Source organism: Aquabacterium sp., from assembly GCF_036273115.1.
In the GTDB taxonomy this organism is placed as follows: Bacteria; Pseudomonadota; Gammaproteobacteria; order Burkholderiales; family Burkholderiaceae_C; genus Aquabacterium.
Genome location: NZ_DASUIN010000019.1, coordinates 1 through 57030, shown reverse-complemented (window position 1 = coordinate 57030; position 57030 = coordinate 1). Strand labels below are relative to the sequence as shown.

Here is a 57030-nt window from a genome sequence, read left to right as displayed (position 1 = left end):
CCTTCACTTTCAGCGGCATCATCCAGCTGCTGGCATCGGCCCCTGCGCCCGAGACGTACAGGAATCGGCCAGTTGGGTTGGCGCGCGCATAAGCACGGGCGACTGCCAGTGTCACATCGACCGTCACCTTGCGATAAGCCTGCTCCCCCATCCCTACCGGCAGCACGCCAGCGCAGTAGAGGCAGGCATCCAGGCCCGAGAGATCGGCGCCAGACTGCTCAATGGAAGAAAAATCGCTGACCACGCACACACGCACGCGGGGGTCTTCGACGGGCATCGGCTTGCGAACCAGCAATGTGATTTGGTCAACAGACGGATCGTGCAACGCCACCTTGAGTACGCCTTGCCCGACCAAACCGTTGGCACCCGCTATCAAGAGTTTCTGTCCCATCGATCTTGCCTCGCTTGTCCGTATTCTTGTAATCATGGACCGACAGCTGGGTCTGGGCAAGGTCAGACTTGTCGCCTGAATGCAAAAAACCCCAAGTGAAATCAATCACTTGGGGCCTTGCTTGGCGGAAGCTGTGAGATTCGAACTCACGGAGGGGATAAGCCCTCGCCGGTTTTCAAGACCGGTGCCTTAAACCACTCGGCCAAGCTTCCATGCGGGGAATTGTAGCGCGGCTAGGCCGGCCCGGGCTTCTGCGCCTGCTCGCAAGGGATCTGAATCACCTCGCGCGTGGCGCCATCCACACGAACCGCAGTCAGTTGCCCGCCCCACACGCAACCGGTATCGAGCGCCAGCAAGTCATCGCGGTTGATCAAACCCAGGGTCGACCAGTGGCCGAATGCAACCGGCGTGCCGGTCGTGCGCCGTCCAGGCACCTCAAACCAGGGCATGTAGCCAGCAGGGGCGCCGTCGGCGCCTTCCTTGGTGGCGAACTCCATGGTGCCGTCGACCGAACAAAAGCGCAGACGAGTCAGGCTGTTGACCACGCAACGCCAACGGTCCACGCCTTGCAGGCTGTCATCCCATCGAGCCGGCTCGTTGCCGTACATGGTGTTGAGGAACTCGCCCAACTCGGGGCCGCGCAGCATGGCCTCCACTTCCGCTGCCAGGGCCACGGTTTGGGCGGCATCCCATTGGGGCACCACCCCAGCGTGCACCATCAGCCAGCCATGCTCGTATACGGCAAGACGTTGCTGACGCATCCAGCTCAGCCAGTTCTGGCAATCGGGCGCTTCGAGTATCGAGGCGAGGGTGTCGCTTCGATGCGGTCGGCGCACCCCATGCGCCACCGCCAGCAAATGCAGATCGTGGTTCCCCAACAAACAGGTGGCCGAGTTGCCCAAGGCGGCCAATTGGCGCAACACGCCCAACGAGTCCGGGCCGCGGTTGACCAGGTCGCCCAGCACATACAGATGGTCACGCGAGGGCGAGAAATCGATCGTCTGCAGCAGGCGCGCCAGGGGCTGGCAGCAACCTTGCAGGTCTCCAACGAGGTAATTCATGGAATGGATTCTGCTACGCTTCGCGGGTCTCGACTTTGGGCCCAGCGAGGCTGGCGCCTTTTATGGACTTAGCTCTACTGATCTTTCTGATTCTTTTGAACGGTATTTTCGCCATGTCGGAAATGGCACTGGCTGCCAGCCGCAAGGCACGCCTGCAGGTCATGGCCGAAACCGGCGACGCTGGCGCGCAAACCGCCATGACACTGCACGACAACCCCACGCAGTTCCTGTCAACCGTGCAAATCGGCATCACCTCCATCGGGGTGCTCAACGGTATCGTCGGTGAAGCCGCGTTCTCCCCTCCTTTGGCCACTTGGCTGCAACAGCATTTCCCCATCACCGAAAACGCAGCCGAGATCACTGCCACTGGCTTGGTGGTGATGATCATCACCTTCGTGTCCATCATTTTTGGCGAGCTGGTTCCCAAGCGGGTTGGGCAGATGTACCCCGAGCCTGTTGCTCGACTGGTGGCCAAGCCCATGTTGCTGCTGTCGCAACTGACGCGCCCCTTCGTGCGCTTGCTGGCTGCCGCAACCGAAGGCATTCTGAAAATCCTGGGCATCCGTGACAACGGCAGCCGCAGTGTGACTGAAGAGGAAATTGCAGCGCAGCTAGAGGAAGGCCTCGACGCCGGCGTGATCGAAGCACACGAGCACCAGATGGTGCGCAATGTGTTCCGCCTCGACGAACGTCAGATCGGTTCGATGATGATTCCGCGCAGCGACATCGCGTGGCTGAACATCGATGCCCCTTTGGAAGATAGCCTCGCCATCATTGGTGAACACGGCTATTCACGCTACCCCGTTTGCCGGGGGGGCCTGGATGACGTGCTGGGGGTCATCACCGCGCAGCAGTTGCTGCATCAACTGACCCAGAAAAAGGCCAACGACCTGTCAGACGGCCTGCTGCCCGCCGTGTTCGTGCCGGAAACCTTGTCCGGCATGGAACTGCTGGAACACTTCCGCGCCTCTGACACGCAAATGGTGTTCGTGGTGGACGAGTATGGTGAAGTCCAAGGCGTGATCACCCTGCGCGATGTGCTGGAAGCCATCACCGGTGAATTCACGCCACCAGAAGCCGAAGACGCTTGGGCGATCCAACGCGAAGATGGCTCCTGGTTGATTGATGGCCTGATTCCCGTGCCTGAACTGAAAGACCGGCTGGAACTCAAAACCATGCCTGACGAAGATCGGGGCCGCTACAACACGCTGGCGGGCATGGTGATGCTGCTGCTGGGCCGCCTGCCACAAACCACCGACGTGGTCGAGTGGGAAGGTTGGCGCTTCGAAGTGGTCGACATGGATGGCAAGCGCATCGACAAGGTGCTGGCCTCACTGCTCGAAAGCCGCGACTGACGTATCGGCTGATGTCGGGCTGGCTTGCCAGTAATGCGGCCTTTTGAGCCGCCAGCACACGTCGGTCGCCTCAGGCTGTTGGGGCCCACTGCTTCGCCACATGACCGCCCCACAGTCTGGCGTGCTCAGTAAAGTCAGACCCGAGGCACGATAGCGCTGGAGCACCTTCGGCGCAGGATGACCATAGCGGTTGCGGCGCCCCACCTGAATCACCGACAAACGCGGTTGCACGGCTTCCAAAAACTCGCGGGTAGAAGATGTTTGGCTGCCGTGATGCGGCACCAACAGCAAGTCTGCACGCAAGCTCTCTGTCCTATGCGCGACCAGATCGGCTTCCTGCCTGGCCTCGATATCGCCGGTCAACAAGGCCACCCTCCCCGACTGCGACCGCACCTGCAGCACACATGACAAGGCGTTGTCTGAGCGGTGCTCCCGCTGCGCCAAATCATCTGCCGTGGGGTGCAACACGGTGAACTGCACCCCATCCCAGTTCCATGACTGACCTGCCACACAGGTGTGCTGGGCAATTCGGTGACCGCGAGGATCACGGGCTTCCCGCAGGGGGTGCGCATCATCCAGAGACGACCTCATGCGCACCACCTTCACCGCCTGCAACACCGAAGTGGCGCCGCCCACATGGTCCGCATCACCATGGCTGAGCAGCAGCTCATCCACGCTCGACACGCCCAACCCTCGCAGCAAGGGCACCAGCACACGCCTACCCGCGTCTGATGCGCCCACCGCGGGCCCCGTATCAAACATCAGGGTATGGCTGCGCGTTTGCACCAAGGCGGCGGTACCCTGCCCCACGTCAGCGGCCAACACCGTGAACTCGCCCACCTCGGGTACGGGCCAGACACGCCACGATTGCGGCAACCAAACCAGCGGCAGCAGCAAAGGCAAGCTCAACAAGCGCCAGGCCATGCGCATGGGCCAGACCCATACGGCACCGGCCCACACAGCCCCCGCAGCGGCCCACAGGGGAAGCATGGGCACCTGCCACATCGCCCCAGCAGATTGTGCCAACCAGGTCAACCCGCCCACACTGGCCTGCACCACCGCGGCCCCCAGCGTCCACAATGGGGCCCAAGCCATACCCAGCAGAGCCAATGGCGTGATCAGCGCCGTGAACACCGGAATGGCAATCAGGTTGGCCGGCAGACTGACCCACGACGTGGCCTGAAAAAACACCAGACTCAAAGGCGCCAACCCCAGGGACACCCGCCACTGCGTGGACCACAAGCCTCCCATGGCTTGCCGCCCCAGCCCCCAGACACGCGCCATCGCAGAAGCCTTGGGGTCGGGTTGCAGCCGCACGGGTGATGGCATTGACATCAATATGCCCACGGCCACGAATGACAACCAGAATCCCGCCTGCAGGCAGGCCCACGGATCCCACCAAGACACAGCCACCGCCGCCAACAACCACACCATGGGCCAGGGCCAACGGCGCCCCGATACCCGCAAGGCGGTGAACACCAACAGCATGACCACAGTACGCTGTGCGGGCACGCCCCAGCCAGCCAAGACCGCATACATCCAGGCCGCCAAAGCCCCGCCCACCCGCGCTGCATTGGGCGAAGGAATGCGCCAGGCCAGCTTGCCTGTTCGCAACCACAAAGGCTGAATCAACCAGGCGGCCAGCCAGCCAAACATAGCCACATGCCCACCGCTGATGCTGACCAGGTGCGCCACTCCCGTCTGCCGAAACACCTCCCAGTCGGCCTGATCAATCGCCCCTTGATCGCCCACAGCCAGACCGGCCAGCACCCCTGCCAGGCGTGGGTCAGACACCTGCGCATGGATGCGGTCGCGTACCGCGCTACGGAACCGATCGACACGCCCCTGCCAGAACCAAGCGGGAGAGTCAGACACCCAACGCGCCTCGGCGGCGCGCACGTTGGCCAGCGCGCGCACACCACGCCCCCACTGCATCAACTCGGCATCGAAGCCGCCCGGGTTGGACTGACCATCCGGTGCATGCAGGCGCGCCGTGACTTCCCAGCGTTGCCCGGGGACCAAACTGTGCTCAGCGACGTCGCTTCCTGACGGATCAGGTCTGGTCAGACCTTGCCACCGAACCAGCACGCGCCTGGGCCAGGCATTCGGGCGCATCTGATCGGGCGTCATCCAGGCCTGCCCAGGCAGGCGATACGCCAGCACCCTGGCCTCAAACGACGCTCGGCTCCCTGCGCGTAACCGGCTGGTTAGTCCGGCTGGAGGCACCTGAAGCTGCACCATGCTGTCGACTTGAATTCGCAGCGCCACGCTTTGGTCCGCCCCATGGGGCGGCAGTTGCTCATGCCATAGTTCGGCCGCCCGCCATTGGGCCATGCCCCAACCCAGGCCCGCAAAGGCCAAAACACCCCACTTCGACCACTTCGCCCAGGCACTCCCCCTGCCATACCAGGCCGCCGCAAGCACGAGCAGACTCATACCCACCACGGCCACCGACATGGCCCAGGAGCTGATCTGCGCCTGATTCACCTGCCACCCGACCCCGGCCAACCATGACAACATGGCCACGAGCCACCACACCATGACAACCCTGCACTGCTGATACTGATCAGCTCAGTGTAGGATCGGCCCATTGCCGTGCGACCCCCACTAAGTGGGTTGCCCCTCCTGCGAGGGACACCGTCGCCGACTGTCGAACCCATTCAGGCGCGCCGCCCAAAATCATGTCCATCAACGCCCGACTCCAAGAACTCGGCATCACCCTGCCGCCCGTTGCCATTCCCGCCGCTTCGTATGTGCCTTACGCACAAACTGGCAAGACCATTTTTCTGTCGGGCCACATCGCCAAGAAAGACGGAAAAGTGTGGGTGGGCAAACTCGGCCAGGACATGAATACCGAAGAAGGCAAGCTGGCGGCTCGCGCCGTGGCCATCGACCTGCTGGGCACGCTGGCTGTGGCTGCCAAGGGCCTCGACAACGTCGTGCGCATTGTCAAGGTCATGAGCTTGGTCAATAGCACCCAGGACTTCACTGAGCACCACCTGGTCACCAATGGCTGCTCCGAACTGCTCGGCGAAGTATTTGGCGAAAAAGGCGTGCACGCTCGCAGCGCCTTCGGCGTCGCCCAGGTCCCTCTGGGCGCTTGCGTTGAAATCGAACTGATCGCCGAAGTGGCCTGATTGTCATCATGCTGATCAACTGGCGCGCCCCCCGTCTTTGGCTCTTCGGTTTGGGCCTGGTCTGCGCTGCATCCGTGGCACTGGCCCTGGTCGCACAGCACCGTTTCGGCATGGAGCCTTGTCCCTGGTGCATCTTGCAGCGCATGCAGATCATGGCCATCGGGTCGCTGGCCCTTCTGGCCGCTGCAGCCCCAGTCAAATGGGCTCGCCAACTGCTGTCCCTGCTGCTCATTCCCCTGGCGGCATCCGGTGCCGCTGCGGCGCTGTGGCAGCACTTCGTGGCCGCCAAAACCAACTCCTGCGCCCTGACCCTGGCCGACCGCATCATCACCACCATCGGGCTGGACTCACGCTGGCCTGACATCTTCGAAGTGCGCGCCACGTGTGCTGATGCGGCGGTGAGCGTCCTGGGCGTGCCGTTCGAGTTCTGGTCTCTGGCCCTCTTTCTGATGACCGTGGCCATCGCCGCACTGGCGTTCTGGCGCGGCCGCCAAGGTGACTGACACCCCCGTCAACCGCCCGATCGCATGGGTGGACTTTCCCAGCAGCCAGGCCCCCGATGCACCGCGCCTGAAGCGCTGCTTCGGACCGGCCAAAGCCTGGCTTCTCGCCTGGCAGCCCGAGGAGGTACCGGAAGTCCTCGCACAAGCTCACGCCCAAGCTCAGCAGGGCGCCTGGTGCGTCGGCTGGGTCGCTTACGAGGCGGCCTCGGCTTGGAATCCAGATCTGCCGGTCAAAACCTTGGCCCGCCAGCAGCCGTACGCTGCCTGGGCCGTGTTTGATCAGGCCCATCCTTGGCCACAGTTCTCTCCTGGTCACGAACCCGAACACACATGGCAGCTCGGCCCCTGGCAGGCAGGCTGGTCAGAGCCAGACATCCATCGCCACATCGAAACCATCCTTGACTGGATTCGACAAGGTGACGTCTATCAGGTCAACCTCACGGATCGTCTGTCGGGCCCGTTCCAAGGCAACCTGGAGGCTTGCTTCCAGGCGCTGTGGCGCGCCCAGCCCGCAGGCTATGCCCTCATGCTCGATGCCTCGGCCGCTGGTGCCGGGGCTGTCCTCAGCGCCTCGCCCGAGCTGTTTTTCGACTGGCACCAGGGCACCCTCACCACGAGGCCGATGAAGGGCACCGCCCCGCGCGCCTTCGATGCCGAAGCCGATCTGCAAGCGAGACAGCACCTTGCCAGCAGCGCCAAGGAACGCGCCGAAAACCTGATGATCGTCGATTTGCTGCGCAACGACCTGTCGCGGGTGGCACGTACGGGTACGGTGACGGTGCCGTCGCTGTTCGACGTGCAAGCCTTGCCCACCGTGTGGCAAATGACCTCCACCATCACGGCTTCCAGCCGTGAGGGCACGACAATCAACGACATCCTCTCCGCGTTGTTTCCCTGCGGCTCGGTCACCGGTGCGCCCAAACGCCAGGCCATGCGTCGCATCGCCGAACTCGAGCCGACGCCCAGAGGTGTGTACTGCGGCGCCAGCGGCATCATGCAACCCGGCGGGCAAGTCACCCTGAACGTCCCCATCCGCACGGTCTACATCGATACCCAAGCGCAGCCCATGGCCGCCACCTGCGGCATTGGCAGCGGCATCACACTTGACGCCACCGGCGAAGGCGAGGCCCGCGAATGGATGGCGAAGCGCTCCTTCCTGGCCCGCGCTGCCGCGCCGTTCCAGCTTCTCGAGTCATTCAGGCTAGAAGACGGCGCACTGGCTCGTCGCGACCTGCATCTGGCGCGCATCCTGCGGGCCGCTTCGGCCTTCCACTTCATCGACGACACCACCCGCCTGCGACTGGCTCAGAACATTGACCAAGAGCTTGACCGCCTTTGCGCTGAGCACCCCAGGGGCACATTCAAGGCACGGCTACTCGTTGATGCACATGGGCAAGTACAGGTTGAAGCCGCCCCATTAGCCACACCCGCAAGTCCATTGCGAGTGGCACTGGCGTCAGCCCCCATGCCCCCCGCCGACGCCTTCATCTGGCACAAGACCACGCATCGAGTGGCCTACGCGCGCCACGCCCCGCCGCAGGGCTTTTTTGACACCCTGCTCTACAACCAGGCGCAAGAACTCACCGAGTTCACAATCGGCAACCTGGCCATCGAGCTCGATGGGCAATGGCTCACCCCCGCCACACACTGCGGCTTACTACCCGGCGTGATGCGACAAAGCCTGCTGGCCGAGGGACACCTCCGAGAAGCGGTCATCCACCTCCATGACCTGCCTCGCGCCACCGGACTGGCCTTGATCAACAGCGTTCGGGGCTGGGTTCCCGTGGCGCTTCAGCGCCCCTGACCACCCACCTCTCCCATCGCCCGCTATTCCCTTGCTTGTCGTGTGGTCAAACCACGCGTGCGACTTTTTTGAGCAAAATAATACCGATCAGTTCACAATACGACTGATTGGTCCCGATGCATACAGATCGGTTTCAAAACGAAACACACAACAGGCAAGACATGAAGCACTACACCCGCAAGTTCACCTTCTCCGTTCAAGCCGCTGTGGCTGGCGTGGCCATGGCCGCCGGCCTGCTGGCCAGCCCCGCGGCACAAGCCACCGGCCTACCTTGGTCAAACTATGTGAAATGCCGCAACACCCAACTGACCGAGTTCCCTGGCACCATCGTGGACGCGGCCGTGGCCACGCCTGAACTGAGCACCTTGGTCAGCCTGGTACAAGCCGCCAACCTCGTCGGCCCACTGGCCGGCAAGGGCCCCTTGACCGTATTCGCTCCCACCAACGCCGCCTTTTCCAAGGTGCCAGCCCCACTGCTTAACCTGATCGGCAGTGACATCAACTTGCTGACCTCGGTGTTGACCTACCACGTCACCACCGCCCATGCCGACCCACGTCGCAACCTGATCCCCACGCAAGTGAAGACCCTGCAAGGCCAAACCGTTTACCTGGGGTTTGATGCCGATGGCGCATCGGTGAACCAGTCCACCGCCAACTGCAAGGGCGTCAAGACCACCAACGGTACCGTCTGGCTGATTGACAGCGTCCTGCTGCCTCAGTTCAAGTAAGTCGATTGATGCCAGGGTTGTTGCGCGGCGCCCCGGCGCCGTCATCGCAACCCTGGCAGACTCAGGGTTTTCGCACTCAAGACCCCAAGCACCATGCGCATCCTGCACACCATGCTCCGCGTTGGCGACCTCCAGCGCTCCATCGACTTCTATACCCAGGTCATGGGCATGACCCTGCTGCGAACGACAGACCGTCCTGACCAGCAATACACGCTGGCCTTTCTGGGTTATGGCCGCAACCCTGAACACGCAGAAATCGAACTGACCTACAACTACGGGGTCACCCAATACGAACTGGGCACCGCTTACGGGCACATCGCCGTCGGCGTCGACAACGCTGCAGCCGTCTGCGATGCCGTGCGCGCGAAAGCCGCTGCGCTGGGTGGTGCCGTCACCCGTGAAGCCGGCCCGGTCAAAGGCGGCCAGACCGTCATTGCGTTCATCACGGACCCGGATGGCTACAAGATCGAGCTGATCGAACGCCCCGACACCGCCTCAGAACTCAGCAACTGAGCCCGGCTTGCCACAAAAGAAAAGGCCTCGATCAGAGGCCTTTGTCGTTTCCGATGGGGCGCCGCACCCCTCGGTCTCTCGGTATGGACCGAATCAGCGGTGGGCGGGAATCGCCGGAGTGGCCACGTGGACGTCGCCGCACTGAGCGCGGTGCTGCAAAGCATGGTCGATCAACACCAACGCCAGCATGGCTTCGGCAATCGGTGTGGCACGAATACCCACGCACGGATCGTGGCGCCCGAAAGTTTCCACGGTGGCAGGCTGCCCGTCCAGGTCAATCGACTGGCGCGGAATCCGAATGGAACTGGTCGGCTTGATCGCCATCGACACACGCAGGTCTTGTCCGGTCGACATGCCCCCCAAAACCCCACCGGAATGGTTCGAACCAAATCCTTCGGGGGTCAGTTCGTCGCCATGCTCGCTACCGCGCTGGGTGACGCAACCAAAGCCCGCACCAATCTCCACGCCCTTGACCGCATTGATGCCCATCATGGCGTACGCAATGTCGGCATCGAGTTTGTCGAACAAAGGCTGCCCCCAGCCCACTGGCAGCCCACTGGCTTCCACCATCAGGCGAGCGCCACAGGAATCACCCGCCTTGCGCAATTCGTCCATGTAGGACTCCAATGCCGCAATTTGACTGACGTTAGGCGCAAAAAATGGGTTGTTGGGCACATGCTCCCAGCCCTCATGGGCGATCTCAATCGCGCCCAACTGCGTCATGCAGCCGCGAATGGCAATGCCATGGTGCTCCTTCAGCCACTTCTTGGCCACAGCGCCGGCCGCGACCATGGGCGCCGTCAAACGCGCCGAAGAGCGGCCACCACCACGCGGATCACGAATGCCATATTTGTGCCAGTAGGTGTAGTCAGCGTGCCCAGGACGGAAGGTCTGGACAATGTTGCCGTAGTCCTTGCTGCGCTGGTCGGTATTGCGAATCAGCAGCGCGATGGGCGTACCGGTTGTCTTGCCCTCGTAGACCCCGCTGAGGATTTCCACCGCATCGGGCTCATTTCGCTGCGTCACGTGACGCGAGGTGCCTGGGCGACGACGATCCAGATCAGGCTGGATATCGGCTTCAGACAATTCCATGCCTGGAGGGCACCCGTCAATGACGCAGCCAATGGCCGGGCCGTGCGACTCGCCAAAGTTGGTAACGGTGAACAGAAGACCAAAAGAGCTGCCAGACATAGCGCCAACCAGAATTTCAAACGCGAAACCGCTATTGTCTCGTGAAAACGCCCGGACATGCCGGGCGCCTTGCACACATCAGACCGCCGTCAGGGGTCACAACAACACACGGCGCTCTGCGGCCGTCTCGTCTTCCACGGGCCAATCGCGGATGTAGGCCTTGAGCATGCGGTTTTCGAAATCCTGACTATCGACCACGGCCTTGGCCACGTCATAGAAAGAAATCACCCCCATCAAGGTCTTGTGCGTCATCACCGGCATGTAGCGCGCATGGTGATTCAGCATCATCCGACGCACTTCGTCGATCTCGGTTTCTGGAGTGCAGATCAATGGATGATCGTCCATCACCGAGCGCACCGTGCCAGCCACAGTGCCACCGGCACGCACCACTGCCTGAATCACTTCGCGGAATGTGAGCATGCCGACCAGATCACCGTGCTCCATGACGACCAAAGAACCGATGTCATGCTCGGCCATGGTCTTGGCTGCATCAGCCAGGGGCTGATCAGGCATGACAGTGAAAAGGGTACTGCCTTTGACACGCAGGATATCGCTGACTTTCATGGTCTGTCTCCTCGATCAAGTTGTGCAAGCAGGTGCAGGACAGTCGGCTGAAACATATTGCCTCAAGCCACAGCCTGAGCCAATAGGATCAGATGGAAGCAAGGGCAAAAAAATAGGGCCGAACCCGCAAAGTCACGCACTCGACGGCATTGACGAGTGGCGATCAATCTGAAATCGCTTGCGCCAGCGTGATCTCATCCAATTTCGCTGCGGCCCAGAATCCCACCGTAAACCCATCGGGTTGCAGCAAGACCCTCCCCAGCAAGGGAGCCAGTTCCGTCAAGGCAGGATCGCACAGCAACACATAACGCCCCCCCTGCTCTTCGTTTGCATCATCCAGCAGACCGACCCAATCCAGTTCGATCAACAACTCCAGAACCGGCTCAATCTGCAAGGGGTCGGTTTTCAGTCGATCGGCCAAAGCCTCGGCGCTGAACCCCCGCTGAGGCTGATGCTGAACACCCGCCAAGGTCTTGAGCACCGCCAGGCAAATCTGAAAGCGCTGCCCCGGTGTGTCCGGCCAGCGCTTGACCTGCGACACCAGACTGGGCGTGTAGGCCGCCACCACGGCCCCCATCAACACGGTCACCCAGCTCACATAAATCCACACCAGAAAAATGGGTACGGCTGCGAAGGCCCCATAGATGGTGGCGTAAACCGGCACCTTGCCCAGATACAGCGCCAAGCCCTTTTGAGCCAACTCCAGGCCACCCGAGGCAAAAATGGCGCCTGCCCAGGCGTGCTCCCAACGGACAAACGTGTTGGGGACGTATTTGTAGAGGGCGGCAAAACCGGCCGTCTGCATGCAGAACACCACCAGGCTCAACAGGAAACCGACGCCGCCCGGCACCGCATCCACCCACCCTCGGGAGGCCGATAGCAAATACGACGTGACCGAGAGGCTGGCGCCAATCATCAGCGGCCCCAGAGTCAATGCTGCCCAATACACCAGCACACGCTGAGCAATGGGCCGCACCCGACGTACCCGCCAGATGCCATTGAGGGTGTGGTCAATCGTCAGCATCAAAGCCATGGCCGTCAGACCCAGGGCCACCATGCCCACGCCACCCAACTGACTGGCCTTGCCCGTGAACTTGCCCATCGACAGCAAAACCTGCTTGGCAATGGCGTCAGGCACCCACGCGGTGATGAACTCCTGTTCCACCGCCTTGCGAAACCGAGAAAACACCGGAAACGCACTGAACAAGGCCAACATGACGGTAGCCAGAGGCACCAGCGCAATCGTGGTGGTAAAAGTCAGGCTACCCGCCGTCAGCCCCAGCCGGTCTTCACGAAAACGTTGGCGCAGGGTATGAATGGTCTGCATCCACGGCCACTGCTGCAGGGTCGCGATCAGAAGCGCCCAGCGATGCTGCGCCGCCTGCCATTTCGTCCATTTGGAAATCATCTGGCTATGATGCCAGCCGCAACGGCTAAAGTTGCGCTTTGCCGTAGATCCGAGACACCCCAGTCCATGTCAGACAACCAAGCCCCTGAGTCCCTCATTGTGGGAGAACACCCACCAGAGCGTCGCCGCACCATCGAACACCTGCGCATCGTTTCCCTGCTCTGCGTGGTGGGCCTCATCGTCCTGGGTCTAGCCTGGGAACTCAAGCTCGCCCCGCTGGCCGGCGGCACTGGCGCCCTCGCCTTCAAAGTGCTGCCGCTCACCTTGGCACTCTCGGGGCTTCTGAAACACCGCCTTTACACCTATCGCTGGCTCTCGCTGCTGGTCTGGCTGTACTTCACCGAAGGTGTGGTCCGCGCCACCAGCGACCACGGCCTGTCTCAGCAACTGGCCATCATCGAAACCGCGCTCAGCGTGGCGCTGTTCGCCGCCTGCGCCATTTACGTGCGCTTGCGTTTACGCGTACTCCCCCCCAAGGCGCCAAAGTCATGACACAACCGTCCAGGGCCGGTTTGCTGGACGATCTGCGCGCCCGCTTCCCCGCTCTGCCGCTGATCGGCCCCGATCAGGTCGAATCTGATCGCCTGCCGTACGAGCAAGACTGGCGCAAGCGGTATCAAGGTCGGGCTCTGGCCATCGTGTTCCCTGGCTCAAGCCTCGAAGTGCAAGAGATCGTCCGCTGGTGCGGCATGAACCAAGTCTCGCTGGTCCCCCAAGGAGGCAACACCAGTCTGGTCGGGGGCTCGGTCCCGAACGAGTCGGGCACTCAACTGGTGCTCAACCTCCGGCGCATGAATCGCGTTCTGGCTGTCGATGCAAACAACCTCTCCATCAGCGTGGAAGCGGGCTGCACGCTGCAACAGGTTCAGGATGCGGCCATTGACGCCGGCCTGCTGTTCCCCCTGAGTCTCGCCTCGGAGGGCAGTTGCACCATTGGCGGCAACCTCGCCACCAATGCAGGAGGCACTCAGGTGCTGCGCTTTGGAACCGCCAGAGATCTCTGCCTCGGAGTCGAGGCCGTCACGGCAGAAGGCAGCGTCCTGAATGACCTCCGCTCACTGCGCAAAGACAACACCGGCTACGCCACCAAAGATTTGCTGATTGGCTCCGAAGGCACGCTGGCCGTGATCACCGCCGCCACGCTGAGACTGTTCCCTCGACCTCGCTCGCAACAAGCCGCTCTGATCACCTGCGCCGACATCCAGGCTGCCGTCAGCCTATTGGCACTGGCCCGCAAGCACCTGGACGCAAACCTCACCGGCTTCGAAGTCATTCACCGCGATGCCTACCAGATCGCCCAGCGCCACACGCCAACGCAAGCCCGTGTGGCCGACACCCTGATGTCTACCACTGAGGGCGAGGCGCCCGACTGGCTGATCCTGCTCGACGCTGCGGGCCCGCAATCTGCAGAGTCACTGCAGACCACACTGGAAGAGTTGCTCAGCAACGCAATGCATCAAGGTTTGGCTTTGAACGCCACACTCAGCACCAACCAGCACCAATACCGCGCGATGTGGCAACTCCGCGAAACCATCCCCATGGCCGAGAAAATCGAAGGGCAAATGGTCAAGCACGACATCGCAATACCGACCTCAGCCGTGCCGGCCTTCGTACAAACCTGTCGAACGCGCCTGGCCGCAGCCATCCCAGGCTGCCGCATCGTCTGCTTTGGCCACCTTGGCGACGGCAACCTTCACTACAACGTACAGGCCCCATCCGGCATGCCCGACCATGACTTCTTGCGGTTGTACGAGCAATCAGTCAACCAGATCGTGTACGACCTGGTTCAAGAACTCCAGGGGACCTTGTCTGCAGAGCATGGCATTGGTCAACTCAAAAAGGCCGAACTCGCCGCTCGGGCCGACCCCGTTCGCCTTCGATGGATGCGCACGATCAAACAGTCGCTCGACCCACTAGGCCTGATGAACCCTGGGCGCGTCATCGATTCCGACGCGGCAAACTGATCCGGTCACGTAGGCAACACCCCCGACCAAGAAGCCATGCGATCGTTACTGCACGGGCCCCTTCAGGGCATCGGGCACAACGAAACTGACCACGTCAATGCCCTCTTCCCTCAAGGATTCAGCCTCTTGTGGAGTAGCCTGACCACGGATGGGCCTCGGTGGTTCTTCCCCGTGGTGCATCTTGCGCGTCTCATCCACAAAGCGATCACCCACATCTTCGGTCGACTGAATCACTTGCCGCACCGCATGCAGGTAGGCCGATTGCAACTCACGCACCACCTCATTCGCATCGGGGCTCAATCCGGTCATTCGGGAGGGCTCCTCAGGTTGAGCCAATCGCTGCGGCGCCGAGCCGCCCTCGCCTACACCGTTTCGGTTGTACCGGGTGGCTGAAGGCAAGCGTTGAACTTCTTGCCGACCGCAAACGGGGCAGCTCAATAGGCCGCGAGCCTGCTGGGATGAGAGATCATCCGCAGACTGAAACCAACCCTCGAAACGGTGCCCATCGGCACACACCAGATCGACAACCAGCATGGCTTACTCACCGGTCTGAAGCCCAGACCGTCTCAATCTACAGTCTGCCAGTCGAACTGGCAATGACCCGCGCGCCAACGCTGCAGCCACATCATGCCCACGATCGTCTTGGCATCGGTCAACTGGCCTGCCTGCATCCATGCTTCCAGTTGGTCCTGGGACGCCGCAAACACATCCAGGAACTCACCCTCGTCCAGGTGGCGCTGCTCCAACGTCAATTCGTCAGCGAACCAGATTTCAATGACCTCGGTGGCATAGCCAATAACCGGATGCATGACCCCTGCTCTGGCCCAACGCCTGGCACGGTAGCCAGTCTCCTCGTGGAGTTCACGCTGTGCGCAGGCCAATCCCCCCTCGCCCGCATCCAGCTTGCCAGCAGGGAATTCAATCATGGTCTGCCGTACCGGGTAGCGATACTGGCGCTCCATCACCAAACGCCCATCAGGCAACACTGCCACGATCATCACCGCACCGGGGTGAATCACATATTCCCGAGCGGCCCGCCCACCATCGGGCAAGGCAATTTCATCGCGTTTGAGTTGGAGGAAGTGGCCCTGATAGACGGTCTGAGAAGAAACCGTGGTTTCCCGGAGATGCGCGTCATCGTCTCCGAACGGAGGCTTCGAAACGTCCATGACTCAATGACGGCGCAAGTAACGCCACACAAAGCCCGGAAACGCGAAGGTGGCGACCACGCACACCCACACGGCCACGAACTCCCAGCGCAGGGGGCTCACCTGTCCCAGGTGAGATTCCAGCGTCCGGCCAATCACGGCGGTCACAGCCGTGAAGACCAGCAACTCGATCAAGCGCCACGCCACAGACTTGGGCGAACGCCTCGGGCCGACCACAAAAATGCGGTCCGAGAAAAATGGCAAATTGGCCAGCAACAGGGTCACCACAAGGACCACTGCCACTGACCAAGTTGGAACCAATCCAGGCATGGGATTCGATTCAGCTACAAAAATCAGCCAGCCAGAGACTGGGTGATGGCGCGCGCGCACAGCGCCATCAGGCCACCGGGCAAGACACCCAAGACAAGAACAGCCAGCGCATTCACCGACAACAGCGCACGAGCCTGGCTGCCTTCGTTGAGCGGCGTTGGATCGACCGGCTCGTCAAAGTACATCACCTTGACCACACGCAGGTAGTAGAACGCCCCCACCAGCGACAACAGCACAGCCAAAATCGACACTTGCAACAGCAAGGGCGAGTTGGTGGTGATCAGCGCCTGCAGCACAGCCAGCTTGGCATAGAAACCGGCGGTCGGTGGAATGCCAGCCAGGGAGAACATGAATACGGCCATCACACCAGCCAGCAATGGGCTGCGCTTGTTCAAACCGGCCAGATCAGAGATCTGCTCCGATTCAAAGCCTGGGCGAGCCAACAGCATGATCAAGCCGAAGGTACCGAGGGTGGTCAGCACATAGATCAGGATGTAGAACAGCGACGAGCCATAGCCGTTACCAGCCGACACAGTGTTGCCCGACACCACGCTAGGCACAAAGCCCAGCAGCATGAAGCCCAGCTGAGCAATACCCGAGTACGCCAGCATGCGCTTGAGATTGGTCTGAGCAATCGCCGCCAGGTTACCGATGGTCATGGACAAAACAGCCAGGATCATCAACATCTGTTGCCAGTCGGTCGCGGTATTGATCAGGCCTTCGACCAGCAGACGGATGGTGATCGCGAAAGCGGCCAGCTTGGGAGCACCGGCCACCAGCAGCGTGGCAGCTGTGGGGGCGCCTTGGTACACGTCAGGTACCCACATGTGGAAAGGCACCACACCCAGTTTGAATGCGAGACCGGCCACGATGAAGACCAAGCCAAACGCCAACACTTGCTTGTTGATCTGACCAGTCAGGGTCGCCTTGTAAACCTCGCTGAGGTCCAGCGAACCGGTGGCACCGTACATCATCGACAGGCCGTACAGCAAGAAACCACTGGCCAACGCACCCAGTACGAAGTACTTCATTGCCGCTTCCGTCGCGGTCGCGTTGTCACGACGCAGTGCCACCAGAGCGTACAAGGACAGGGACATCAACTCCAGACCCAGATAGATGGTCAGGAAGTTGTTGCCAATGATCATGATCGAGATGCCCAGCAGCGACAGCATGCTCAGAGAGAACAGCTCGCCCTTGAGCATTTCACGATCACCCGCGTAGCTTTGCGCATAGACCAAGCTGGCCATCACCGCCAGCGTCGCACAGAACGACAGCAGGTGCGACATGGGATCGGTCACCACCATGCCCTGCATGGCGTAGGCCGAAGCGGGGTTATCGATGTGGGCCAAGTGCAAGCCGGCCACACCTGCCAGCGACAACAGCGACAACCAGTAGGTTGGGCGGCGGCGCGGGCAAGTCACGAACAGATCCACCAGGGCCACCAAGCAGGCCATCCCCAGCAGCAGGATTTCAGGCGTCACCGCCAGCCAATTCAAGTTATTCATAGGGGGTTGGCCTTCAGTTCAACTTGCTAATCGACACGTGCTTGATCAGCTCGGTCACAGACACATGCATTGCATCGGTGAAGGGCTTGGGCTGGATACCCATCCACAGCACGGCCGCAGCCAGGAGAGCCAGAATCAGGAACTCACGGGCATTGATGTCTTTCAACTCACGAACGTGGTCATTGGTGACATCACCGAAATACACGCGCTTGTACATCCACAGGGTGTAAGCCGCGCCAAAAATCAAGGCAGTGGCAGCCAGCAGACCGATCACGAAATCGTACTTCACGGCACCCAGAATCACCATCCACTCGCCCACGAAACCAGCGGTACCCGGCAGGCCGCAGTTGGCCATCGAGAACAGCAAGGCAAACGCGGCGAACTTCGGCATGGTGTTGACCACACCACCATAGCTGGCAATTTCACGCGAGTGAACGCGGTCGTACAACACACCAATGCTCAGGAACATGGCGCCGGACACGAAGCCGTGGGAAATCATCTGCACCAGACCACCGGAAATACCCAGCTCGTTGAAGATGAAGAAACCCAGGGTCACGAAACCCATGTGCGCAATCGACGAATAGGCCACCAGCTTCTTCATGTCTTGCTGAACCATCGCCACCAGACCGATGTAGATCACACCGATCAGCGACAGCGTGATCACCACGGGGGCAAACTCATGAGACGCATCGGGAACGATGGGCAACATGAAACGCAGGAAGCCGTAGCAACCCAGCTTCAGCATGATGGCCGCCAGCACAGCTGAGCCACCAGTCGGCGCTTCAACGTGCACATCAGGCAACCAGGTGTGAACCGGGAACATCGGCACCTTCACAGCAAATGCCGCAAAGAATGCGCCGAACAGCAAGGCCTGCGGTGTAGCTGCCAAAGGCAGCTTCTGCCAAGTCAGGATGTCGAAGCTGCCACCCGACTTGTAGTACAGGTACACCAGCGCCACCAACATCAGCAGCGAGCCCAACAAGGTGTACAGGAAGAACTTGAAGGCTGCATACACGCGACGTGGGCCACCCCAGACACCAATGATGATGTACATCGGAATCAGGGTCGCCTCGAAGAACACGTAGAACAGCAGACCGTCCAGCGCAGAAAACACACCAATCATCAGACCCGACAGGATCAGGAAGGCGCCGTAATACTGATGTGGACGATCTTCGATCACTTCCCAACCGGCCAGCACCACGATGACGGTGATGAAAGCAGTCAGAGGCACGAACCACATGGAAATGCCGTCGACCCCCAGGTGATAGAACACATTGAAGCGTTCAATCCAGGAAGCGTGTTCGACAAACTGCATCGCAGCGGTGCCGTTATCAAACTGCGTCATCAGAGGGACGGTGACGGCAAAGCCGATGATCGAGCCGATCAATGCCACCCACTTGGTCACAGTGGCATTTTCCTGGCGACCGATCGCCAGCAACAAGATCCCGAACGCCACCGGGATCCAGATGGCCAGAGAAAGAATATTGGACATGGTTTGCATGTGCTGGTCCCCGCGCTCAGTGATGCAAGAAGGCGAACCAAGTCATGAGGGCGAACACCCCCAGGATCATGACCAGCGCGTAGTGATAGAGATAACCGGTCTGGAACAGACGCACGATCGAACCGATCAGGCCCACCAACTTGGCAGAACCGTTCACGATCAGGCCATCAATCAGGCCCACATCACCGATCTTCCAGAAGCCACGGCCAATCAGGCGAGCCCCGGCGGCGATGATGTTTTCGTTGATCCAATCCAGGAAGTACTTGTTTTCGCCAATGACGATCAGCGGACGCAAGACCTTGGCAAACATGGCAGGAATCTGCGGAGCGACCATGTAGAACACGAACGCCGTCACCACACCAGCCAAAGCCAGGAAGAAAGGCAGAGTCGTGAAGCCATGCAAAGCCATCTCGGTCGCGCCGTGGAACTCACGAGCCAGCTCTTCCATAGCAGGGTGAGCTTCGAGGTTGATGGTCACAGCGTCCTTGAGGAAATCGCCAAACAGTTCAGGCTGGATGGTGAAGTAACCAATCGCCACGGACGGAATCGCCAACAAGATCAGCGGCAGAGTGACCACCCAGGGAGACTCGTGCGGGGTGTGATCGTGCCCATGACCATCGTCGTGGTGATCGTGCTCGCCCGGGAACGGCTTGTGATGGAAGTTTTCCTTGCCATGGAAGACCAGGAAATACATCCGGAAGCTGTAGAAAGCGGTCACGAACACGCCCACGATCACGGCAAAGTAGGCAAATCCTGCGGCTGGCAAGTGGCTGGCGTGCACGGCCTCGATGATCGAGTCCTTAGAGTAGAAGCCCGAGAAGAAAGGCGTACCGATCAGGGCCAAAGAGCCGATCAAGGACGTGATCCAGGTGATCTTCATGTACTTCCACAGGCCACCCATGTTGCGGATGTCCTGATCGTGGTGCATACCAATGATCACGGAGCCGGCACCGAGGAACAGCAGCGCCTTGAAGAAGGCGTGGGTCATCAAGTGGAACACAGCCACGTTGTAGGCCGACACCCCCAGCGCCACGGTCATGTAACCCAGCTGGGAGAGCGTGGAGTAGGCCACCACACGCTTGATGTCGTTCTGGATGATGCCCAGGAAACCCATGAACAAGGCCGTGATCGAGCCAATCACCAAAATGAAGTTCAAGGCGGTGTCAGACAGCTCGAACAAGGGCGACATGCGAGTCACCATGAAGATGCCAGCCGTCACCATCGTGGCCGCGTGAATCAGCGCCGAGATAGGTGTAGGACCTTCCATCGAGTCGGGCAGCCACACATGCAGAGGGAACTGAGCCGACTTACCCATGGCACCGATGAACAAACAGATGCAGATCACGGTGATCAGCTGCCAACCCATGTACGGGAAAGGTTGCCCAGCCAATTCAGGTGCCTTGGCAAAAATCTCGGTGTAGTTCAGCGTGCCGGTGTAAGCCAGGATCAAACCAATGCCCAGGATGAAGCCAAAGTCACCCACGCGGTTGACCAGGAAGGCCTTCATGTTGGCAAAGATGGCCGTAGGCTTCTTGAACCAGAAACCAATCAGCAGATACGACACCAGGCCCACTGCTTCCCAGCCGAAGAACAGCTGCAGCAGGTTGTTGCTCATCACGAGCATCAACATGGAGAAGGTGAACAGCGAGATGTACGAGAAGAAGCGCTGATAGCCAGGATCTTCTTCCATGTAGCCAATGGTGTAGACGTGCACCATCAGGGACACGAAGGTCACCACGCACATCATCATGGCGGTAAGGCCGTCGACCATGAAGCCGACTTCCATCTTCAGGGTACCCAGTGTCATCCACTCGTAAACCGTCTGGTTGAAACGAGCGCCGTTCATGACCTCTTGCAAAGTCATGACCGAAATGATGAACGAAACCAGGACACCAAGGATGGTGATCACGTGGGCACCGCGACGGCCGATGACTTTGCCGAACAGGCCGGCAGCAATCGAGCCAACCAGCGGAGCCAGAGGCACCGCCAGCAGCGAGTTGAGAGAGAGCTCAGACATTCTTGTGGTTCTCCTAAGCGCCGATCAACCCTTGAGGGAGTCGAGTTCATCCACATTGATCGACTGGCGATTGCGGAACAACACCACCAGGATGGCCAGACCGATGGCCGATTCGGCCGCTGCCACCGTCAGGATGAAGAACACAAACACCTGCCCGGCCATATCACCCAGGTAGTGGGAGAAGGCCACGAAGTTCAGGTTCACAGCCAACAGCATCAGTTCGATGGCCATCAGCAAAACGATGAGGTTCTTGCGGTTGAGGAAGATCCCGACCACAGACATGGCAAACAGGATGCCCCCCAGCGACAGGAAATGGCCGAGAGAAATCGTGCTCATGCTTGGCCTCCGTTGTTCGATGTATCAGCCGCAGCAGGCACTTCCACCTGAGGCGCCACCTTGATCACACGCAGGCGATCAGCCTTCTTGACGCGAACCTGTTCGGACGGGTTCTGATAACGCGAGTCCTTGCGGCGACGCAGAGTCAGCGCAATCGCGGCAATGATGCCCACCAGCAGGATCACAGCAGCCACCTGAACCGGGAACAGGTAGTTGGTGTAGAGGTCAATGCCCAGCGCCTTGGCGTTAGCGACGTTGGCCACGTCAGGCGCCATGGCCTTGGCCTCGGTGCGATCAAAACCGCGCAACAGCACGAAGGACATTTCGACTGCTATGACCGCGCCCACCAGGCCGGCGGCAGGGAAATGCTTCCAGAAGCCTTGACGCAGCGAGTCGATGTTGATGTCAAGCATCATCACGACGAACAGGAACAGCACCATCACGGCGCCGACGTACACCAGCACGAGGGCGATGGCGAGGAACTCGGCCTTCAGCAGCATCCAGATGCACGAAGCGTTCGCAAATGCGAGCACCAGGTGCAAGGCGGCTGCCACAGGGCTCTTGGCCGTGATCACGCGGAAGGCCGCGTACACCAGCACAAAAGCGAAGACGTAAAACAGAGCGGTAAATGTATCCATGGTTTGACTTGCGAGAACGCTGAGCGATCAGCGGTACTTCGCATCCGCCTCCTTGTTGGCCGCGATTTCTTTTTCGTAGCGATCACCCACCGCCAGGAGCATGTCCTTGGTGAAGTACAGATCACCACGCTTCTCGCCGTGGTATTCGAAGATGTGGGTTTCCACGATGGCGTCGACCGGGCAGCTTTCTTCGCAGAAACCGCAGAAGATGCACTTGGTCAGGTCGATGTCGTAACGGGTGGTACGACGCTGACCGTCTTCACGCACAGCCGACTCGATGGTGATGGCCATGGCTGGGCAGACGGCTTCGCACAGTTTGCAGGCAATACAACGCTCTTCGCCGCTTTCATAGCGACGTTGAGCATGCAAGCCACGGAAACGGGGCGACAGCGGAGTCTTCTCTTCCGGGAACTGCACAGTGATATGCGGCTTCAGGAAGTGGCGGCCTGTCAGGGCCATGCCCTTGAACAATTCCAGCAGGAAGAAGCTGGAGACGAATTCCTTGAGGGACGTAGACATGTGATGGCCCCTTATTTCCAGATGTTCCAGGGCGACATCATCCAGCCACCGACCAGCACCAGCCAGACCAGCGTGACAGGGATGAAGATCTTCCAGCCCAAACGCATGATCTGGTCATAGCGGAAACGGGGGAAGGAAGCACGCACCCACAGGAACAGAGTGACGATGATGAAAGCCTTCAGGCCCAGCCAGATCCAACCCGGGATGAAGCTCAGCGCTTCAACCGGCGGCAGCCAGCCACCGAAGAACATGACGGCGCACAGGGTCGACACCAGAATCATGTTGGCGTATTCAGCCAGGAAGAACATCGCGAAGGCCATGCCCGAGTACTCGATCATGTGGCCGGCCACGATTTCCGATTCGCCTTCCACCACGTCGAAGGGGTGACGGTTGGTTTCAGCCAGACCCGAGATGAAGTACACGACAGTGATGGGCAACAGGGGCAGCCAGTTCCAGGACAGGAAGTTCAGGCCCATGTCATGGAATTGACCCTTGCCTTGGCTCAGCACGATGTCGGTCATGTTCAGCGAACCAGCCGTCATCAGGACGATGACGAAGCAGAAACCCATGGCGATTTCGTATGACACCATCTGCGCCGACGCACGGATGGCACCCAGGAAAGCGTACTTCGAGTTGGAAGACCAACCGGCGATGATCACGCCATAGACTTCCAGCGAGGTGATCGCCATCAGGAACAACAGACCCGCGTTGACGTTGGCCAGCGCCACCTCCGGACCGAAGGGCACCACCGCCCAAGCCGCCAGAGCCGGCATGATGGTCATCACGGGGCCCAGCAGGAACAATCCTTTGTGAGCCGCGCTAGGCAGGATGATTTCCTTGAAGATCAGCTTGACCGCATCGGCGATCGGCTGCAGCAGACCATAAGGACCGGTGCGGTTGGGACCTGGACGGATCTGCGACCAACCAATGGCCTTGCGTTCCCACAAGGTCAGGTAAGCCACGCAACCCAGCAGCGGCAGCAGCAAGGCAACGATCTTGATCAGAGACCAGACGACGGGCCAGGCGCCACCCAGGGCACCGGCACCAGCTGTATACAGGGCATCAATCATGTGTTTTCCCTTCCCTGCGCTCAGGCTTTCTCAACACGGATGGCGCCAAACATGGCCCCCAGTGTCGAGGTGGCGGCGTGACCGGCAGGGACACGCACAACGTTGGCTGGCAGCGAGGCATCGAGCACAGCTGGCAGAACGGCTGAGGCATTGTCTTGCGACACCTTGACCTTGGCACCAGCGCTCAAACCCAGTTCAGCCCACAGTGCTTGGGGCAGGCTGGCAACCGGGGCCGCGGCATCGGCGGTTTGCTGCAGCGACTCAGCACGGCGAACCAGCGAATCAGCGCAGTAGATCGGCACGTCGGCCAGACGCTCCAGACCACCGTTGACACCCACAGCTGCAATGGCTGCGGAGGTACGGTTATCCAAGCGAGCAGCCAAGGTAGAAAAATCGCCCAGGGCACGGTTGCGAACCTCTTCGGAGGTTTCGAAATCGAATCCGTCAATGCTCAGCAGGTTACCCAGAACACGCAAGACCTTCCACGCCGGACGGGTGTCGCCCAGAGGCTTGACCACGCCGTGGAAGCTCTGCGCACGACCTTCGGCATTGACGAACGTGCCCGACGTTTCGCTGAACGGCGAGATGGGCAGCAACACGTCTGCGTAATCCATAGCCGCGGTCTTGAAGGCAGACATGGCCACGACCATTTCGGCGCCAGCCAGGGCTGCGCGCGCTGCCGCTGGGTTAGCAGCATCGAACTCAGGCTCGGCGTTGAGCAACAGCACGGCCTTCAGGGTCTGACCCGACAGCATTTGCGCTGCATTCAGCCCCCCTTGGCGAGGCTGTGCGCCCACCAGCTGAGCACCCACCGTGTTGGCGGATTCAGACAGGAAGCCCAGCTTGGCGCCAGTTTGTTCGGCAATCCACTGAGCCACAGCCTGCAGGCTAGATGCCTGCGGATGTTGTGCCGCAGCATTGCCCAACAGAATGGCCTTGCGGTCACCCGACAAGAGCGATGCGGCAATGGCCTTGGCCGAATCTGTGGCTTGCCCTTGAACTGGAGCGGCAGTGCCGGTTTGCGCCGACACGGCGGCGGCGACATCGGACAAAGCTTGCAGCCAGGCGCTGGGTGCCACGGTGACACGGTTGGCGACATTGAGCAGCCAGTCATCCTTGACGGCACCGATGGCGGACACTTGGGCGCCACGCTTGGCAGCCTGACGCAGACGCGAGGCAAACAGCGGATGATCCTTGCGCAGGAACGAACCCACGACCAAGGCACGATCCAGGGTGGACAGATCGGCAATGGGCATACCCAGCCAACGAGCGCCCTGCCCCACGGTGAAGTCGCTCAAACGCAGACGGGTGTCGACGTTGTCGCTACCCAGGCCACGCACCAACTGCCCCAGCAGGTACAACTCTTCGACGGTGCTGTGCTCGGTACCCAGCGCGCCGATGGCGGCGGCGCCATGGTCGTTCTTCACGCCCTTGAGGCCATTGGCCACGTACTCGAGCGCGGTGGTCCAATCAACTTCACGCCACTGCCCGCCTTGCTTCAGCATAGGCTTGGTCAAACGCTGGTCGCTGTTGAGCGCTTCGTAACTGAAGCGATCGCGGTCAGCCAGCCAGCATTCATTGATGGCTTCGTTTTCGAACGGCACGACACGCATCACCTTGCCGTTCTTGACCTGAACGATCAGGTTGGCGCCGGTGGAATCATGAGGCGAGACGCTCTTGCGACGCGACAGTTCCCAGGTACGAGCGCTGTAGCGGAAAGGCTTGCTGGTCAGGGCACCAACGGGGCACAGGTCGATCATGTTGCCCGACAACTCGGAATCAACAGACTGGCCCACGAATGTGGCGATTTCAGAATGCTCGCCCCGATTGACCATGCCGAGTTCCATCACGCCAGCAATTTCCTGGCCGAAACGGACGCATCGGGTGCACTGGATGCAGCGGCTCATTTCCTCCATGGAAATCAGCGGACCGACTTCCTTGTGGAAGACCACGCGCTTTTCTTCCTTGTAGCGCGAAGCGGTGCCACCGTAGCCCACCGCCAGATCTTGCAGTTGGCATTCGCCACCCTGATCGCAGATGGGGCAATCCAGCGGGTGATTGATCAAGAGGAACTCCATCACGCCCTGCTGGGCCTTGATGGCTTTCTCGCTCTTGGTGCGAACGATCATGCCCTGGGTGACAGGCGTGGCGCAAGCCGGCATGGGCTTGGGCGCCTTTTCAATGTCCACCAGACACATGCGGCAGTTGGCCGCGATGGAGAGCTTCTTGTGGTAACAGAAGTGGGGAATGTAGGTGCCAGACTGTTCGGCAGCATGCATGACCATGCAGCCTTCAGAGACCTGGACCTTTTTTCCGTCGAGTTCGATTTCAACCATGATTTTTGCCCCGCTCAGATATAGGCCGGGACCATGCAGGTCTTGTGTTCGATGTGGTGCAGGAATTCATCGCGATAGTGCTTGATGAAAGCGCGCACCGGCATGGCAGCTGCATCACCCAGGGCGCAGATGGTGCGCCCCTGGATGTTGTCAGCCACGGAGTTCAGCAAGTCGATGTCCTCCTGGCGGCCTTCGCCGCGCTCGATGCGATCGACCATGCGCCACATCCAGCCCGTGCCTTCACGGCAAGGCGTACATTGGCCGCACGATTCGTGCATGTAGAAGTAAGACAGACGTTGCAGGCTCTTGACCATGCAGCGGGTCTCGTCCATCACGATGACGGCACCCGAGCCCAGCATGGAGCCGGCCTTGGCGATGGAGTCATAGTCCATCGTGCAGTCCATCATGATGTGGGCAGGGATAACCGGCGACGAGGAGCCGCCAGGGATCACAGCCTTGAGTTTCTTGCCACCGCGCACGCCACCGCACAACTCGAGCAAGGTCGAGAACGGCGTACCCAGTGGGATTTCGTAGTTGCCAGGACGCTCGACATCGCCAGATACGGTGAACAACTTGGTGCCACCGTTGTTGGGCTTGCCGACGGCGAGGAAGGCCTCACCACCGTTGCGGATGATCCAAGGAACAGCCGCAAAGGTTTCAGTGTTGTTAATGGTGGTGGGCTTGCCGTACAGACCGAAGCTGGCAGGGAATGGCGGCTTGAAACGGGGCTGCCCCTTCTTGCCTTCGAGCGATTCCAGCAGAGCGGTTTCTTCACCGCAGATGTAAGCGCCAAAACCATGGTGCGCATGCAGCTGGAAGCTGAAGCTGCTGCCCATGATGTTGTTGCCCAGGTATCCGGCTGCACGGGCCTCTTCCAGGGCGGCTTCAAAGCGCTCATAGACTTCGAAGATTTCGCCGTGGATGTAGTTGTAGCCCACAGAAATGCCCATCGCGTAAGCCGCGATGATCATGCCCTCAATGACGATATGAGGGTTGTGCATCAGGATCTCGCGGTCCTTGGCCGTACCCGGTTCGCCTTCGTCGGAGTTACAGACCAAGTACTTCTGGCCAGGGAAGGCGCGGGGCATGAAGCTCCACTTCAGGCCAGTCGGGAAGCCCGCACCACCGCGACCACGCAGACCAGAGGCCTTGACCTCAGCGATCACCTGGTCCTGATTGAGGCCCTCGCCACCGTCTTTGCCCAAAATCTTGCGCAAAGCAGCGTAGCCGCCGCGGGCTTCATAGTCTTTCAGGCTCCAGTTGCTGCCATTCAGCCCTGCATAGATCTGCGGGTTGATGTGGCGGTCATGGAAGCAGGTTTCCTTACCGGTCGCCTGGAATTGGGAAAGGTCAAGCATCTCTTTCACCTCACTTGGCATTGGCCTTGAGCACATCGACGAGCTGGTCGAGCTTGTCGTTGCTCATGAAGCTGACCATCTGGCGGTCATTGACCAGTGCCACTGGGGCATCGGCACAGGCACCCAGACACTCGCAGTGCTGGACCGTGAACAGGCCATCGGCGGTGGTACCACCGTCTTCCACACCCAGCTTGTCGCACAGGTACTGGAGGGCCTTCTGGCCGTCGCGCAACTGGCAAGGCAGGTTGGTACACACGTTCAACTTGTACTTGCCAACCGGCTTCTGGTTGTACATGTTGTAGAACGTGGTGACTTCGTGCACCGCAATGGCAGGCATGCCGATGTGGTCGGCAATGGCCTGCTCAGCCTCGGGCGAGACCCAACCTTGTTCTTGCTGGATGATGGACAGACAGGCCATGACCGCCGACTGACGCTGGTCAGCCGGGTACTTGGCGATTTCGCGGTCGAAGCGCGCTTTGGTTTGTTCGCTCAACATGATGTTCGTCACTTAGCGGTCGCTATCAACGGTCGATCTCACCGAACACGATATCCATCGTGCCGATGATGGCCACGGCGTCAGCCAGCATGTGGCCGCGCGACATTTCGTCGAGGGCAGCCAGGTGCGGGAAGCCAGGGGCGCGGATCTTCAGACGGTAAGGCTTGTTGGCACCATCGGAAGCCAGGTAGATGCCGAATTCACCCTTGGGATGTTCGACAGCGGCATAGGCTTCGCCTTCGGGCACGTGGAAACCTTCGGTGAACAGCTTGAAGTGGTGAATCAGCTGTTCCATCGAGGTCTTCATCTCGACGCGGGAAGGTGGCGCAACCTTGTGGTTGTCGGTGATGACAGAACCTGGGTTGGCACGCAGCCAGTCAACACACTGTTTGATGATGCGGTTGGACTGACGCAGCTCTTCGACGCGGACCACATAACGGTCGTAGCAGTCGCCGTTGGTGCCTACAGGGATGTCGAAGTCGAGCTTGTCGTAGACGTCGTAGGGCTGGTGCTTGCGAAGGTCCCACACAATGCCAGAGCCACGCAGCATGGCGCCGGTCAGACCCATCTGCAGGGCGCGCTCAGGCGACACGACGCCGATGCCCACGGTACGCTGCTTCCAGATGCGGTTGTCGGTCAGCAGGGTTTCGTATTCATCGACCAGCTTAGGGAAGCGCTGGGTGAAGTCATCAATGAAGTCCAGCAAGGAACCCTGACGGTTCTCGTTCAAACGCGCAATGGTCTTGGCGTTCTTGATCTTGCTGACCTTGTACTGCGGCATGGTGTCGGGCAGATCGCGATACACGCCACCTGGACGGAAATAGGCCGCATGCATCCGGGCACCGGACACTGCTTCGTACATGTCGAAGAGGTCTTCACGCTCGCGGAAGCAATAGATCAGGATGTTCATGGCGCCGCAGTCGAACCCGTGACAGCCCAACCACAGCAAGTGGTTCAGGATACGGGTGATTTCGGAGAACATCACACGGATGTACTGGGCACGCACAGGCACGTCGATGCCCAGCATCTTTTCGATGGCCAGGCAATAGGCATGCTCGTTGCTCATCATGGAGACGTAATCGAGACGGTCCATGTAGGGCAAGGACTGAATGAACGTCTTGGATTCGGCCAGCTTTTCGGTGGCGCGGTGCAACAAGCCGATGTGAGGATCAGCGCGCTGGATGACTTCGCCGTCCAGTTCAAGCACCAAACGCAGCACGCCGTGTGCTGCAGGGTGTTGTGGACCGAAGTTGAGGGTGTAGTTCTTGATTTCTGCCATGACTCAACCTTCCTGCATCAGTGGAGACCACCGTAGTTGTCTTCACGGATGATGCGCGGGGTGATTTCGCGCGGCTCGATGGTGACGGGTTGGTAGACCACGCGCTTTTGCTCGGGGTCGTAGCGCATTTCGACGTGGCCGGTGGTCGGGAAGTCCTTGCGGAAGGGGTGCCCGATGAAGCCGTAGTCAGTCAAGATGCGACGCAGGTCGTTGTGACCTTCAAAGATGATGCCGTAAAGGTCAAAGGCTTCGCGCTCGTACCAGTTCGCACTGTTCCAGACGTCGTTGATGGAAGCCACGACGGGGAAATCGTCGTTGGGAGCAAACACCTTCAGACGCAGGCGCCAATTCTTACTGACTGACAGCAAGTGGCTGATGACACAAAAGCGCGGGGCTTCAGCGTAGATGCTTTCAGCGCCGTCTTTGTAGGTGGAGTAGTCCATGCCGCACAGGTCGATCAACTGCTCGAAGCGCAGCTCGGCGTGATCACGCAGCGTTTGGCACACAGCGAGGTAATGGGCTGCAGAGACCGTCAGAGTGAGTTCACCCTTGATCAGGTCCAGACGCTGGATCTTGTCACCCAGAACGGACTGGAGCGATGCCTGCAGGGTGGCGAGTTTCTGGCTCATGTCAACCTTCCTGATCAGCGGGCAATGGTGTTTTCGCGGCGAATCTTGGCTTGCAGCTGCAAGATGCCGTAGAGGAGAGCCTCGGCGGTCGGAGGACAGCCAGGCACATAGACGTCGACCGGGACGATGCGATCACAACCACGCACCACCGAGTAGCTGTAGTGGTAGTAACCGCCACCGTTGGCGCATGAGCCCATGGACAGAACCCAACGGGGCTCGGCCATCTGGTCATAGACCTTGCGCAGCGCTGGAGCCATCTTGTTGCACAGTGTGCCGGCCACAATCATCAGGTCAGACTGACGGGGGCTGGGACGGAACAACATGCCAAAACGGTCGATGTCATAGCGCGCCGCACCGGCGTGCATCATCTCGACCGCACAACAAGCCAGACCGAACGTCATCGGCCACAAGGAACCGGTCTTGGACCAGTTGATCAGCGTGTCAGCCGATGTGGTGATGAAGCCCTCTTTGAAGACGCCTTCGATACCCATTTGAATTTACCTCTCGAGAGTCCTGGTCGAGCTCATTCCCAATCAAGGGCGCCCTTTTTCCATTCGTAGACGAATCCCACGACCAGAATGCCCAGGAACAGCATGATGGCCAAGAAACCAGCCATCCCGACTTCCTTCAGCGCGACAGCCCAAGGGAACAAGAAAGCGATTTCGAGGTCGAACAGGATGAAAAGAATGGCCACGAGGTAGTAGCGCACGTCGAATTTCATGCGCGCGTCTTCAAACGCCTCGAAACCACACTCGTAAGGGGAGTTCTTTTCCGCATCAGGGCGACGCGGGCCCAACAGAAAGCCAAGCGCCTGGGGCGCCACACCGACCCCCACGCCAACCAGAATAAACAGAATGACGGGCAGGTATTGCTCAATGTTCATCATTGCTTTGGGCCTTCAGATTGAACAAGTCGCGTGATTGGATCACATTCAGACAACAAAAAAGCGCGCCTTTGGTCATGCCAAGTGGATATTTCCCACCTGTACACCTACCTTCAGCGCGCCCACCGGAGCGCTTCGCAATTGGAACACCTTGTCAGCTTGGATTCGTTGATCTGGGCTGAACATGAGGTGACCGCACGAAGACTCAGTTGAAATTTTATTGGTGCCGACGGCGAGACTCGAACTCGCACAGCTTTCGCCACTACCCCCTCAAGATAGCGTGTCTACCAATTTCACCACGTCGGCAACATGGGCCTTACACCCAGTTGTATCGGCTCGCATGAGGCTCGCTGACCGAAGACTGATATTCTAAACCGAAAACCGAAGGTTTCCGATACATGGCGACACAATGTGGACACTGCACGCCATGTTGCGGCTGATTACTTGACCGGAATGAGCGCAGCACCGGAAGCAGCCGCCGATGCAGGAGCTACCACCGAGGCAGCAGACGCTGCAGCAGGAGCCTTTTCCAGCAAGGAAGACGATTCCGCTACCGCACCACCACGGTGGTTACCGAAGTAAGCCAGGGCCAAGGTGGACACGAAAAAGACGGTCGCCGCGACAGCCGTAGAGCGCGACAAAAAGTTTGCACTGCCTGTTGCGCCAAACAAACTACCCGAGGCACCACTCCCGAAGGAAGCACCCATATCGGCACCCTTGCCGTGCTGAACCAGCACAAGGCCGATCATGGCCAAGGCGGACACGATCTGCAGCAAGAGGACCACTGTCATCAATGCTTGTTGCATGAAACCCAACTCCTGAAAAGCCTGCTCAGGCCGCTGCCCGAGCAATTGCCACAAAATCGGCCGCCTTCAACGATGCGCCGCCGATCAGGCCACCATCGATGTCAGCCTGAGCAAACAGCTCAGCCGCATTGTCTGGCTTGACGCTGCCACCGTAGAGCAAAGGCACCCGGGCCGCAGCAGGCAAAGCGCCAACCAACTGCGCGCGCAGGAACGCGTGCACAGCCTGAGCTTGCTCTGGCGAGGCGGTTTTGCCCGTACCGATGGCCCACACCGGCTCATAAGCCACAACGATGTCAGCCAACTGAGCACCCAAAGCCGCAATCACAGCCTGGAGTTGCTCAGCAACCACCGCCTCGGTCTGGTTTGCCTCACGCTGAGCGAGCGTTTCACCCACACAGACGATCGGAGTCAAACCCTCAGCGAGAGCCGCCTTGGCCTTGTCAGCCACCAACTGGCTGCTTTCCCCGTGATAGCTGCGACGCTCGGAATGACCCACGATGGCGAACTTGGCGCCAAATTCGCGAATCATGGAGCCAGCCACTTCGCCGGTGTAAGCACCCTGCTTGTGCGCGGACACGTCTTGCGAACCAAACGCAATCGACTGCCCCGACAGCTTGGAAGCCACATCAGCCAGGTACACGAAGGGCACACAGACTGCGACGTCGGCGTTCGGCGCCGATTGAGCCAGATTGGCATCAATCAGGCCCTGCAGCAGTTCGCCGTTAGATGCACGGCTGCCGTGCATCTTCCAGTTTCCAACAACCAGCTTCTTCATGACGATCACTGCTGCTGTTGTTGAGCCTGCTCGTCTTGAGCACCCTGATCCACGGCACCCTGCTCGGCGCGAGGCGCACGCTCACGACGATCACCGCGATCGCCACGGTCACGACGCTCGCCCCGATCACCACGATCGCTGCGCTCACGACGTTCACGAGGCTGCTCTTCGGGCATGCCTTCTGGACGCTCGATCAGAGCCTTCATGGACAGCTTGACACGGCCCTTTTCGTCGGTTTCAAGAACCTTGACCTTGACGACTTGACCTTCTTGCAGGTAGTCGGAGACCTTCTCGACGCGCTCGTGAGCGATCTGGCTGATGTGCAGCAGACCATCCTTGCCAGGCAACAGATTCACCAGAGCACCGAAGTCAAACAGCTTGGTGACAGCGCCTTCGTAGACCTTGCCGATTTCGACTTCAGCCGTGATCTCTTCGATGCGCTTCTTGGCGAACTCAGCCTTGGCCGAATCGGTGGAGGCGATGGTGATGGTGCCGTCTTCGCCGATGTCGATCTGACAACCGGTTTCTTCACACAGACCACGAATGGTGGCGCCGCCCTTGCCGATCACGTCACGGATCTTCTCGGGGTTGATCTTCATGGTGTACAGACGAGGCGCGAACTCGGACACTTCCTGACGCGCACCACCCATGGCTTCGACCATCTTGCCCAGGATGTGCAGGCGGGCTTCCTTGGCTTGAGCCAGGGCCACTTGCATGATTTCCTTGGTGATGCCCTGGATCTTGATGTCCATCTGCAGAGCGGTCACGCCGGTGGTGGTACCCGCCACCTTGAAGTCCATGTCGCCCAGGTGATCTTCGTCACCCAGGATGTCGGTCAGCACGGCGAACTTGTTGCCGTCTTTGATCAGACCCATGGCGATACCAGCCACGTGCGCTTTCATGGGCACGCCGGCGTCCATCATGGCCAAGCAGCCACCGCAAACGGAAGCCATGGACGAGGAACCGTTGGATTCGGTGATTTCAGACACCACACGCACGGTGTAGGCGAAGTCTTCCTTGGCAGGCAGCAGCGGCACCAGAGCACGCTTGGCCAGACGACCGTGGCCGATTTCGCGGCGCTTGGGCGAGCCCACGCGACCGGTTTCGCCGGTGGCGAACGGAGGCATGTTGTAGTGGAACAGGAAGGTGTCGCGGAAGTCACCAGCCAGCGCATCGATGCGCTGGGCGTCTTGCTCGGTACCGAGGGTGGCGATCACCAGAGCCTGGGTTTCACCACGGGTGAACAGAGCTGAACCGTGAACACGTGGCAGCACACCAGTGCGGATTTCGATGGGACGCACGGTGCGAGTGTCGCGACCGTCGATGCGGGGCTCGCCAGCCAGAATCTGGCTACGCACGATCTTGGCTTCGATCTCGAACAGCAGGCCTTCAACCTTGACTTCGTCGAAAGCAACGCCTTCGGCGGTCAGGGCAGCCTTCACGGAGGCATAAGCCTCACGGCAAGCTTGGGTACGGGCTTGCTTGGAGCGAATTTGGTAGGCGGCGCGCAGAGGACCTTCGGCCAGAGCATTGACCTTGGCAATGAAGGGCTCGTCCTTGGCGGGGGCTTCCCATTGCCATTCGGGCTTGCCGGCGTCACGCACGAATTCGTGGATGGCCTGGATGGCGATGTTGCCTTGCTCGTGACCGAACACCACGGCGCCCAGCATCACGTCTTCAGACAATTGGTCCGCTTCGGATTCCACCATCAGCACGGCGGTTTCAGTACCAGCCACAACCAGGTCCATCTTGGACTGAGCCAGCTCGGAGGGGCTGGGGTTCAGGGTGTATTCGCCGTTGATGTAGCCCACGCGAGCGGCACCGATGGGGCCGTTGAATGGGATGCCGGAGATCGACAGCGCAGCGCTGGAGGCGATCATGGCGGCGATGTCAGCCGACACTTCAGGGTTCAGCGAGACAACGTGGATGACCAGTTGCACTTCGTTGAAGAAACCTTCGGGGAACAGAGGACGGATGGGACGGTCGATCAGACGCGAGGTCAGTGTTTCCAGCTCGGAGGGCTTGGCTTCGCGCTTGAAGAAGCTGCCTGGGATCTTGCCGGCGGCATAGGTCTTCTCGATGTAGTCAACGGTCAGGGGGAAGAAGTCTTGACCGGGCTTGGGGTTCTTGGCGCACACCACGGTGGCCAGAACGGTGGTGCCTTCGATGTCAACGAGGACGGCACCGGTGGCTTGACGGGCGATTTCGCCGGTCTCCATGGTGACGGTGTGCTTGCCCCATTGGAAGGTCTTGGTGACTTTATTGAACATGCTCATGTGAGAGATCTCCAGTTTGAGTAGATGCCTTCACTCTGTCGCGATGCCATTCCAGCGAAGCTGAGGCTTCAGCCTCGTTGGAATGACACAGCGGTCGCTAGTCGAGAGTGTCTGGCGTGAAAAAACAAAAAGCCTGTGCTGGCAAACCAGACAGGCTTTTTGTCGTCATGCGTGCCTTACTTACGCAGACCCAGCTTCTGGATCAGGGCAACGTAACGGGCTGCGTCCTTGGACTTGAGGTAGTCCAGCAGCTTACGACGACGGCTGACCATGCGCAGCAGGCCGCGACGACCGTGGTGGTCCTTCTTGTTGGCCTTGAAGTGAGGGGTCAGTTCGTTGATACGGGCAGTCAGCAGGGCGACTTGCACTTCGGGAGAGCCGGTGTCGTTGGCGCTACGAGCGTTGTCCTTGACGATGGCTGCGGTGTTGATGTCTGCGACGGACATGGTGTTTCCAGTACGAAATTGCAGTCCACTGACGCGAACAAAGGCGCCGGCGGTTTCTGCGTTGGACTTGCGGTGCCAGGTGAAACCAACCCGGACCGTGCGAAATTTCTCAGACAAGCGCCCGAATGACCGAGACGGGTGACAGAGAAGCTAGAGAGTATAGCAAATTTCCGCCAGACGGCAAACGCGTCATATGGCGCTGAGATCCCACCGCGGCTTGACGTGGAAAACCGGATCACGGGTGGCCTGGGCCAGCCCTGCCTGCAGGCGCATGCCAGCCGCCAGCGCAATCATGGCGCCGTTGTCGGTGCACAAATGCAGTTCCGGGTAGTGCACACGGATGTGTCGGCGCCGGCAGGCGTCGTTGAGTTGGTAGCGCAAACTGGCATTGGCTCCTACTCCGCCAGCCACCACCACGCGCTTGAGCCCGGTTTCCTTGAGTGCCGCCAGGGTTTTCTTCACCAGCACCTCAACGATCGCGGCCTGAGTGGAGGCGGCCAGATCGGCCAGCATGGCTTGAGCACCCTCATCGTCGGGCGAAGGCAAAGCATCCAGCCACCCCAGGCGCACCAAATGAGTGCGGACCGCGGTTTTGAGGCCCGCGAATGAGAAATCAAGGTTTCCGCTGTGGAGCATGGGACGCGGCAACTCAAAGGCATCGCTGCGACCATGGGCAGCCAGGCGAGACAGATGCGGGCCGCCCGGATAGGGCAAGCCCATGAGCTTGGCGGACTTATCAAAGGCCTCACCCGCCGCGTCATCGACGGTTTCACCCAGAATTTGGTAGCTGCCCACCCCATCGACCCGCATGAGCTGGGTATGCCCACCAGAAACCAGCAAGGCAACAAACGGGAACTGCGGGGGATCGGCGGAGAGGAAGGGCGACAACAAGTGCCCCTCCAAGTGATGCACGCCCAGCAGCGGTTTGCCCAACGCCACGCCCAAAGCACACGCCACACCTGCCCCGACGAGCAACGCCCCCGCCAAGCCCGGCCCCTGGGTAAAGGCCACCACGTCAACCGCAGACAAGGGCTGCCCCGCCTCCTTCATGACTTGGCGAACCAGTGGCACGACACGCCGAATGTGGTCTCGCGATGCCAACTCAGGCACCACCCCGCCATAGGCCTGATGCATGTCGATCTGGCTGTGGAGGGCATGCGCCAACAGGCGAACCTCACCATCCTGGGGCACCGACACCAGGGCGACGCCCGTTTCGTCGCAAGAGGACTCCACCCCCAGAATGAGGCGGTCGGGAACGTTCAAATGAGCAACAGCGGACATGTTGCAAGTGTAGTGGCCGGCGCAGTTGTTGCATGATGGCGGGCATGAACTCTGCATCCAACCTGAAAGTCGTGATCGTGCTGCCCGTGACCTTGTCGACGGAGTTGGATGACGACGAGGTGGCCGAGGTGGAACGCACACGCATCTTGCGGCTGGCCTTGCTGGAAGCGGGTTACAACGTGGTGGCGACCCTGCCAGGAGATGCGTTCTTGCCCGAGCGGATTGCCCAGATTCAGCCTGACATGATTGTGGTGGATGCCGAATCTCAAGGCCGCGACATTCTTGAGCACGTGGTGATTGCAACGCGAGACGAACGTCGACCCATTGTGCTGTTCTCGGATGAGAAGGACACCTCTCATGTGCGCCGGGCAATCGCGGCAGGCGTGTCGGCCTACGTGGTCGCGGGCATTCCGTCTGAGAGCATCAAACCGGTGATCGAGGTGGCACTGGCCCGGTTCGAGCACGAAGAAAAGCTGCGCGCCGAGTTGGCTGACGCACGCACCCAACTGGAAGAGCGCAAGATCATTGACCGGGCCAAAGGTCTGCTGATGGCCCGCCAGGGCTTGACCGAACCCGAAGCCTACGCGCGCCTGCGCAAGGCAGCCATGGACAAGGGCGTACGACTGTCAGAGATCGCCCAGCGTCTGATTGACGCTGCCGATTTGCTGGGCTGAGTCATCCCGCCTGAGGCGCTGCCGCGCCGTGCGCCATTGAAGTGCAAAAAAGCTGGCACACCGTTTGCATAACCTGAGTCAAGCAAAGTCAACGGCGACTTTGCGTGCCTTGGGAGCCCAACGATGGGCCCCGAGCTTCCGACAAAGGTGTCATCGAAGCATGAATCCGTCTGTATGGCGGGTGCGTGCGGCGACGACACCTTTTTTGTTGTTCAAACAGGAAAGCTTTGCACCATGAACTCGCAGGATCTGAAAATGACCCGTCGCACCATCTTGAAAACCGCAGCCGCCGCCAGTGCCGTCGGCGCTGTGCCTGGACTCCAGTCAGCCGTTTGGGCCGCCGGCTCTGACAAGCCTGAGCTGGAAGAGGTCAAGATCGGCTTCATCCCCCTGACCGACTGCGCCTCTGTGGTGATGGCGTCGGTGTTGGGGTTCGACAAGAAATACGGCATCAAGATCGTGCCCTCCAAGGAAGCGTCCTGGGCGGGTGTGCGAGACAAACTGGTCAATGGCGACCTGCACATGGCCCATGTGCTGTACGGCCTGATTTATGGCGTGCAGATGGGCATTGGCGGCCCCAAGAAGGACATGGCCGTCTTGATGACCTTGAACAACAATGGCCAGGCCATCACGCTGTCGAAGAAGCTGGCCGACAAGGGCGCCGTGGACGGCCCATCCCTGGCCAAGCTGATGGCTGCAGAAAAGCGCGAGTACACCTTTGCCCAGACCTTCCCCACCGGCACCCATGCGATGTGGCTGTATTACTGGCTGGCATCGGCGGGCATCAACCCGCTGCAGGACGCCAAGGCCATCACCGTGCCCCCACCCCAGATGGTGGCCAACATGCGCGTGGGCAACATGGATGGTTTTTGCGTGGGCGAACCCTGGAACCATCGCGCCATCATGGACGGCATTGGTATCACTGCGGCAACGACGCAGGACATCTGGAAGGACCACCCCGAAAAGGTGCTGGGCTGCACCGACGAGTTCACCAAAAAGTACCCCAACACCGCACGCGCCGTGATCATGGCCGTGCTGGAAGCCAGCAAGTGGATTGACGCTGGCCTGCAGAACAAGCTGAAGATGGCCGAAACCATCTCGGCCAAATCCTATGTGAACACGGGCGTGGAAGCGATCAACCAGCGCATTCTGGGGCGCTACCAGAACGGCCTGGGCAAGACCTGGGACGACCCCAACCACATGAAGTTCTTCAACGACGGCAAGGTGAACTTCCCCTACCTGTCTGACGGCATGTGGTTCCTGACGCAGCACAAGCGTTGGGGTTTGCTGAAAGACCACCCCGACTATCTGGCTGTGGCCAAGCAAGTGAACAAGGTGGACCTGTTCAAGGAAGCCGCCAGCGCCATGGGCGTGAGCGTGCCCAAGGAGTTGATGCGATCAAGCAAGCTGATCGACGGTGTGGTGTGGGACGGCAAAGACCCCAAGAAGTACGCCGACGGCTTCAAGATCAAGGCCTGATCCCAGGCCCCATGTTTGTGCAACCCGCCCGATTCGAGTCTTTCGCTTTTGCCACTGAGTCCCGCTGAGACCGGCGAGACGGGATGCCTGGCCTGACCAGGCTCCGAACCCTTCACCTGAGAGGGAAGGTTCAGGATGTCCCGCAGATGGATGACCCCGTTGCAGCCACTTTGAGCAGACATCGAATCGGGCGGCCCTTGCGCCCAACGCATCTCGTTTTGATACGGAACAGGAGGACCTCATGGTCAGCGCCGTTTTTCACAGTCCCTCAGATGCCGACGACGCTCCGCGCGCCGGCTCTCCCCTTGCCAAAGCCACACCTGCAGCATCCACACCGGTTGCCCACGCTTCCCCCCCAAGCGCCCCCAAGGTGCCCGTGGACTGGGCTGCAGTGGCCCTGAAGACCCTGGCCCCCTTGGCCGGTCTAGCCCTATTGGTGGCCATCTGGGCGTTGCTGACGGTCAAAAGCGAAACTTTCCCCACGCCCTTGGCCACCTGGAATGAAGCTGTCAAGCTGTTTTCGGACCCGTTTTACAGCAACGGCCCCAATGACCAGGGCATTGGCTGGAACATCCTGTTCTCGCTCAAGCGCGTGGCCATGGGCTTTGGTCTGGCCGCTGTGGTCGGTATTCCACTGGGTTTCCTGATCGGCCGATCCAAGATTGCCAGCAGTATGCTCAACCCCATCATCAGCTTGCTCCGCCCGGTGTCACCCCTGGCCTGGCTGCCGATTGGTTTGCTGGTGTTCAAGTCGGCAGATCCGGCCGCCATCTGGACGATCTTCATTTGCTCGATCTGGCCCATGATCATCAACACGGCCGTGGGCGTGCAGCGTGTGCCGGAAGACTATCTGAACGTGGCCAAGGTGCTGAACCTGAGCGAATGGAAGATCGTCACCAAAATCCTGTTCCCCTCGGTGCTGCCCTACATGCTGACCGGTGTGCGCCTGTCTGTGGGCACAGCCTGGCTGGTGATCGTGGCGGCCGAGATGTTGACCGGCGGCGTGGGCATCGGCTTTTGGGTATGGGATGAATGGAACAACCTGAATGTGCACCACATCCTGATCGCGATTTTCGTGATCGGCATTGTGGGCCTGTTGCTGGAGCAGGCGCTGGTGTCCATCGCCAAGCGCTTCAGCTTCGAATAACCCCTTGCACCCTCGACAGGAGTTTCACATGTCTCACTTCATCGAAATCAGCCGTGCCGAGATGGTGTTCAACACCAAAAAAGGGCGTTTCCATGCCCTGCGTGACATCAACCTGAACATAGAAAAAGGCGAGTTCATCGCGTTAATCGGACACTCGGGCTGTGGCAAGTCAACCCTGCTGAACCTGATCGCAGGCTTGTTGCTGCCGTCCAGCGGCGGCCTGATCTGCGACAACAAGGAAATTGCAGGCCCTGGCCCCGAGCGCGCCGTGGTGTTCCAGAACCACTCACTGCTGCCATGGCTGACCTGCTACCAAAACGTCTACCTGGCGGTCGAGCGTGTCTTTGGCGCAAAGGAGAGCAAGGAGCAGTTGAAGGAGCGAACGCTGGCGGCCCTTGAACTGGTGGGAATGAGCCACGCCACCCACAAGCGCCCCCACGAGATTTCAGGCGGCATGAAGCAACGGGTGGGCATTGCACGCGCTTTGGCCATGGAACCGAAGGTGCTGCTGATGGATGAGCCCTTCGGCGCGTTGGATGCACTGACTCGGGCGCACCTGCAAGACGAACTGCTGAAGATCGTGGCTCGCACGAAGAGCACGGTGGTGATGGTGACGCACGATGTGGACGAAGCCGTGCTGCTGTCCGACCGGATCGTGATGATGACCAATGGACCCGCAGCCACGATTGGCGAAGTGCTGGAGGTGCCGCTGGAGCGACCTCGCAATCGGGTGGAACTGGCAGAGAACCCCACCTACATTGCCTGCCGCAAGGCGGTTCTCGATTTCCTCTACACCCGGCATGGCACCGCGCACAAGGAAGCCGCTTGAGGTCAGCCCCACGACACGATGCAAACAGAGGTTGGCGCAACGAAAGCTGGCACGCCCCTTGCTGAGTGTTCTATGACCGCCTGAATCGCCAGAGCCAGGCGGTCTTCCTCAGCGGGGGTCAGTGGCCCGCGAAAGCTCCACCGACCTCTTCACGCCTTCCGGCTCTCGGGCTGGAAGGCGTCTTTTTTTGCCAGAACGTAAAACACCGCACCCAAAACGATCATCGGAATGCACAACCATTGCCCCATGCTCATATTCAGTGCGAGCAAGCCCAGGAAGCTATCGGGCTCACGGAAGTACTCTGCGGTGAAGCGCATCACGCCATAGCCGAGCAGGAAGAGACCCGACACCGCACCACGATGGCGCGGCTTGAGCGCATAGACCCACAGCAAGACGAACAGCAGCAGCCCTTCCAGACCAAACTGGTAGATCTGCGAGGGGTGACGGGGCAAATCGCTTCCCGACTCAGGAAAAATCATGGCCCAAGGCAGTGAGGGGTCTGCCGCCCTCCCCCACAGTTCACCATTGATGAAATTGCCGATGCGGCCAGCCGCCAAGCCCACCGGCACACAGGGCGCAACCAGATCGGCCACCTCGAAGAATGGGCGCCCGGTTCGACGTCCATAGAGGTACATGGCCAGAATGACGCCAAGCAACCCGCCGTGAAAGGCCATGCCCCCCTGCCATACGGCAAAAATTTCGGCAGGATGGGCCAGGTAATACGCCGGCTTGTAGAAAAGGACGTAGCCCAAACGTCCCCCCAGGACCACGCCCAAGACGCCGAAGAACAACATGTCCTCGACTTTCTGACGGTCCCAACCCGCGGCGACAAAGGGCGCGCGGCGAGCTCGCCAGTTGGCCAGGAAATAGAAGGCGGCAAACGCGGCCAGGTAGGTCAGGCCATACCAATGCACTTTGAGTGGGCCCAACTCAAGCGCGATGGGGTTGATGTGAGGATGGATCAGCATGGCGCGAACGATAACCGAAGATTGCGACGACCACTGCTAGGATCGCGTCATGAACCCGACGCTGATGCAGATGCTGGGAGCAAGTTTGTTTGCCCTGGCCTTGATTCATACCTTTTCAACCAAACTCTTCGAGCGCCTGGCTCACAGTCGTCCTCGGCACGCCGGGCTGTGGCACCTGCTGGGCGAGGTCGAGGTGGTTTTCGGCTTCTGGGCCTTCGTGCTGGTGGTGGCCATGTTCGCCATCGAAGGCAAAGACAGTGCGACCCATTACCTGGACACGCGCAACTTCACTGAACCGCTGTTCGTGTTTGCCATCATGGTGGTGGCCGCCAGCAAACCCATCTTGCGCACGGCCAACGCCGCGGTGCAATGGCTGGTGCAAGCACTGGTACGCGCGCTTGCACTGAGCCCAGGTGTGGCACTGGCCATGACCGTTCTGACGGCCGTCCCCCTGCTCGGCTCGTTCATCACGGAACCGGCTGCGATGACCCTGGCAGCCCTGCTGCTGCGCGACGCGCTGTATCCGCACATTCGATCGACTCGCTTGAAATACGCGGTGCTGGGGGTCTTGTTCGTGAACGTGTCGATCGGGGGAACGCTGACCCCCTACGCCGCACCGCCCGTGCTGATGGTGGCCGGTGTGTGGGGATGGGATCTGACCTTCATGCTGACGCACTTTGGCGAGAAAGCCGCGTTGGCCATCGTGATCAATGTGGCTGGGCTGATCTGGCTGTTCCGCAAGGAATTGAAGGCCGTGCCGGCGATTTCTGCCCCCCGCGAAGCCCCCATGCCATGGCCTGTGCCATTGGTTCACATGGCGTTCCTGGTTGGCATCGTGTTTTTCGCCCACCATCCAGCGGTGTTCCTGGGGCTGTTCATGTTCTTCCTGGGCTTCACCACCGCCTATGAGCGCTACCAGTCGCCTTTGATCCTTCGTGAGGGCTTGCTTGTGGCCTTCTTCCTGGCCGGGCTGGTCGTGCTGGGCGGGCAACAGCAATGGTGGCTGGAGCCTCTGTTGCTGACCATGAATGCCGACACCGTGTTCATTGGCGCCACAGTGCTGACCGCGATCACCGACAACGCAGCACTGACCTACCTCGGGTCTTTGGTTCAAGGGCTGGATGATTCATTCAAGTACGCCCTGGTGGCCGGTGCGGTCACGGGCGGGGGCTTGACCATCATTGCCAACGCCCCCAACCCGGCAGGGGCCTCGATTCTGAAGGGCCAGTTTGAAGACGAATCGATCCATGCTGGCGGGCTGTTTCTCGCGGCGCTGGGCCCGACCCTGGTGGCGTTGGCCTGCTTCAAGCTGCTTTGAGCGGCTACGGCGCCTCAAGCGCGCCATGAAAACGCGTCATAAAAAAAGAGGCCCCGAGGGGCCTCTTTGATTTGGCACACGGCATTGGGCCGATCAGCCCATGTGCAGACCACCGTTGACCGAGAAGTCTGCGCCGGTGGCAAAACCGGCCTCGTCGCTGGCCACCCACGACACCATGGAGGCGATTTCCTCCGGCGTACCCAGGCGCTTGACTGGGATGGTGGCCACGATCTTGTCCAGCACATCTTGGCGAATGGCACGAACCATCTCGGTGCCAATGTAGCCAGGCGACACGGTGTTGACCGTGACGCCCTTGTTGGCGACTTCCTGGGCCAATGCCATGGTGAAGCCGTGCATGCCAGCCTTGGCTGCCGAGTAGTTGGTCTGGCCGAACTGACCCTTCTCGCCGTTGACCGAGCTGATGTTGACGATGCGACCCCAGCCGCGCTCAACCATGTCGTCGATGACTTGCTTGGTCACGTTGAAGAGGCTGTTGAGGTTGGTGTCCATCACCGCGTCCCAATCGGCCTTGGTCATCTTGCGGAACATGCCATCACGGGTGATGCCCGCGTTATTCACCAGCACGTCCACAGGACCGTGTTCTTCCTTGACCTTCTTGAAAGCCTCAACCGTTGAGTCCCACTCGGCCACGTTGCCCACCGAGGTGTAGAAGGTGTAACCCAGAGCCTTTTGCTCATTGATCCACTTGGTGAAGTCACGGCTTGGGCCACACCCAGCGATGACCTTGTAGCCATCCTTGTGAAGACGCTGACAAATGGCCGTGCCGATACCACCCATGCCGCCCGTTACGTAGGCAACCTTTTGACTCATCGTGTACTCCTCTCGTGATGCAAGCCGTGAGACGACCTTGTTTATAAAAAGTTCAACGCTCGATGGTCAGGGCCACGCCCATGCCACCACCGATGCACAGCGACGCGATGCCCTTGCGAGCCTGGCGACGTTCCATTTCATGAAGCAGGGAGACCAGGATGCGGCAACCCGATGCCCCGATAGGGTGGCCAATGGCGATGGCGCCGCCGTTGACATTGACCTTGCTGGTGTCCCAGCCCATTTCCTTGTGCACCGCGCAGGCTTGCGCCGCAAAGGCTTCATTGATTTCGAGCAGATCCAGATCAGCCGCCTTCCAGCCGGCGCGTTCCAGCGCACGGCGAGAGGCAGGCACTGGCCCCATGCCCATGTAAGCCGGGTCCAGCCCGGCACTGGCGTACGAAGCAATGCGACCCAGCACCTTCAAGCCCAACTGCTCAGCCTTCTTGGCCGACATGACCATCACGGCAGCTGCGCCGTCATTGATGCCTGAGGCATTGCCGGCCGTCACGCTGCCCGCCTTGTCAAAAGCGGGACGCAGACCGGCCAGGACCTCGGCTGTGGTCTTGCGGTTGAGGTATTCGTCCGCATCGAACACGATGGGGTCGCCCTTCTTCTGGGGCAACAGCACCGGCACGATCTCGTCCTTGAACTTGCCTGCGTCTTGCGCGGCAATGGCTTTCAGTTGCGACGCCAAGGCCAGGGCATCCTGCTCTTCGCGGCTGATGCCGTATTGCTTGGCCACGTTTTCGGCAGTGATGCCCATGTGGTACTGGTTGTAGACGTCCCACAGGCCATCGTTGATCATGGAGTCGACCATGCTCCAGTTCCCCATGCGCTGCCCCTCGCGCGAGTTGGGCACCACATGAGGCGACAAGCTCATGTTTTCCTGGCCACCGGCGATGACGACTTCGGCGTCGCCATCACGAATGGCTTGGGCCGCCAGCATGACCGCCTTCAAGCCGGAACCACACACCTTGTTGATGGTCATCGCAGGCACAGCCTGCGGCAACCCCGACTTGATGACGGCCTGACGGGCGGGGTTCTGGCCACAACCCGCCTGAAGCACCTGACCGAGGATCACTTCGCTGACCTGATCGCCCGGCAAACCTGTGCGACGCAACAGGTCTTTGATGACCGTGGCGCCCAGATCGGCTGCGGGGGTTTTGGACAAACTGCCGCCGAATTTGCCAACGGCAGTACGGGCTGCTGCAACGATCACGATGTCGGTCATGGTGCTCTCCTAGTGTTGTTCAGGACTTGCGCTTGACGTAGCGTCCAGGCGCCGCCTCGATCACGGGATATTGACGGCTACCTTGCGATTTGGGTGCAGGAACCATGCCACCGGCCTGGCTTTCCAGCCACTTGGCCCAGGTCGGCCACCAGCTACCGGGGTGCTCCGTGGACTGAGCAAACCACTCGGCCGAGGTCGCGGGCAACCCTTCTGCCGTCCAGTAACTGCGCTTGTTCTTGGTGGGGGGATTGATCACGCCAGCGATGTGGCCCGATGCGCCCAACACGAACTTGATGGGCCCCTGCAGGACCTTGGTCGAGCCGTAGGCGCTTTCCCACGGCACGATGTGGTCTTCACGCGAGGCGTAAACGAAGGTGGGCATGTCCAGCAGGCGCATGTCGAGCGGCTGGCCGCAAACGGTGACGGCACCGGGCTTGCACAGCTTGTTTTCCAGATAGGTGTTGCGCAGGTACCAGGTGTACATGGGGCCTGGCAGATTGGTGCTGTCGCTGTTCCAGTAAAGGAGGTCGAATGCCGGAGGCGTTTCGCCCTTGAGGTAGTTGCCCACCACGTAGTTCCAGACCAGGTCGTTGGCACGCAGGAAAGAGAAGGTGGCAGCCAGCTCGTTGCCCCGCATCAGACCGCCCTGTTGAGGGCTCAGCGTGCCGATGGTCATTTCACGCATCTGCACCATGGCTTCGTCGATGAAGATGTCGAGCGTGCCGGTTTCGGTGAAATCGAGGAAGGTGGTCAACAGGGTCAGGCTGGCAGCAGGCTTTTCACCGCGGCCAGCCAACGTGGCCAGTGCCGTGGCCAGCAAAGTGCCGCCCACACAGAAGCCCAGGGCATTGACCTTGTCCGACCCTGCGATTTCCCGCGTGGTGTTGATGGCCTTGATGACACCATCTTCGATGTAGTCATCCCAGGTGCACTTGGCCAAAGAGTCGTCGGCATTGACCCAGCTGACCATGAAGACACGGTGGCCTTGCGACAACAGGTAGCGGACCAAGGAGTTGTCTGGCTGCAGATCGAGGATGTAGAACTTGTTGATGGCCGGAGGCACGAAGAGGAACGGCACCTCGTGGACCTTGTCAGTCAGCGGCTTGTACTCGATGAGCTGGAAGAAGGGGTTTTCGAAGACGACCGAGCCTTCGGTGGTGGCCACGTTGCGGCCCACTTCGAACACGCTTTCATCGGTCAGCGACATGTGACCTTGCTTGAGGTCGTTGAGCAGCAATTGCATGCCCTGGGTGAGGCTTTCGCCGCGAGTCTCGACGGCCTTCTTCTGCACCTCAGGGTTCAGTGCCAGGAAGTTGGCTGGGGAGGCAGCATCCACCCATTGCTGAACGGCGAAACGAACACGTTCACGGGCCTTCTCATCGCCCTTGAGCGAGTCGGCCATGCGCTGCAGCGTGCGCGCGTTGAGCAGGTACATGGAGGCAAGGAAGGCGCTGCCGGGATTGGACGCCCACTCGGGCGCGGCAAAACGCCGATCCTTAGGCGCGAGCTGATCCGGTTTCTCCAGCGCGTTATTCCACAACTCGGTGGCCTGCTTGAGGTATTCCTCCTGAATTTCCTTCAGGTTGGCAGGATCCATCGACAAGGCGGCCATCGACTTGAGTGTGGCACCCAAGCTTTGCCCCATGGCTTCCACGGCCTGTTTCACGGGGTGACCAAGCAACTGCTTGCCAGCGTCGGCTACCGCACCCAACTGCCCGAACTGGGACATCTGCTTCTGAGCGGAACTGAGCCACTCCTGCAGTGAACCTGGCATGCCAGCGGTGGCGGACAGGCCCGGCATGTTGAAACCAGGGATCTGGAACGCACCAAAGGGCGAAGCGTTGGCGGCTTCAGGCGCCGAAGCCTCGGCCGAAGCGGCTTGTGGAGCCGCCTTGGCGGCCGACTGCGCACCATTTTGGGCACTGGCGCGAGATGGCGCCTTGCGTGCGGCTGAGGCAGTCTTGCGCGCTGCCTTCTTGGCAGCGGGAGAAACAGGCTTGGCGTCCTCGTTCGGGGTCAGGGAAAGTTGTGAATCAGCATTGCGCTTAGCCGCGCCGCCCTTGGCGCGCGACTGTTGAGAACCAGCCATAAATCTCCTCAGTGAACATCTGGAATTTGTCTGTCATGCCATGATGGCTTGATCGTGTGACATATTCTGACGGGACATCCTTCTTTCTCATTGACCTGAGATCACTGAATTGCAACCAATTCAACTTCGCGCGACAGGGCACTCGGCTTGTGAGCTCGTCCAGATCAAAGCAATGTGCAGGCCAGGCTGCCACAACAGACACATCCGGAAACAAAATGACATCTCCGGAACCTTCGATCGTCCTTCCAGTCCCCGCTCTTGTCTGTAGGACTTGCCCTAACCACCCTCTAAACGTATGTGGATTGTTGCCATCGCCTGGATGTATGTGGCCGTGATGATGTCGCTGACGGAAGCGACTGCGCCCAATGGAAGCATCCTCGGCGCCATCGTGACCTTCTTGTTTTACGGTGCGCTGCCAGTCGCCCTGGTGATGTACTTGCTGGGCACGCCAGCCCGTCGCAAGGCCAGGCGCGCGGCCGAAGCCGCCGCGCAGCAGACCGATGTGCAGGACGCAGAATCTCAGGCTGCCTCGGCGGCTGGGGCTGGGGCTGGGGCTGGGGAAATCGGATCTGCGGAGACAGGGTCAGCGCAACCAAATGCAGGCCGCCTGACGGCCGGTCACCCCATCGCGGCGGAACGAAAAGAACCGTGATGCATCCGAAACGGTGCACCAGGGGCCGTCATCAACTTGAGTCAGGCCCAACTTAGCCAGACGCTGGCGCGCGAGCCAAATCAGGTCGGCCCACCAGCGAGGCCGACCATCATCGCCCACTCGACGAAATCGAAAACCCGGCACGTCAGCCAGCTGCGCGGCTTGTGGATCGACTCCGAAGCCGAGCAGCACATCGGGTCCGACTTCGAATTGGGCGGGGCCAATGCAAGGCCCCAGCCAGGCCCGCAGCTCGGACGGCGGACAGCCTGTTTGCGCGCATAGCGCCTGAACGCCTGCTTCGAGAATGCCCTGCCCGCCCATGGCGCCCGCTCCAGCCAGACCTCGCCAGCCCGCATGCAAGGCCGCTACGCCCTTCGCGTCAGGCGCGGCAAGCAACACCGGCAGGCAATCTGCCACCATCACCGTGCACACGACCCCGGGCTCAGTGGTGTAGCTGCCGTCTGCATCGATCACCTGGCCAGATCGGGCCAGAGCCGCATTGGCTTGCACCACGCGGTTGCCATGCACCTGATTCAGCCACAAGGCTGGCATGCCGACAGCCGCTTGCAAGTGGGCACGGTTGGCCGCGACGGCAGCGGGGTCGTCGCCAACATGTGTTCCCAGGTTGAAGCCATCAAACGGCGGCTGGCTGTGCGCACCATCGGCAGCCACAGAGCGCGCCGTCATACAAGCCCCAACCCCAGGCCCCAGATCGGGCCACAACCAATCGGGTGGCATGACAGTGGGGGCGCCGGCAGGATGAGACATGGGGTTGATGAGGAAACAGACTATGATCGCGGCCCGATGCTACATCGTCTGCCCAGTTCTGCCTTGTTGATTGCGTCTCGCCACGCCACAGCGTCGGGCGGGGTGTGCCGCGCGCCAGTTTGCCCGCGAGCCCGTCAATGGTTGACGGCGCCGGGATCCCTGACAGCCCGCTTGCGCCAACATGGCAAGGTTGAGGTTCGCGTCATGCGTCAGGGCCACCAGCGTCTGTGGCGCCAGGAACAAGGGGCCATCGGAAACCGCTTCGGCCATGTTCGGGAAGTCGTCCTGACGTTGAACAGCCACCCCGCTGTCTGGGCGCGCAGTGTGACCAGCCCCAGAGGGCTCAAAGGCCCCTGGCGTGCACTCAAAGGCCTGGGTGCCCGCCCCCTGGCAGAGTTGCTGTTTGAGCACCGTGGCGTTGCCCGCGACCCGCTGTGGGGACAGCGCCTGGCTTTGCACAGTCCGGAGCATGCCCACTTGCTGCGCTCCTGGCGGAGCGCCTGCACAGCCCCCGCCCCTGCATGGGTGCGCCGCTCGGTTTTCTGGCACAAGGGCCAGGCCCTGCAGGTGATGGAGTCGTTCGCGCCATGGGTTCTGGCGCTGCCTGTCGCCCACAGACCTGCTGACTAGATCTCGGTTCACACGGCCTGATCGCTGCGTGTGAAAGCCTGATGCCCTACACTGGTGGCCATGCTGTTTTCACGTCGAATCGAGCACTGTCAGGTTTGTGGCACCGCGGTGAACTACCAGATCCCGGGAGATGACAACCGCGAACGCGCGGTGTGCCCGGCCTGCCACCACATTCACTACGTCAACCCGTTGAACGTGGTGGGCACGCTGCCGGTCTGGGAAGACAAAGTGCTGCTGTGCCGTAGAAACATTGAACCGCGCAAGGGGTTCTGGACTCTGCCGGCCGGGTTCATGGAACTGGGCGAAACGACAGAAGAAGGGGCCGCGCGCGAAACCGACGAGGAAGCCGGCGCCCGCATCGAGATGGAGGGCTTGTACTGCGTGCTCAACGTCGTCACAGCGGGGCAAGTTCACCTGTTCTACCGCGCACGTCTGCTGGACACCACGTTTTCACCAGGGCCTGAGACGATCGAAGCCCGTTTGTTCAGTCAAGATGAGATTCCATGGTCCGAATTGGCCTTCCGTACAGTGAAAATGACACTGGACCGCTATTTTTCGGATCGTGAACGGGGTCAATTCGGCGTGTACTGTGCCGATATTCGCTGAGAAATCCGCCCGTGCATGATTTGGCGAGCGGGTCCGGTTTGCCCGATCGCATCACATGAACGCCCCGCAGGAACCCATCGCGCCCCCCTCCTCCCACACGCTGAATGTGCGTGAAGACCTGATCGCGCCGGATCCTCTGCTGGACTGCCTGATCGAAGTGGCTCGGCTGCATGGTCTGGCCGCCTCACGCGCCTCCCTGTCCGCAGGCTTGCCCCTGGAAAACGGCCCTTTGCCCCTGTCCTTGGCTGAGCGTGCGGCGCGGCGGGTTGGACTGTCTGCCAAATTGCAGCGAATCGGGCTGGATGCCATTGACCCGATCACCCTGCCAGCGATTCTGATCCTGCACAACAACCAGGCCTGCGTGCTGTTGGGACGTGAGGGCGAAGGAGATCAAGCCACCTTGCGCCTGCTGATGCCGGAAACGGGTCAGGGCTCGATCACGGTGTCGGCCGCCGAGTTCGCCCCCCGCCTGACCGGCGTGGTGCTGTTTGCGCGCCCTCACTTCAAATTTGACGAGCGCACCCCCGAGGTGAAAGCCACGCGGTCTGGCCATTGGTTCTGGGGCCCGGTTCTGGCACAAAAGCTGGTGTACCGCGATGTGCTGTGGGCGGCATTGATGGTGAATGTGTTCGCCATGGCGTTCCCGATATTCTCGATGAACGTCTATGACCGCGTGGTACCCAATCACGCCACCGAAACGCTTTGGGTGCTGGCCATGGGAGTGACCTTGGTGCTGGCTGGCGACCTGTTCATGCGCCTGATGCGCAGTCACTTCGTAGACGAGGCCAGTGCTCGCATCGATGTGCAGATTTCAGCCACCCTGATGGAACGGGTGCTGGGCATGAAGCTGGAAAACCGGCCTGCATCAGTGGGCTCGTTCGCGTCAAACCTGCGCGGGTTTGAGCAGGTGCGTGATTTCATTGCTTCCAGCACGGTAACTGCCTTGATCGACCTGCCCTTCGCACTGCTGTTTGTGCTGGTCATTGCCTGGATTTCGCCCTGGCTGGTGTTGCCAGTCATCACGGTGTTCGCGGTCATCGTGGTGGCTGCCTATGTGCTGCAACACCGCTTGCATGAGTTGTCGCAAAGCACTTACCAGGCCTCCGCCCAGCGTAACGCGACCTTGGTGGAAAGCCTGACAGGCATCGAAACCATCAAGTCCCAAGGGGCCGAAAGCCAGATTCAATCGCGCTGGGAGCGTGCCAACCAGTTCTTGGCCACTCTGAATGTGCGCATGCGGGGGCTGTCGTCGGGCGCCATGTATTTGACCGCCACGCTGCAGCAAATGGTGTCGGTGGCCATCATCTTGATTGGCGTGTACTTGATCGGCGACAAGTCGCTGACCATGGGCGGTCTGATTGCCTCGAGCATGTTGGCTGGGCGGGCCCTGGCCCCGGCCGGACAGATTGTGGGCCTGCTGATGCAATACCAAGGCGCCCGAACCGCACTGGAGTCGCTCAACAAGATCATGGACCAAGGGGTGGAGCGCCCCGATAACAGCAGCTTCATTCAGCGCCGTGAATTCAAGGGTGAAATCGAATTCCGACACGTGTCGTTTGCCTACCCGGGTCGCCAAGACTCGGCCTTGCACGACGTGAGCTTCAAGATTGCCCCAGGCGAGAAAGTGGCCTTGATCGGCAAGGTCGGCTCCGGCAAGACCACGCTGCAAAAGCTGATTCTGGGTCTGTACCAACCCAAGGAAGGATCGGTTCTGCTTGATGGCATCGACATGCGCCAGTTGGACCCGGCCGATGTGCGTCGCAATGTGGGCTACGTGTCACAAGACGTGACCCTGTTCTACGGCACGCTGCGCGAGAACATCGTGTTCGGCAACCCACATGCGCAAGACGATGCCATCGTGGCTGCCACCGAAGCTGCAGGCCTGGCCGAATTCGTGCAGCGTCACCCCCAGGGCTTTGACATGCAAGTGGGCGAGCGCGGTGAACTGCTGTCTGGCGGACAAAGACAAGGGGTAGGCGTGGCGCGGGCCATTCTGCACAATGCCCCCCTGCTGCTGCTGGACGAACCCACCAGCGCGATGGATTTCTCGACCGAAGCCTTTGTGACGCAAAAGATTGGCGCCTTCGCTCAAGGCAAGACGGTGGTGTTGGTGACACACCGAACCTCCATGCTGTCTTTCGTCGATCGTGTCATCGTGATCGACCAAGGCAAGGTCGTGGCCGATGGGCCCCGCGAGCGAATCATGCAGGCCTTGGCCGCAGGTCGCATTTCGCGTGCATCGTGATGAAGGCGCAGGTGCAAGCATGACGATGTGGACCCAAACTGGCAAGAAATTGATCGAATGGCTGGAGCGCATTCGCTTGCGTATCGCCCCATGGACTGACCGTGTTCTGGACGCAATCGGCGGCCCGCGCGTGGACCCCGCTGCGGCACGCGAAGCAGGCATGCGCAGCTTCGAAATGGAAGCCGATGCGGTGATGTCAACGCCGCAGACCCACCGCGCACAAACGCTGGTGCGCACGGCCTTGTTGGTGCTGGTGGTGCTGATCGGCTGGGCGGCGCTGGCCCCCGTAGATGAAGTCACCAAAGGGGACGCCAAGGTCATCCCTTCGCGCCAACTGCAGGTCATTCAGTCTCTGGACGGCGGTGTGGTGTCGGAAATTCTGGTCAAGGAAGGTCAGGAAGTCGAGGCTGGGCAAATGTTGCTGCGCATTGACGAAACCCGCGCCACGTCCGGCGTTCGAGAGAGCGCGGCACAGGTATTTGCTTTGCGAACCAAGTTGGCTCGTTTGAAGGCTTTGGCTGAGGGCGAGGCCTTCGCTCCCCCCCCCCCACGAGCGGGAAACGCCGAAGAGCTGCGTGTGGTCGACGAAGAACGTGACCTCTACAACAACAAGCGCTCGGAGCTGCAAGCCCTGGTCGGCATCAGTGAGCAGCAGTTGGCTCAGCGCGAGCAGGAACTGAGCGAAGCCCAGGCCAAGCGAGATTCCGCCACCCGCAGCCTGGAGTTGGCACAACAGGAATTGGTCAAGACACGCCCGCTGCTGGCCAGTGGCGCCGTGTCAGAGGTCGAAGTACTGAGGCTGGAGCGTGAAGTGAGCCGTGCGCGAGGCGACAAGGAGCAGGCCACCGCCCAGGCGGCCAGAGCCGGTGCCTCCATCGCAGAAGCACGTCGCAAGATTCAGGAAACCGAGCTGTCGTTCCGTAATGAAGCCCGCAAGGAGTTATCTGAAGTACTGGGGCGCTTGAACGCGATGAACGAAGGCGCGGTGGCCTTGGCTGACAAAGTGGACAAGGCCCAGGTGAAATCTCCGGTTCGGGGCCGTGTGCAGCGACTGCTGGCCAACACAGTGGGTGGCGTGGTGCAACCAGGCAAAGACATTGTGGAAATCGTGCCCCTGGATGATGCCTTGGTACTGGAAGCCAAGGTACAACCCAAGGACATTGCTTTCATTCATCCAGGGCAGAGCGCCACGGTGAAGTTCACCGCTTACGACTTCTCCATCTACGGCGGGCTGGATGCGGTGGTCGAGAACATCAGCCCCGACACCGTGACCGACGAGCGCGGCAACAACACCTTCTACGTGGTGCGCGTGCGCACACGCCAAACGCACTTCAGCGACAAGATGCCCATCATTCCAGGAATGACGGCAGAAGTGGACATCCTGACAGGCAAGAAGACCGTGTTGTCTTATCTGCTCAAGCCCGTTTTACGCGCCCACGCCTACGCACTGCGGGAACGTTGATCGTTTACTTCGCAGGGCCTGAAGCCGCATCGACCGACCAACCAGGGTGCTGGAACTGTTCCCCATAGTGCTGCAAGGTTCGAAGCACGCCTTGCGCACTCAAACGCTGCACCGACTGTTTGGGTGATGTACGCATGAGTGAGGCGTCTCGGGTCAGATCCGCCAACACCACGGTATGGAAGGCCTGATCCACTTGCGGCGTCAGCTTGCAATTGGCCACGATAGCGGCCACATGGCGCTCGACCGCCGCCCCCATATCCTGATAGTCCCGAGTGGTCAGCCGATCGAGTTCAAGTTCGGTCCGTCGCGCCATCATGGTTTGACGAATCTGGTCCATGCCGGCTTTCAGCACCGTGTCGGTTTCCCACTTCTTTCCGCCTACTGCCTTGGCTGAACTGGACGGGCTGATCGCCCCGTGGTCGTGCTCATGGCGGGCATGATCGTGCGAGGGTTGCGCCAAGGCTGATGACTGAGCGAGCAAACTGGCCCATCCCAAGGCCAGCGCGTGAAGGGTTCGTGTGTTCAACATCTGAATCTTTCTGCTTGTATCGACTACTGATTGCTACAACGGGGCCCTGGTTCTGCCCTGTTGAGCCGGGCGACACCCATTGTGGAAATACGGTCGATCCGCATCCTTGATCCAGCTTCATTTTGTGCTGGCCTGAGCCGTCGCCTTAAAAGCCGACGAATCCCCCACAAAGTGTGAACTGCCCCTCAAATCTGACGGCTTACCGCCGACATACCGATCAGCGAGACGAGTTCGCAGGAGCGTGGCTGCGCTAATGCGCCGATTTTCCTGCCCTTTTCTCCAAATTGATCACGAATTGCCTGACACCCAGGTTCGCTTGAGGGCTGCCATGTGGCTATCCTCAAACTGCGCTTTGTTACGTTCTGAAAGAGGTTTGTCATGTCCAAGTCCGCGCAAGTACCCGGCGGTACCGTTACCAGCATTCAGGGCCGTGCCACGGTCATCCCTGCTGGCGAGGGCGCAGCGCGCGTGCTCAAGGTTGGTGACGCCATTCAAGTAGGCGATGCGGTGCTGACCTCAGCTGGAACGCAGTTGGTGATCACCGACACGCAAGGCAACCCGTGGGCTCCACGTGACATCCTTCTGGCACTGGCGCAGGCCAATGCTTCTCCTGTACCCGCAACCAAGCAAAGCAAGAGCTTGCATGCCAAGGTCAAGGCGCTGACTGGAGAAAAAGACAGCGACGCCAAAGAAGCAGACCAAGCCATCCAGGCCATTGAGCGAGGCGATCAGGATGCAGCCCCTGCTGCGGGCGCCGATGGCGGCGGCAACGGCTCCATGACGCCGGGTTTGCGTGTCGACCGCGTCATTGAAGTGGTCAGCACACAGGAATTCGCGTTCGGTTCGACCGATCGAACCGGCTCCCCCACCACGGAGCCAACTCAAACTGCCACGGTTCAGGACACGGCCGTCGCCGACGCGATCGCCAAACTGACCGCTGCAGACGACACGTTCACCACCAACAAGGGCGTGGCCGTGGGCTTGCCAGTGTTGGCCAACGACACGATCGAGGCGGGTTCTGGTGCACAGGTGGTGGCAATCAACGGCCAGCCGATTGCACCAGGCAGCCAGATTGTGGTTGAACACGGTCTGGTCCAAATGACGAGCACGGGCGCACTGACGTTCGCCCCAGCCGACGGATACACCGGTACACAAACATTCACCTACACGGTGACCAACTCGAGCGGCCAGACCGCCGATGCATCGGTCACGGTGAATGTTGTCAATGGCAGCAATGTGCCGGTTCCCAACCCCGACCTGGTTCTGACTCAGGAAGACACCTCGGTGACATACCTGGTCACCGGCAATGACGAACCGGGTAGCGCGGGCCCCATCCAGATCACGGCCATCAATGGACAAGGCCTGGTGGCGGGAGAGACCGTGGCGGTTGTCCACGGCAGCGTCACGCTCAATGGGGATGGCACCTTGACCATATCCCCTGAAGCCGGGTACGCGGGCAACATCAGCTTTGCATACACCGTCACGGATCAAGCCGGGCAAAGTGCCAACTCAACGGTGCAGGTCCAGGTTGAGGCGATCAACGACGCCCCCATCGTATCGGGCGGCACGGTGATCAATGTGAACACCCTCGAAGACGCCCCGGTTTCGGGCAAGGTCAACGCCACGGACCCTGATGGTGACACCCTGACTTTCACTCAAGGTTCAGGCCCGGCTCATGGCACCAGCACGGTCAACCCTGATGGAAGCTGGACGTACACCCCCAACCCCGACTTCAATGGCAAGGACGCGTTCACCGTTACGGTGTCTGACGGCCAGGGGGGGACCACGGAAGTCACCATTCGTGTCGACGTGACCGATGTGCCTGATGCACCACGAGTCGGCAATCCAGGCGATCCAACCTTCGATGCAGGATCGGGTACTTACAACGTTTCCACCAACGAGGATCAGCCTGCCACAGGTCAGGTGACTGCGAAGGATCCAGACGGAGACCCCATCACGTTCGAGAAGGGCTCGAACCCTGCGCACGGCACCGTGACAGTCAACCCGGACGGCAGCTGGACCTATACCCCCGAGAAAGATTACAACGGCCCGGACTCTTTCACTGTCAAGGTGTCTGATGACAATGGAAACACCACAACCACCACCGTCAATGTCGGTGTGGTTGCAGTGCCTGATGCCGCCGTTTTCGGCGCCGGAGGCACGCAAGGGGCTGTGACGGAAGATTCCGCGGTGGACGGCGCAGGCAATTTGAGCACGGGGGGTCAGCTGGTCGCGGTTGACCCTGACACGGGCAGCTCGACATTCCAGCCACAAAGCGGAACCCAGGGTGCATATGGCAGCTTTGACCTGAACGCCGATGGCTCCTGGACCTACACCGCTTCGAACAGCAACCCAGCCATTCAGCAGCTGGGCAGCGGCGACACCTTGACTGAGACCTTCACGGTCAAGGCTGCCGATGGCACTCCAGCCACTATCACGGTCACGATCAATGGCAGCAACGATGCACCGGTGATCTCCTCTGCGGGTACCACCGGCAGCGTCACCGAAGACATTGGCGTCAACGGCGCCGGCAACCTGGTGGCCAATGGCACCCTGTCGATCACCGACACCGATGCCGGTCAAGCTGGCTTCCAAGCGGGCACCAGCAATGGTGCTTACGGCAATCTGGTTCTGAACGCCGATGGCTCCTGGACCTATACCGCTTCGAACAGCAACCCCTCCATTCAGCAACTGGGCGGTGGTGACACACTGACCGAGACTTTCACGGTCAAGGCAATCGATGGCACGCCGGCCACTATCACGGTCACCATCAACGGCTCGAATGACACGCCTGTCATCTCGTCGTCCGGCACAACCGGCTCGGTCACCGAAGACGTGGGCGTCAACGGCGCCGGCAATCTGGTGGCCAATGGCACCCTGTCGATCACCGACACCGATGCTGGTCAAGCTGGTTTCCAGGCCGGTACGTCCAATGGCGCCTATGGCGATCTGGTTCTCAATGCCGACGGCTCCTGGACCTACACCGCTTCGAACAGCAACCCCGCCATTCAGCAGCTGGGCGGTGGTAACACCTTGACTGAGACCTTCACGGTCAAGGCTGCCGATAGCACGCCGGCTACCGTGACGATCACCATCAATGGCTCGAATGACGCCCCCGTCATCTCGTCGTCCGGCACCACCGGCTCGGTCACCGAGGACGTAGGCGTCAACGGCGCTGGCAACCTGGTGGCCAACGGCACCCTGTCGATCACCGACTCCGATGCTGGTCAAGCCGGTTTCCAGGCTGGCACCAGCAATGGTGCTTACGGCAATCTGGTTCTGAACGCCGACGGCTCCTGGACCTACACCGCTTCGAACAGCAAC

General features: G+C 60.4%; 53 protein-coding genes and 2 tRNA genes (1 of these 55 only partly in view). 19 read left to right on the top strand and 36 right to left on the bottom strand.

The genetic code is table 11. The features are described 5' to 3' along the window. The 3 genes from VFW72_RS07235 to VFW72_RS07225 form a co-directional block, all read right to left on the bottom strand. Positions 1-391, bottom strand: the 5' portion of a protein-coding gene (locus VFW72_RS07235; protein ID WP_329673610.1) for an NAD(P)H-binding protein. It extends 272 nt beyond the left edge of the window; only the first 391 of its 663 coding nucleotides appear in the window; it begins with the start codon at positions 389-391; its stop codon lies beyond the left edge, outside the window. Positions 392-513: 122 nt separating this feature from the next. Next, a tRNA-Ser gene (locus tag VFW72_RS07230) sits at positions 514-603 on the bottom strand. Positions 604-624: 21 nt separating this feature from the next. Beyond that, positions 625-1452, bottom strand: a complete 828-nt coding sequence (locus VFW72_RS07225; RefSeq protein WP_329673609.1) for a symmetrical bis(5'-nucleosyl)-tetraphosphatase — start codon at positions 1450-1452, stop codon at positions 625-627. Positions 1453-1514: 62 nt separating this feature from the next. On the opposite strand from VFW72_RS07225, the gene VFW72_RS07220 reads away from it, so the two are divergent. Further along, complete coding sequence (locus VFW72_RS07220) at positions 1515-2807, top strand: hemolysin family protein (RefSeq protein WP_329673608.1); 1293 nt, start codon at positions 1515-1517, stop codon at positions 2805-2807. On the opposite strand, the gene VFW72_RS07215 is transcribed toward VFW72_RS07220, so the two are convergent. Continuing rightward, positions 2784-5348, bottom strand: coding sequence for a DNA internalization-related competence protein ComEC/Rec2 (locus VFW72_RS07215; RefSeq protein ID WP_329673607.1), 2565 nt, complete (start codon positions 5346-5348; stop codon positions 2784-2786). The genes VFW72_RS07220 and VFW72_RS07215 overlap by 24 nt on opposite strands. A 140-nt stretch (positions 5349-5488) precedes the next feature. Between VFW72_RS07215 and VFW72_RS07210 the strand changes: the two genes are divergently transcribed. The 5 genes from VFW72_RS07210 (at position 5489) to gloA (ending at position 9492) form a co-directional block, all read left to right on the top strand. Further along, the gene (locus VFW72_RS07210) at positions 5489-5944 is read left to right on the top strand and encodes a RidA family protein (protein WP_329673606.1); all 456 of its coding nucleotides are present in this window, start codon (positions 5489-5491) and stop codon (positions 5942-5944) included. Between the two features lie 8 nt (positions 5945-5952). Continuing rightward, entirely contained in the window at positions 5953-6447 is a 495-nt protein-coding gene (locus VFW72_RS07205) for a disulfide bond formation protein B (RefSeq protein ID WP_329673605.1), read from the top strand. After that, on the top strand, positions 6440-8251 hold the full coding sequence (locus VFW72_RS07200) for a bifunctional anthranilate synthase component I family protein/class IV aminotransferase (RefSeq protein ID WP_329673604.1): 1812 nt from the start codon (positions 6440-6442) through the stop codon (positions 8249-8251). Before VFW72_RS07205 ends, VFW72_RS07200 begins: the two co-directional genes overlap by 8 nt. A gap of 161 nt (positions 8252-8412) precedes the next feature. Beyond that, positions 8413-8979, top strand: a complete 567-nt coding sequence (locus VFW72_RS07195) for a fasciclin domain-containing protein (protein WP_329673603.1) — start codon at positions 8413-8415, stop codon at positions 8977-8979. A gap of 93 nt (positions 8980-9072) precedes the next feature. Beyond that, positions 9073-9492 carry a lactoylglutathione lyase gene (gene gloA, locus VFW72_RS07190; protein ID WP_329673602.1) on the top strand — a complete coding sequence of 140 codons (420 nt, stop codon included), beginning with the start codon at positions 9073-9075 and terminating at the stop codon, positions 9490-9492. Between the two features lie 93 nt (positions 9493-9585). On the opposite strand, the gene aroC is transcribed toward gloA, so the two are convergent. From aroC to VFW72_RS07175, 3 genes are all read right to left on the bottom strand, one after another. Continuing rightward, on the bottom strand, positions 9586-10683 hold the full coding sequence (gene aroC / locus VFW72_RS07185) for a chorismate synthase (protein ID WP_329673601.1): 1098 nt from the start codon (positions 10681-10683) through the stop codon (positions 9586-9588). A gap of 96 nt (positions 10684-10779) precedes the next feature. Next, complete coding sequence (locus tag VFW72_RS07180; RefSeq protein ID WP_329673600.1) at positions 10780-11247, bottom strand: CBS domain-containing protein; 468 nt, start codon at positions 11245-11247, stop codon at positions 10780-10782. Between the two features lie 163 nt (positions 11248-11410). Continuing rightward, a complete protein-coding gene (locus VFW72_RS07175) occupies positions 11411-12655 on the bottom strand; it encodes a YihY family inner membrane protein (protein WP_329673599.1) in 1245 nt (414 codons plus the stop codon). 66 nt (positions 12656-12721) lie between these two features. Between VFW72_RS07175 and VFW72_RS07170 the strand changes: the two genes are divergently transcribed. Next, a complete protein-coding gene (locus tag VFW72_RS07170; protein ID WP_329673598.1) occupies positions 12722-13147 on the top strand; it encodes a DUF2069 domain-containing protein in 426 nt (141 codons plus the stop codon). Then, entirely contained in the window at positions 13144-14619 is a 1476-nt protein-coding gene (locus tag VFW72_RS07165) for an FAD-binding oxidoreductase (RefSeq protein WP_329673597.1), read from the top strand. Before VFW72_RS07170 ends, VFW72_RS07165 begins: the two co-directional genes overlap by 4 nt. Positions 14620-14664: 45 nt before the next feature. Here the strand turns inward: VFW72_RS07165 and VFW72_RS07160 are convergent, their stop codons facing one another. The 23 genes from VFW72_RS07160 to tsaD all read right to left on the bottom strand — a co-directional run bounded on the left by VFW72_RS07160 (position 14665) and on the right by tsaD (position 36248). Beyond that, positions 14665-15153 carry a DUF1178 family protein gene (locus tag VFW72_RS07160; RefSeq protein WP_329673596.1) on the bottom strand — a complete coding sequence of 163 codons (489 nt, stop codon included), beginning with the start codon at positions 15151-15153 and terminating at the stop codon, positions 14665-14667. Between the two features lie 32 nt (positions 15154-15185). Continuing rightward, positions 15186-15788 carry an NUDIX hydrolase gene (locus VFW72_RS07155; RefSeq protein WP_329673595.1) on the bottom strand — a complete coding sequence of 201 codons (603 nt, stop codon included), beginning with the start codon at positions 15786-15788 and terminating at the stop codon, positions 15186-15188. Positions 15789-15791: 3 nt separating this feature from the next. Continuing rightward, complete coding sequence (locus tag VFW72_RS07150; protein ID WP_329673594.1) at positions 15792-16097, bottom strand: DUF2818 family protein; 306 nt, start codon at positions 16095-16097, stop codon at positions 15792-15794. A 23-nt stretch (positions 16098-16120) separates the two neighbouring features. Next, positions 16121-17602, bottom strand: a complete 1482-nt coding sequence (gene nuoN / locus VFW72_RS07145) for an NADH-quinone oxidoreductase subunit NuoN (protein WP_329673593.1) — start codon at positions 17600-17602, stop codon at positions 16121-16123. 13 nt (positions 17603-17615) lie between these two features. After that, a complete protein-coding gene (locus tag VFW72_RS07140) occupies positions 17616-19094 on the bottom strand; it encodes an NADH-quinone oxidoreductase subunit M (protein WP_329673592.1) in 1479 nt (492 codons plus the stop codon). Positions 19095-19119: 25 nt separating this feature from the next. Beyond that, on the bottom strand, positions 19120-21120 hold the full coding sequence (nuoL, locus tag VFW72_RS07135; protein WP_329673591.1) for an NADH-quinone oxidoreductase subunit L: 2001 nt from the start codon (positions 21118-21120) through the stop codon (positions 19120-19122). 24 nt (positions 21121-21144) lie between these two features. After that, positions 21145-21456, bottom strand: coding sequence for an NADH-quinone oxidoreductase subunit NuoK (gene nuoK, locus VFW72_RS07130; protein ID WP_329673590.1), 312 nt, complete (start codon positions 21454-21456; stop codon positions 21145-21147). Next, complete coding sequence (locus tag VFW72_RS07125; RefSeq protein WP_329673589.1) at positions 21453-22094, bottom strand: NADH-quinone oxidoreductase subunit J; 642 nt, start codon at positions 22092-22094, stop codon at positions 21453-21455. Before VFW72_RS07125 ends, nuoK begins: the two co-directional genes overlap by 4 nt. Before the next feature lie 27 nt (positions 22095-22121). After that, complete coding sequence (gene nuoI / locus VFW72_RS07120) at positions 22122-22613, bottom strand: NADH-quinone oxidoreductase subunit NuoI (protein ID WP_329673588.1); 492 nt, start codon at positions 22611-22613, stop codon at positions 22122-22124. Between the two features lie 11 nt (positions 22614-22624). Continuing rightward, positions 22625-23683, bottom strand: a complete 1059-nt coding sequence (nuoH, locus tag VFW72_RS07115) for an NADH-quinone oxidoreductase subunit NuoH (protein WP_329673587.1) — start codon at positions 23681-23683, stop codon at positions 22625-22627. Positions 23684-23703: 20 nt separating this feature from the next. Next, the gene (nuoG, locus tag VFW72_RS07110) at positions 23704-26019 is read right to left on the bottom strand and encodes an NADH-quinone oxidoreductase subunit NuoG (RefSeq protein WP_329673586.1); all 2316 of its coding nucleotides are present in this window, start codon (positions 26017-26019) and stop codon (positions 23704-23706) included. A gap of 14 nt (positions 26020-26033) precedes the next feature. Further along, positions 26034-27377, bottom strand: a complete 1344-nt coding sequence (nuoF, locus tag VFW72_RS07105) for an NADH-quinone oxidoreductase subunit NuoF (protein WP_329673585.1) — start codon at positions 27375-27377, stop codon at positions 26034-26036. A 10-nt stretch (positions 27378-27387) separates the two neighbouring features. Next, a complete protein-coding gene (gene nuoE / locus VFW72_RS07100) occupies positions 27388-27873 on the bottom strand; it encodes an NADH-quinone oxidoreductase subunit NuoE (RefSeq protein ID WP_329673584.1) in 486 nt (161 codons plus the stop codon). A gap of 25 nt (positions 27874-27898) precedes the next feature. Further along, the gene (locus VFW72_RS07095) at positions 27899-29152 is read right to left on the bottom strand and encodes an NADH-quinone oxidoreductase subunit D (protein ID WP_329673583.1); all 1254 of its coding nucleotides are present in this window, start codon (positions 29150-29152) and stop codon (positions 27899-27901) included. A gap of 17 nt (positions 29153-29169) precedes the next feature. Next, on the bottom strand, positions 29170-29781 hold the full coding sequence (locus VFW72_RS07090) for an NADH-quinone oxidoreductase subunit C (protein ID WP_329673582.1): 612 nt from the start codon (positions 29779-29781) through the stop codon (positions 29170-29172). Positions 29782-29795: 14 nt separating this feature from the next. After that, complete coding sequence (locus tag VFW72_RS07085) at positions 29796-30272, bottom strand: NuoB/complex I 20 kDa subunit family protein (protein WP_035035151.1); 477 nt, start codon at positions 30270-30272, stop codon at positions 29796-29798. A 32-nt stretch (positions 30273-30304) separates the two neighbouring features. Next, positions 30305-30664 carry an NADH-quinone oxidoreductase subunit A gene (locus VFW72_RS07080; RefSeq protein WP_329673735.1) on the bottom strand — a complete coding sequence of 120 codons (360 nt, stop codon included), beginning with the start codon at positions 30662-30664 and terminating at the stop codon, positions 30305-30307. 221 nt (positions 30665-30885) lie between these two features. After that, positions 30886-30970 (bottom strand) — tRNA-Leu (locus tag VFW72_RS07075). Between the two features lie 134 nt (positions 30971-31104). Next, positions 31105-31470, bottom strand: coding sequence for a preprotein translocase subunit SecG (gene secG / locus VFW72_RS07070; protein ID WP_329673581.1), 366 nt, complete (start codon positions 31468-31470; stop codon positions 31105-31107). A 25-nt stretch (positions 31471-31495) separates the two neighbouring features. Further along, the gene (gene tpiA / locus VFW72_RS07065; protein WP_329673580.1) at positions 31496-32245 is read right to left on the bottom strand and encodes a triose-phosphate isomerase; all 750 of its coding nucleotides are present in this window, start codon (positions 32243-32245) and stop codon (positions 31496-31498) included. 5 nt (positions 32246-32250) lie between these two features. Further along, entirely contained in the window at positions 32251-34521 is a 2271-nt protein-coding gene (gene pnp, locus VFW72_RS07060; RefSeq protein ID WP_329673579.1) for a polyribonucleotide nucleotidyltransferase, read from the bottom strand. A gap of 176 nt (positions 34522-34697) precedes the next feature. Further along, positions 34698-34967, bottom strand: coding sequence for a 30S ribosomal protein S15 (gene rpsO / locus VFW72_RS07055; protein ID WP_329673578.1), 270 nt, complete (start codon positions 34965-34967; stop codon positions 34698-34700). Positions 34968-35156: 189 nt separating this feature from the next. Continuing rightward, positions 35157-36248, bottom strand: coding sequence for a tRNA (adenosine(37)-N6)-threonylcarbamoyltransferase complex transferase subunit TsaD (tsaD, locus tag VFW72_RS07050; RefSeq protein ID WP_329673577.1), 1092 nt, complete (start codon positions 36246-36248; stop codon positions 35157-35159). Between the two features lie 44 nt (positions 36249-36292). Here tsaD and VFW72_RS07045 point away from each other — a divergent pair, with 44 nt between their 5' ends. The 4 genes from VFW72_RS07045 to VFW72_RS07030 all read left to right on the top strand — a co-directional run bounded on the left by VFW72_RS07045 (position 36293) and on the right by VFW72_RS07030 (position 40377). Next, positions 36293-36922: an ANTAR domain-containing response regulator gene (locus VFW72_RS07045; protein WP_329673576.1), complete on the top strand. Its 630-nt coding sequence runs from the start codon at positions 36293-36295 to the stop codon at positions 36920-36922. 234 nt (positions 36923-37156) lie between these two features. Further along, complete coding sequence (locus VFW72_RS07040) at positions 37157-38401, top strand: CmpA/NrtA family ABC transporter substrate-binding protein (protein ID WP_329673575.1); 1245 nt, start codon at positions 37157-37159, stop codon at positions 38399-38401. Between the two features lie 241 nt (positions 38402-38642). Continuing rightward, positions 38643-39548 (top strand): nitrate ABC transporter permease, encoded by a 906-nt coding sequence (ntrB, locus tag VFW72_RS07035; protein WP_329673574.1) that lies wholly within the window; start codon positions 38643-38645, stop codon positions 39546-39548. A 28-nt stretch (positions 39549-39576) separates the two neighbouring features. Continuing rightward, on the top strand, positions 39577-40377 hold the full coding sequence (locus VFW72_RS07030) for an ABC transporter ATP-binding protein (RefSeq protein ID WP_329673573.1): 801 nt from the start codon (positions 39577-39579) through the stop codon (positions 40375-40377). A gap of 149 nt (positions 40378-40526) precedes the next feature. Here the strand turns inward: VFW72_RS07030 and lgt are convergent, their stop codons facing one another. Further along, on the bottom strand, positions 40527-41345 hold the full coding sequence (gene lgt, locus VFW72_RS07025) for a prolipoprotein diacylglyceryl transferase (RefSeq protein WP_329673572.1): 819 nt from the start codon (positions 41343-41345) through the stop codon (positions 40527-40529). A 49-nt stretch (positions 41346-41394) separates the two neighbouring features. On the opposite strand from lgt, the gene VFW72_RS07020 reads away from it, so the two are divergent. After that, positions 41395-42663 (top strand): putative Na+/H+ antiporter, encoded by a 1269-nt coding sequence (locus VFW72_RS07020; RefSeq protein WP_329673571.1) that lies wholly within the window; start codon positions 41395-41397, stop codon positions 42661-42663. Positions 42664-42756: 93 nt separating this feature from the next. On the opposite strand, the gene phbB is transcribed toward VFW72_RS07020, so the two are convergent. From phbB to phaC, 3 genes are read right to left on the bottom strand one after another with little or no spacing between them, the layout of a single operon-like run. Then, positions 42757-43494 (bottom strand): acetoacetyl-CoA reductase, encoded by a 738-nt coding sequence (gene phbB, locus VFW72_RS07015; protein ID WP_329673570.1) that lies wholly within the window; start codon positions 43492-43494, stop codon positions 42757-42759. A gap of 52 nt (positions 43495-43546) precedes the next feature. Beyond that, positions 43547-44725, bottom strand: a complete 1179-nt coding sequence (locus tag VFW72_RS07010) for an acetyl-CoA C-acetyltransferase (RefSeq protein WP_329673569.1) — start codon at positions 44723-44725, stop codon at positions 43547-43549. A 19-nt stretch (positions 44726-44744) separates the two neighbouring features. Then, positions 44745-46526 (bottom strand): class I poly(R)-hydroxyalkanoic acid synthase, encoded by a 1782-nt coding sequence (phaC, locus tag VFW72_RS07005; protein WP_414638784.1) that lies wholly within the window; start codon positions 46524-46526, stop codon positions 44745-44747. A 583-nt stretch (positions 46527-47109) separates the two neighbouring features. Between phaC and VFW72_RS07000 the strand changes: the two genes are divergently transcribed. Beyond that, positions 47110-47466: a hypothetical protein gene (locus VFW72_RS07000; protein WP_329673568.1), complete on the top strand. Its 357-nt coding sequence runs from the start codon at positions 47110-47112 to the stop codon at positions 47464-47466. Here VFW72_RS07000 and pgeF read toward each other — a convergent pair. Continuing rightward, the gene (gene pgeF / locus VFW72_RS06995) at positions 47398-48153 is read right to left on the bottom strand and encodes a peptidoglycan editing factor PgeF (RefSeq protein ID WP_329673567.1); all 756 of its coding nucleotides are present in this window, start codon (positions 48151-48153) and stop codon (positions 47398-47400) included. The two genes, VFW72_RS07000 and pgeF, sit on opposite strands and share 69 nt — an antisense overlap. A gap of 117 nt (positions 48154-48270) precedes the next feature. Between pgeF and VFW72_RS06990 the strand changes: the two genes are divergently transcribed. The 4 genes from VFW72_RS06990 to VFW72_RS06975 are packed head-to-tail and all read left to right on the top strand — an operon-like array spanning position 48271 to position 53177. Then, positions 48271-48864 (top strand): chorismate--pyruvate lyase family protein, encoded by a 594-nt coding sequence (locus VFW72_RS06990; RefSeq protein WP_329673566.1) that lies wholly within the window; start codon positions 48271-48273, stop codon positions 48862-48864. A gap of 60 nt (positions 48865-48924) precedes the next feature. Continuing rightward, on the top strand, positions 48925-49470 hold the full coding sequence (locus VFW72_RS06985; RefSeq protein ID WP_329673565.1) for an NUDIX hydrolase: 546 nt from the start codon (positions 48925-48927) through the stop codon (positions 49468-49470). Between the two features lie 55 nt (positions 49471-49525). Next, entirely contained in the window at positions 49526-51715 is a 2190-nt protein-coding gene (locus tag VFW72_RS06980) for a type I secretion system permease/ATPase (protein ID WP_329673564.1), read from the top strand. A 19-nt stretch (positions 51716-51734) separates the two neighbouring features. Next, a complete protein-coding gene (locus VFW72_RS06975) occupies positions 51735-53177 on the top strand; it encodes an HlyD family type I secretion periplasmic adaptor subunit (protein ID WP_329673563.1) in 1443 nt (480 codons plus the stop codon). Positions 53178-53181: 4 nt separating this feature from the next. Here the strand turns inward: VFW72_RS06975 and VFW72_RS06970 are convergent, their stop codons facing one another. Continuing rightward, complete coding sequence (locus VFW72_RS06970) at positions 53182-53706, bottom strand: hypothetical protein (RefSeq protein ID WP_329673562.1); 525 nt, start codon at positions 53704-53706, stop codon at positions 53182-53184. A gap of 378 nt (positions 53707-54084) precedes the next feature. On the opposite strand from VFW72_RS06970, the gene VFW72_RS06965 reads away from it, so the two are divergent. Continuing rightward, positions 54085-57030 (top strand): VCBS domain-containing protein (locus VFW72_RS06965; protein WP_329673561.1); only part of this gene is annotated, 2946 nt, incomplete at its 3' end.

Bases quoted from the DNA above. Each gene is read 5' to 3' on its own strand.
- VFW72_RS07225 (WP_329673609.1), bottom strand. From the start codon at position 1,452: ATGAATTACCTCGTTGGAGACCTGCAAGGTTGCTGCCAGCCCCTGGCG.
- VFW72_RS07220 (WP_329673608.1), top strand. From the start codon at position 1,515: ATGGACTTAGCTCTACTGATCTTTCTGATTCTTTTGAACGGTATTTTC.
- VFW72_RS07215 (WP_329673607.1), bottom strand. From the start codon at position 5,348: ATGGTGTGGTGGCTCGTGGCCATGTTGTCATGGTTGGCCGGGGTCGGG.
- VFW72_RS07210 (WP_329673606.1), top strand. From the start codon at position 5,489: ATGTCCATCAACGCCCGACTCCAAGAACTCGGCATCACCCTGCCGCCC.
- VFW72_RS07205 (WP_329673605.1), top strand. From the start codon at position 5,953: ATGCTGATCAACTGGCGCGCCCCCCGTCTTTGGCTCTTCGGTTTGGGC.
- VFW72_RS07195 (WP_329673603.1), top strand. From the start codon at position 8,413: ATGAAGCACTACACCCGCAAGTTCACCTTCTCCGTTCAAGCCGCTGTG.
- gloA (WP_329673602.1), top strand. From the start codon at position 9,073: ATGCGCATCCTGCACACCATGCTCCGCGTTGGCGACCTCCAGCGCTCC.
- aroC (WP_329673601.1), bottom strand. From the start codon at position 10,683: ATGTCTGGCAGCTCTTTTGGTCTTCTGTTCACCGTTACCAACTTTGGC.
- VFW72_RS07180 (WP_329673600.1), bottom strand. From the start codon at position 11,247: ATGAAAGTCAGCGATATCCTGCGTGTCAAAGGCAGTACCCTTTTCACT.
- VFW72_RS07175 (WP_329673599.1), bottom strand. From the start codon at position 12,655: ATGATTTCCAAATGGACGAAATGGCAGGCGGCGCAGCATCGCTGGGCG.
- VFW72_RS07170 (WP_329673598.1), top strand. From the start codon at position 12,722: ATGTCAGACAACCAAGCCCCTGAGTCCCTCATTGTGGGAGAACACCCA.
- VFW72_RS07165 (WP_329673597.1), top strand. From the start codon at position 13,144: ATGACACAACCGTCCAGGGCCGGTTTGCTGGACGATCTGCGCGCCCGC.
- VFW72_RS07160 (WP_329673596.1), bottom strand. From the start codon at position 15,153: ATGCTGGTTGTCGATCTGGTGTGTGCCGATGGGCACCGTTTCGAGGGT.
- VFW72_RS07155 (WP_329673595.1), bottom strand. From the start codon at position 15,788: ATGGACGTTTCGAAGCCTCCGTTCGGAGACGATGACGCGCATCTCCGG.
- VFW72_RS07150 (WP_329673594.1), bottom strand. From the start codon at position 16,097: ATGCCTGGATTGGTTCCAACTTGGTCAGTGGCAGTGGTCCTTGTGGTG.
- nuoN (WP_329673593.1), bottom strand. From the start codon at position 17,602: ATGAATAACTTGAATTGGCTGGCGGTGACGCCTGAAATCCTGCTGCTG.
- VFW72_RS07140 (WP_329673592.1), bottom strand. From the start codon at position 19,094: ATGTCCAATATTCTTTCTCTGGCCATCTGGATCCCGGTGGCGTTCGGG.
- nuoL (WP_329673591.1), bottom strand. From the start codon at position 21,120: ATGTCTGAGCTCTCTCTCAACTCGCTGCTGGCGGTGCCTCTGGCTCCG.
- nuoK (WP_329673590.1), bottom strand. From the start codon at position 21,456: ATGAGCACGATTTCTCTCGGCCATTTCCTGTCGCTGGGGGGCATCCTG.
- VFW72_RS07125 (WP_329673589.1), bottom strand. From the start codon at position 22,094: ATGGATACATTTACCGCTCTGTTTTACGTCTTCGCTTTTGTGCTGGTG.
- nuoI (WP_329673588.1), bottom strand. From the start codon at position 22,613: ATGTCTACGTCCCTCAAGGAATTCGTCTCCAGCTTCTTCCTGCTGGAA.
- nuoH (WP_329673587.1), bottom strand. From the start codon at position 23,683: ATGATTGATGCCCTGTATACAGCTGGTGCCGGTGCCCTGGGTGGCGCC.
- nuoG (WP_329673586.1), bottom strand. From the start codon at position 26,019: ATGGTTGAAATCGAACTCGACGGAAAAAAGGTCCAGGTCTCTGAAGGC.
- nuoF (WP_329673585.1), bottom strand. From the start codon at position 27,377: ATGCTTGACCTTTCCCAATTCCAGGCGACCGGTAAGGAAACCTGCTTC.
- nuoE (WP_329673584.1), bottom strand. From the start codon at position 27,873: ATGTTGAGCGAACAAACCAAAGCGCGCTTCGACCGCGAAATCGCCAAG.
- VFW72_RS07095 (WP_329673583.1), bottom strand. From the start codon at position 29,152: ATGGCAGAAATCAAGAACTACACCCTCAACTTCGGTCCACAACACCCT.
- VFW72_RS07090 (WP_329673582.1), bottom strand. From the start codon at position 29,781: ATGAGCCAGAAACTCGCCACCCTGCAGGCATCGCTCCAGTCCGTTCTG.
- VFW72_RS07085 (WP_035035151.1), bottom strand. From the start codon at position 30,272: ATGGGTATCGAAGGCGTCTTCAAAGAGGGCTTCATCACCACATCGGCT.
- VFW72_RS07080 (WP_329673735.1), bottom strand. From the start codon at position 30,664: ATGAACATTGAGCAATACCTGCCCGTCATTCTGTTTATTCTGGTTGGC.
- secG (WP_329673581.1), bottom strand. From the start codon at position 31,470: ATGCAACAAGCATTGATGACAGTGGTCCTCTTGCTGCAGATCGTGTCC.
- tpiA (WP_329673580.1), bottom strand. From the start codon at position 32,245: ATGAAGAAGCTGGTTGTTGGAAACTGGAAGATGCACGGCAGCCGTGCA.
- pnp (WP_329673579.1), bottom strand. From the start codon at position 34,521: ATGAGCATGTTCAATAAAGTCACCAAGACCTTCCAATGGGGCAAGCAC.
- rpsO (WP_329673578.1), bottom strand. From the start codon at position 34,967: ATGTCCGTCGCAGACATCAACACCGCAGCCATCGTCAAGGACAACGCT.
- tsaD (WP_329673577.1), bottom strand. From the start codon at position 36,248: ATGTCCGCTGTTGCTCATTTGAACGTTCCCGACCGCCTCATTCTGGGG.
- VFW72_RS07045 (WP_329673576.1), top strand. From the start codon at position 36,293: ATGAACTCTGCATCCAACCTGAAAGTCGTGATCGTGCTGCCCGTGACC.
- VFW72_RS07040 (WP_329673575.1), top strand. From the start codon at position 37,157: ATGAACTCGCAGGATCTGAAAATGACCCGTCGCACCATCTTGAAAACC.
- ntrB (WP_329673574.1), top strand. From the start codon at position 38,643: ATGGTCAGCGCCGTTTTTCACAGTCCCTCAGATGCCGACGACGCTCCG.
- VFW72_RS07030 (WP_329673573.1), top strand. From the start codon at position 39,577: ATGTCTCACTTCATCGAAATCAGCCGTGCCGAGATGGTGTTCAACACC.
- lgt (WP_329673572.1), bottom strand. From the start codon at position 41,345: ATGCTGATCCATCCTCACATCAACCCCATCGCGCTTGAGTTGGGCCCA.
- VFW72_RS07020 (WP_329673571.1), top strand. From the start codon at position 41,395: ATGAACCCGACGCTGATGCAGATGCTGGGAGCAAGTTTGTTTGCCCTG.
- phbB (WP_329673570.1), bottom strand. From the start codon at position 43,494: ATGAGTCAAAAGGTTGCCTACGTAACGGGCGGCATGGGTGGTATCGGC.
- VFW72_RS07010 (WP_329673569.1), bottom strand. From the start codon at position 44,725: ATGACCGACATCGTGATCGTTGCAGCAGCCCGTACTGCCGTTGGCAAA.
- phaC (WP_414638784.1), bottom strand. From the start codon at position 46,526: ATGCCGGGCCTGTCCGCCACCGCTGGCATGCCAGGTTCACTGCAGGAG.
- VFW72_RS07000 (WP_329673568.1), top strand. From the start codon at position 47,110: ATGTGGATTGTTGCCATCGCCTGGATGTATGTGGCCGTGATGATGTCG.
- pgeF (WP_329673567.1), bottom strand. From the start codon at position 48,153: ATGACGGCGCGCTCTGTGGCTGCCGATGGTGCGCACAGCCAGCCGCCG.
- VFW72_RS06990 (WP_329673566.1), top strand. From the start codon at position 48,271: ATGCTACATCGTCTGCCCAGTTCTGCCTTGTTGATTGCGTCTCGCCAC.
- VFW72_RS06985 (WP_329673565.1), top strand. From the start codon at position 48,925: ATGCTGTTTTCACGTCGAATCGAGCACTGTCAGGTTTGTGGCACCGCG.
- VFW72_RS06980 (WP_329673564.1), top strand. From the start codon at position 49,526: ATGAACGCCCCGCAGGAACCCATCGCGCCCCCCTCCTCCCACACGCTG.
- VFW72_RS06975 (WP_329673563.1), top strand. From the start codon at position 51,735: ATGACGATGTGGACCCAAACTGGCAAGAAATTGATCGAATGGCTGGAG.
- VFW72_RS06970 (WP_329673562.1), bottom strand. From the start codon at position 53,706: ATGTTGAACACACGAACCCTTCACGCGCTGGCCTTGGGATGGGCCAGT.